Consider the following 57,671-nt stretch of genomic DNA (forward strand, 5'->3'; position numbering starts at 1 on the left):
CGACAAGCGCTTTCACGACAACGAGCGCCAATACGGCCAATAAAATAATCATAATGCCCAAAATGCCAAGCGCTGCGATAAAGCCCGTCACCGGACCCATTTCTTCCTTAATCATTTCGCCGAGCGACTTCCCGTTGCGGCGCATCGAAGCGAACAAAATGACAAAGTCTTGCACCGCTCCGCCGAGCACAACGCCGATCACAATCCAAAGCGTCCCAGGCAGATAGCCCATCTGCGCGGCCAAAATCGGTCCGACAAGCGGTCCCGCACCCGCAATAGCGGCAAAGTGATGGCCAAATAGCACCCATTTGTTCGTCGGAACATAGTCCTTCCCGTCATTGAACACTTCCGCTGGCGTTTTCCGGTTATCATCAAGACCAAACACTTTGCGGGCGATAAACCGGCTGTAAAACCGATAAGCGACCGCATACGTGCAGACGGCGGCGACGATAAGCCACATGGCGTTGACCGATTCGCCGCGGCTTAAAGCCAAAATGGCAAACGCTGCGGCCCCAAGGACGGAAATCAGGCCCCATAACAAAATCGATTTTAGCCCCTTCACACGGCTTCCCCCTTTATTTATTTGTCAAAATCCTTTACGTCACTATTATATTCATTATTCTGAAAAATTTAAAGTATTTTTTTATCTTCAGCTAACATATCGTTTGGTTCTATAGGAAAGTTTTCCTGCATTCCTATTGCAAAAAAGTATAAAACAAGTCTTTGGCGCAAAAAATGTAATTGCACCCATCGGCTTAACCAGCAACTGACCATGAAGCACCCATCGATTGTCTCCAGCTCCATCTGACGGTGCAACGGACAAAGCAACGATCAACTAATATTATCTCAGTAAAGGGTTCGAGAAGGTGAAAGCGATCGAAGCATTGTTATGGAGCATTGCTTTGCCTGGATTCGGGCAACTGTTGAACAAAAAGTATATAAAAGGAATTTTGTTTATTGCGTTGGAATTTGTGATTAACACCCAATCCCATTTCAATGAAGCCATCCGCCTCAGCTTTTTGGGACGTACGGATGAGGCCGCCCGCATTGTCGATATCGGATGGCTGATGTTTTATCCATGTTTATACTTTTTTGCCATGTGGGATGCGTTTAAAGACGCTGGCGGCGGGCAAACGCCGTACTCGTTTTTGCCGTTTGTCGTCTCCGCCTACTTTGTGACGGTCGGCTTGATGTACTCGTCGCACGTGACGATCGGCGGCGTGTGTTTTTGGACCGATTTGGCTGCCGATCTTATCTGTCATCCCCGGGCTCTCCATTGGATGGCTGCTGCAATTTCTGCTGCTGAAATGGAAATAGCCATCCGCTTGGTGATTGCCCAGCCACAAAAGCCGCCAATTATTCATTGGCGGCTTTCGGTTGCGGCTCTTTGGCGCTTTTTCGTTTTTTCATCGTTCCCACTGCAATGACCGCAGCGACAACAAGCAACTCAAATCCATACTTCACAACAGGATTGGCAAAATACGCCTTTAAAAGCGGCTCATCGACGATCATTTTCGCCGCCGTCCAGGCGAGGACACCGGCGCCGATCGTAATAATGATTGGGAAGCGCTCGATCCATTTTAAAATGAGCGTGCTGCCCCACACCATGATCGGAACGGAAATGAGCAACCCAAGAACGACGAGGAGAAAGTTTCCGTGCGCGGCGCCGGCGACCGCCAATACGTTGTCAAGCCCCATCAACGCATCGGCAATAATGATCGTGCGAATCGCCTCCCATAAATTTCCCCCGGCTTCAACATCGTCGTGGCCCTTCCCCTCAACAAGCAGCTTATAGGCGATCCAGACAAGCAGCACGCCGCCGACAAGCAAAAGCCCTGGGATTTTCAGCAGCCAGACGACGAAGATCGTCGCCAACGCCCGGATGACGACAGCGCCTACCGTCCCCCAGACAACGGCCTTTTTTTGCTGGTATTTGGGCAAGTTGCGGGCCGCCAATCCAATCACAATGGCGTTATCCCCTGCCAGCAAAAGATCAATAATGACGATCGACAGCAACGCCGTCCAAAACTCTACTGACAACAGATCCATGGAAGAATCCCCCTTTACAAGTTATATTTTTCTTTTAATGAAACCGGGGCCATCTTAATGACTTGTTGCAAAATAAATAGGAAGACGGCCAAATCATCGATCAAACCAAACAACGCAAGCCAATCCGGAATGAGGTCAAGCGGCAGCGCTATATACAAAAGCAGCAAACCGACGGAAAACAATTTTTTTCGCATTGGCACTTCATGAGAAACGAAAAATTCAAACAAAAACGGTAGAAAACGCCGGACATGGACGATGAAGCGAAGCCGTTTCCACCATTTACGCATGCCATCCCCTCCACTTTTTGTTCTTTTGAAACCGAACCTATCTTCCTTTACGATTATCTTCCCCCCTTTTGTTTCATGAAATGAAAGAAGGCCCTTACCATCTTTGGTAAAGGCCTCCATAAATAAAATAGACCTTTACCAACATCGGTAAAGGTCTCGCTAACAACGTCGCCGTTGCCAACAAAGCCGAGGGCATGCGCCCTGAACTGACGACTTTGCTGTTAAAGCTACTCCCCTTTAACAAAAGAAACTATATTCGTTTTTATATTTTCATGATATTCAATATTTATACCTGTTGTCAACTCTTTTTCTTGACAAGAAATGAATCCAATTTATTGCCCCGCCGTAAACTTCAAACCAATGACTCCGACAAGAATGCAAAGCAAAAACGCCACACGCGGCGCGTTGACTGGCTCGTTTAAAAACAACATGCCGACCAAGGCCGCGCCGAGCGCTCCGATTCCCGTCCACACCGCATAGGCGGTGCCGATCGGCAACGTTTTTATCGCCAGTGATAAAAAGTAAAAGCTCGCCGCCATCCCCGCAATCGTCACAACAGAAGGCCAAAAGCGGGCAAACCCGTTCGTATATTTCAGCGCGATCGCCCATACAACTTCGAACAAACCAGCAACTATTAAATAAACCCACGCCATGCCCCGTCCTCCCTTTTTAGCGAAAATAAAAAAGCCGCGAGAACGATCGAAACGATGCTCCTCCCGGGCTTTTGTCCCTCCGTGCACGCGGCGATGCCGCGCGTTTTCTCTCGGTCGCAGGCCGGCCGCAAAGCAGCCGCGGAACCCTAGAAAACCTTTTTCTTCTTTTTTTCCGCTGTTATTGTACCATGTTTGTGGCCAATCGGCTACTGATTTAACCATCGTGCCGCTGGCATAGCAAGAAAGCAGATGGGACATTCCCATCTGCTTTATACCGGATCGTTATCAACATCGCTGTACGATTCAATCGCTTGATCGAGCGCCCGGTAGGCCTCAGCGAAAGCGTTTGTCGCCGATTCATCTCCCGCCTCGGCCAGCTCCATTCGCGCATTGCGCGCGTGAGTCACCGCACGGATGACATCTTCGATCATTTGCCGTTTATCCCTGGCGCTCGCTTTTAACCGTTCAAGCTCATGAATCGCCCCATCAAGACTCGTCGAGCGCGGTTCGTCAAACGATTGTTCCAGCTGCTCTTTCACACGCTCCAATATTTCTTTCATCATCGCCCATCCTTTCTCTATTCGTTGTCATCCGCTAGTGTGGGCGATTGGCGGCAAACTATGCATTACCAAGACGCTGAAATTGTGTCTACTCATTTACGTGCACATCTTTCAAACCAGCCCAAAACGCGGCGATGATCGACAGGGCGACGATGATCATCGGCGCATACATGATCAAAAATGTTTGCATTATCCTTTTCCCCCTTCCCATTTTCCTTTAACGTACGCCTTGTTAAACAAAAAGAGGCGCATAAGCAAATAAAGTGACGGAATTAATAACAGGAGGCCGGCAATAAACGCGACGATCAACGCCATAGCCATCGTCTCATTCGTAAACCCGTCATAAATCGTCAAATACGGGTATAACAAATACGGATAATGTGAAATGCCATAGGCGTAAAAGGCGAACGCATATTGAAACAACAGCGCAATAAACGCCCAGCCGAACCGCCGCTGCCGCCAAAGCAGCCAAACGGTAATGACAAAAAACAAAAAGGAAATGACCAGCATCCACGCCACATTCCATAGGTTGGCGTAATGCTCGGGATTATGGTAGCGGAGCTGGTAAATAATGAGCAGCGCTGACAACATCGTCGGCCCGCTCCAAAGAAGAGCGTAGCGGCGCAACAGCGCCCGCGCCCGTTCATCCTTGGCCTCGTCCGCATAGTACGTTAAGAAAACGGCAGAAATGTAAAGAACGCTCGTCACACTGAGCAGCACAATGCTCCATGACAACGGGCTTGCAAACAGCTTCCCATAATCCAGCGCAACGCCTGAGGCGCCTGCCTCCACAAACCCGCCTTCGGAAATCGTCAACACGATGGACAGGGAGGCCGGAATAAACAACCCCGTCAATCCATAAGCGATTAAATACCAGTTCCGTTCCGTCCCCCCATACGTATGAAACGCATAGTACGAGCCGCGAATAGCTAACAAAATGATGGAGATGCTCGCCGGGACAAGCAAAATAGAACCGTAATAATACGCCGTTTTCGGAAAAAAGCCGACAATGCCGACAAAGAAAAAGACAAGAAAGACGTTCGTCACTTCCCATACAGGGGAAAGATAGCGCTGAATGATGCGGTGCAAAATATGCTGTTTGTTTGCCCAATGGCTATAGGCGCTGAAAAACCCAGCCCCGAAATCAATCGAGGCAACGATAATGTACCCGAACAAAAACAGCCATAACACCGAAATGCCAATGACTTCGAGCGTCATGGCGCCACCTCCCCGTTATTGGCCCGCTCTGCCAGCTCCCGTTCAACCGGGTTGCGGCGGAACATACGGATGAGCACTGTTGCGCTCGCAATTACTAACACCATATACAAAAGGCAAAACAACACAAGCATCGTATCCACATGCGCCGACGATGTCGCTCCTTCCGCCGTTTTCATATAGCCGCGCAAAATCCACGGCTGCCGCCCGACTTCCGCTAAGTACCATCCCGCCTCAATCGCAGCCATCGCCAGCGGCCCTCCCGCCACCAGCAGTCCAAAAAACCACTTTTTCGCCGTCCACTTCCAGCGGAAAATCGATCCGAGCCAATACGCGGCTGCGACAACCATTAAAAACACCCCGATCGTGACCATCACATCGAATAAGTAATGAATGTACAGTGGTGGGCGTTCATCTTCCGGAACTTCGTTCAGTCCGGTCACAACCGCAGCGGGATGGTTATGGGCCAAAATGCTAAGGGCATATGGAATTTCCAAGGCATATTTCACTTCCCCGTCTTCTTGGAGCGCGCCGAACAGGATCAACGGTGCATGGGAGCTCGTTTCAAAATGCCATTCAGCGGCCGCCAGCTTTTCTGGCTGGTATTCGGCTAAAAATTTGCCCGATAAGTCGCCAATCAATGCACTGGCTACCGAAAAAATAAAAGCTGTTTTCATCATTAAATGAAGTGCCTTGCGATGATAAATGTGACGATTGCCTTTCCATAAATGCCAAGCGGCGATCGAAGCAAGCACGAATGCTGACGTCATATACGAAGTCGCCAGCACATGGGCGACTTTCGTCGGCATCGCTGGGTTGAACATAGCCGCGATTGGATCGATGTTGACAAGCTCGCCGTTTTTAAATTCAAACCCTTGCGGCGTATTCATAAACGCGTTCACCATCGTAATAAACATGGCTGATGCTGAAGACCCAATTGCCACCGGGATAAGCAAAAGCAAATGTTTTTTCTGATTTTCGAACCGATCCCATGTATACAAATAAATGCCGAGGAAAATGGCTTCAAAAAAGAAGGCGAACGTCTCCATGAACAGCGGCAAGCTGATCACTTGGCCAGCCAGCTGCATAAAGTTCGGCCATAAAAGCGACAGCTGCAAGCCGATCGCTGTTCCTGTCACCACGCCGACCGCTACGGTGATGACAAAACCGCGCGTCCAGCGGCGAGCGAGTAAGATGTAATGCATATCATTTTTGCGAATCCCAACCCACTGAGCAATGGCGATCATCAGTGGAATCCCGACGCCGATCGTGGCATAAATGATGTGGACCGTCAGCGTCAATCCCGTCAAAATACGGCTAAGCAGCACCGGATCGTAACCGTTCACGATTCATCCCCCCTTATGAAAACAAGCGGCCAATCAAGGAAAGCAAGACAACAGCCGCAACAGCAAAGCTAACGAACACAAGCGTTTTTTCATGCCGCTTCCACATATCCATCCCCCCGGGCGAACAAACAGTGGTGAAGAATTTGTGACAACCATCACAAATTATCCACTTCATATTATTTCATAAAATCGGGGACGCTATCCGGCATGATTTCGAATAATTTGTGTCATTTTTCACATATTCATCGTGACAAACAAAAAAAGCAGGAGATCCCTGCCCTTATGTTATAAATATTTCCGATGCACCGTTTTCCCGTCATACGTAAACAACATCGGCTTTTCCTCGACGACCGTCTCCATATGGACCGGACGGCCCCACAACTGATAAATGTATGGGAGCACTTTTTCTAAATACTTCAGATCGAGTTCGATTCCTTCATACCAATGCTTCAAATACAACTCTCCGTTGCGCATATAATCGCCGTCATTGACCGTGATATACGGGAATCCGCCGTTTACCCGCATGCTGACGAGTTGGTCGCGGATATGCTCCCAGTTTTTGTCGACGATTTTATATTCTTTCCCCTGTTTTTGGAACAAATACATATCTTCGCGCATGACGAGCTCTTTCGTTAAATAGTTGCGCAAAAACGAAATGTCGGATTCGAGTTCGCGCACTTCAAAAATTTTCGCCCTCCCCGACCCCGGCTTGACGCCGTATTTTTTCATCTCCTCAGTCGGGTTGTTCCACCGCTCTTCAATGTCTTCAAAAATTTTCAGTCCTAAATAATACGGATTGATGCCAGTGCGCGACGGTTGCACGACGTTGGCGTTCAGTTTCGCAAATTCAATCGCCTCATCGCTCGTCAAATCCATCTCGCGCAAAATGCGCTGATGCCAATACGTCGCCCAGCCTTCGTTTATCTAAGATGCTTATTTTATTCCAACACTGACACAACAAAACACAGTAATTATTGTATACGCATTTTATTGATAGCTCGGTATTTATCATCAGTAATTAAAGAGGAAACAAAATTGTCTAATATTACATCAATAACCAATCGCGCTTCTTCTTTTGTGGTACAGACTATCCTGCCTTGCTCATCTAATTGCAAATTAATCATGCCAGTATTTATCAATTCCTCAATACGCTCTCTTTTTATGCGTTCCAACCCATAATCAGCTGCCTTAGCTAGCTTCTTTTGAAGACTTATCTGAGACTGAACAAATTGTAAAAAGTTAGAATCATCTGAAACAATCCCTTTTTCCATTATCTGTTCGACTATTTCATCTGCTGCTTGTCTAAATCTTTCATAATATCTAAACAAAGATAAAATTTTATTTTCATTGTACAATAGAACATTATTACCAATTATAATTCCGTCCCATTGATCGTCTAAAAAAAGCTTCTTGTCTCTTTCTTGGGAGATCTGATAATCACCTCTATCCACAACTTCAAGTATTTTACGTTTTTTTAGAAATACACTTTCGTTTATTATTTTTAAAAAATAAACCTTCATTTCATCATCAATTTCAAGTTTCGCTAATAACACTTTAGGTTTAAAATCATCTCTATTTATTAAAGTCCTTGCATCATTTTCAACTTGCTCATTATTTATACGCTGAGTCCATAAATAAAGTTGATTTAAATTATTTATTTCAATATATCTTTTTATTGTCTCGCTTTCTTCGTCAACTTCTCTAATATTTAATACTTGATAATTTTCTGTTACATCCTCTAGCAAAGCCTTTGTGGTTCCCAACAACCAATCTTGTACTGATTGGTCGATTGGAATTTCTTTTGGATCACAATCATCATAAACAGATTGTGTTCCTTCTCTTAGTACAGAACCTACTATAAATAACTGGTAAACGTAATCATTGTTATGTTCCATTTCATTAATTTTTTCTTTTACATAAATCAATTCATCATTCATTTTGTTGCCCCCTACTCCCATCGATTAATACTGTTTCTTTATCTCTAATAAAACGATAACAAATTATTTTTTTACCTAAGCATTCCTCGAATTTATCATTTTTAGAAATAAGGAGTGCTTCACCTAAATCTGTTTCGATAGCGTATATTCTTAATTTTAGAGCTGCCATAACTGGATTGACATAAAGTAAATCTGAATACATCGATAACCAGAATATTAAAAGAATAAGAACAAATAAAACTATTATATCCCTAAAATTATCCATATCTAGACTAATCAGCGGTAAAACATAAGTAACAAGGTAAACTAATATATCCCTATCCCTAGGTTGTATTTTCTTAATGGTATATTTTTTCTGTCCAATCCTTTTTTTCTCTGTGGTTCTTAATTCAAACAATATAAACAATATCGATAATAATGAAATTACCAGCAGCAAAGTTGATATAAGTCCCATTACTCCATTTAATGTTTTAATCTCTAACAGAAACAATATATCGATAAACCTCCAATATTTAATACAATAAACAAGGAATTCATAATTAAAAAATTTTATAAACAGTACCAAAAATAAAGGAAAATAAGACATAAAAAGAAATAATAAACGAAACCAAAATGGAATTAACAATTAAACCTCCCCCAATTGGCAGATACCACCAATATTTTAACGAATAAATTACCTTTATTTCAACAAAAACCCATTTAGTATTCTGATTCTTTTTAATATAAAACCTTCATATCCCTCAACTACCTCCTTGCCGAACTGCAAATCCTTGGATTTTCCTTGTTACTACTCCAAAACCGAACAATTTTGCTTGTTCGCCTAATCTAATTTTGAATCAAGGTAAATTTATGATCATAACATTAGTGATGTAACTTTACTTTAGTCGCTAAAAAACAAGGAAGTTCTCTCCTCCTTGTTTAAAGTTGTAATGAGAATAGAATTAGATCTTGTTGTTTAGTTTCGATTTCTTTTTCTAATTCTCATTATTCTGTTTTAAGCATTGACACGGTATTGCACTAACATATTCTTCAACACAGTTGGTCTAATCATCTTTGACATTGGATCGATAAGATGTAACAGTAATACTTAACCAACCTAATTACCGAGTTTCCAAATCTCCTCTATCCAAATAACCGAGAACTGTTAAAAAAGGACTTCCTTGTCCATAATAAAATTAGGACAAACCCCAGCTTGTCCCTTGAAATCAAAGGTTTTTCTTGAATTTCAGTCGTATCAATATCGGTAATTTGGGGCTGATCGCGATCGGGTCCTACCCTTAATTACCGAGAAAAATTGCTTTACCTACCAATATATGCACCTAATCACCGAGATATGTTATTACATAAATAAAAAAATCTCCTGCAAATGAGGAGATTTTTGTATCATTTATCATCTAAATTGAAACGTAGTTTACATTGCAAATGTCCTTTTTTATTAACCATAATTTCTTCAAATAAATACAGGAACAACGCTCGCATATCTTCATTGCAGCTAGAGACAGGAGCCTGAAATTGTTTTAAATGATCTCTAATTAAATTTTCATTTTTTTGAACCTCTTCTAAGAATTTTATTTTTGCCTCTTTTTCCTCAATCCAACGTTCAATTTGATGAACTTTGTTTAGGATTCGATCTTTTGTAATGATCAATATTTTGATGTGAGGTTCCTTTTCTTCCTTCCTTTTAAAGGCTTTTTCAATTTCAATATCGCAAAGCTGGAGTTTTCGTTTTTCTGTTTGCCATGACACTTTTAAATCCTCAATACTTTTCTTGATGTTGCTAATTTCTGTTTCCACTTTTTCCTGAACAGCCGAGATCAGTTTCTCTGTATCTACACCTTGATAACTTCTGAATACTTTTAATACCGTTTGATGTGCATCATCTGCATCTATTTTATAATTGCATGATTTGCATAAATACACTTTCTTTCCATATACTTTTCCCTGGTTGCTCGTCGTTCGCTGATCTTTTCCAATTAACCCCCCATTACAATTTTGGCACTTTAACAAACCTGTTAACAGAAAAGATGTTTTAAAGTGTTTCGGTGGAATTTTTCTCTCGTTCTTTGTTTTGTATAGATTCCAGCAATATTCCCATTCTTCAATCGTTAAAACCGCCGGAATAAGTGGACTTTTTTTCATTATCCACTCACTTCTGTCTTTTAACGCATTGTGTTTCTTTTCGTGCTTTCTTCTGATCGCGATATAACCTGCATAAAAGGGATTCGTAATGATGTTTTTTACACGGTCCTTAGTCCATGCTTTTCCACGATAACTGTTTTCAGGAAGCTGTCTGGCAATAGATGAAAAACCATGATGATTTTTATATAACTCAAACACTTTTTTCACCAATTCTATTTCAGCTTCCACTATATCAAACTTTTCAGTTCCTCCTTCCTTTTTGGAAGTATACTGATACCCAAACGGAGCCCTGCCACCTGTCCATCGTCCATTTTTCGCCAACGTTTCAATTGCATTTTTTGTATTGATCCGGATTTTATCCAGCTCATATTTGGCTATTCCATCTTTAATCGCTCTAAAAATAGTGTCGCCAAAATCATATAAACTTTCTGTTTCACTTTCGATGATTGGGATATCTAATATATGCATCGTTGCGCGTATCAGATCATGTTCTTCAGGTATGCGTGCAATACGGGAATGTGAGTAGATAATAACGAAGTCAAATTTCTTTTCATAAGCTGCAGCAATCAATCGCTTATATCCTTCACGATCTTTTTTTCGTGAAGACACTCCCTCGTCCAGAATTTCCTCCACAATTGTACACTGATATTTTTCGGCTAAATCATAGGCGCTACGACGCTGTGTTTCCATTGTCTGCTTATGCGTGGAATGCCGACCATAAAAAACCCCCTTCATGCCGGGTGTCAAAATCTTAGATAAGTCCAATTTCTTCCCTTCCCTCCAATCCTGTAAATAATGGATGACGGAAAATAATTTCAATTTTCTCTTTACTGACCCGAACACGAGAGATAATGTCCTGCAGCAATTCTATTTTTTGATCGTCTTCCATGTCCGGATCAATCATTTTCAACGATGATTCCTGTTTCCAATCATGTATCGTCTTAAACTTTTCGTTCATTTCGAAAATCCTGGATTCTAATTCGGATTTAACAAACAAGCTTTGTTCATATTTCTTTAACATCTGTAACATCGACTTGTTTAATTGAAGTTCTTCTTCCTTTGCCAGAGCATGCTCCACTCTCTGTACCATACTTTCCTCTAACTGTTTCAGTTCACGGTCAATTTGCTTAATGGCTTCGATATATCCCTTCGTTTCTCCCTTGTATATTTTCTCAATAACCTCCGCAAATTGCGTATGAATAATTTGGTTAAAGAACTCATTCGCATGTTCAATAACTGTGTTTTCTAACCAATCTTTTGATGCTCGCACTTTGGAATGTTTTTTACATTTATACACTAAAAACGTTTTACCCTTTAATTGATGTGGCTTGCCATGCATTACTTGATTACATTCATCACAATAAACAAGCTCTTTTAATAAAAATACATGGTTTTCATTTTGATTTTCTTTTGATTTTTTGCGTCTCTTTACAACCTTACTCATTTTCTTTTGAACGTTTTCCCATACTGTTTCATCGACAATCTTAAGATGCGGCACATCTTTTTCAATTTCTTCTCCCTTTATGTGAGATATTCTTTTTCCTTTGTAAATAGGGTTTGTAAGAACGTTTTGCATATTAGAATAGTTCCATTCCTTATTATCTTTAAAGCGCAGTCCCAATTCGTTTACTATCTCTACAAATTTTGTGAGGGAGCTAAAATCTTTTTGCAAAAATAAATCATAAACGTTTTGGATTGTCTTTACTTCCTCTTCAACTAAAATCCAATCAGACTCCTCCTTATCCTCTTCAAGATCCTCTCGGGGTGATCGATACCCAAATGGAATACGTCCCCCAGCATGTTTTCCTTCTCTTGCTACAGTTACTTTAGAATCTTGCAATTTTTGAACCAATTTTTCAGCATCTTCCTGGTTCATGGCGGCGACAATCCGTTCAATTAATTCAGCCTCCGCCGTATACATCATAGGAAATTCAAAGTCCGCTGCGAAAATGACATTTACCTTATGCTGCCTTAGTAAATCATATAAACTCATATACTGTTGTACATTTCGTGCCAAGCGGCAACGGCTGTACACAATTAAATTTTTTACGCGCCCCTTTTTTATTTCCTCGATTAGCTGCGCCATGCCCTTTCTCTCTTCCATTTTCTTTTTTCTGGCGGACGTTTCTCGATCCATAAACTCATCATCGATCAATAAACGGTTTTTTGCTGCTACCTCATGCACATGCTGCATTTGCATTTCAATGGATAACTTCTGCTTTTCTTTGCTAATCGAGTTGCGGTAGTAAGCAACCGTTTTCAATCATCCAACACCTCCGAGTCCCTTTTCGTTTCTTGCCTGTTCTGTATTTGCTTCAAAATAATATCTGTGTACAAGTCAAACCACTTTTCAGCTGCCTCTGGATCATGAACATATTGAATAGAAACGACTTGGCAAGTTACTTTTGGGATTTTTCTTTTCATTTCTATCTCTCCTCAAAAAATTTATGATGTTTTTCTAAAACTTAAGCTTACAAACAGGATTTTTTTGGATGAATGTTGAAATACAATAAAGCCTTTGTTTCTAACCAAACCTGTATTTCTTTGAAAATACATGCGTCTAGCCATTTTTATGGAGGAATTCGAATATGTTGCAACATATAGGAGAACGAATTCGTGTGCTAAGAAAACAAAAAGGAATCAGTTTAAATGCTTTCGCTGAACGGTTAAATGTTTCTCCCGCTTATCTCAGCAATTTAGAAACGGGTAAAACAGATACCATTCAGCTTTCACTTCTCGAAAAACTTCAAGAAGAACTCTCACTCCTTCCTGTTGAAACAACACATTCCAGTGATAGCGAATTCGATATTCGGATCCAGCATGTCATGAAACAACTAAAGGAATTGGAACAAAAGCACCCTGAAGTCGCTGATTACCTCCTTTCCACACTGGAACGAGGAGTTCATTTGTTTTTAAATGAAAACTCCACTCGCTAATTTTATGATAAACAAATTTTGGGAATTTTATTCACTATAATAAACATATGTTTATAATCATGAATAAAATTAACAAAAAAGGAGAGCCTAACCATCGATCGGTTGGCTCTCTTTTTGTTGGAAGGCAACTTGAATCTGTTTGGCTTGTTCCTGACCGATTTCTTTATGCAATAGGTGATGAATTGCGCTTCCCTTAAACTTCTGTTCCCATGCAACCATTTTTTCTTGGATCATTTGAGCAACGGGGTGGCTATGAAGATCGTGGATGTCGTCAAATGAAAATTTTCCTAAACTGCTATTTACGGAGAAGCGAACTTTCACATCTTCCATCGTATTCCCCCTTTGCTCATACATATGCAGAAAGTGAGGTGGGACAACCCTGCAAATCGCCCAAACTCATTGTTTGGTTCATCCACACATATATATGGGATATGGGACAAACAGTGTTGGAGGCAATCTGTATGAAAGACACTTTTCAAGAAAGATCGATTGCTTTATATTGCCGCGTTTCTACGGACGAACAAGCTCGGGAAGGGATTTCGCTCGATGAACAACAAGAACGGCTAAAAGCTTATTGCCGAGCCATGGGATGGAGTGAAGAACCTCTACTTTTTATAGATGACGGTTATTCTGCTAAGAATCTTGATCGTCCGGAATTAAATCGTTTATTAAAGGAAGTAAAAAAGGGGACGATTTCCAAAATATTAGTCACGAAATTGGACCGTTTGAGCCGACGACTATTGGATCTTTTGAAATTAATTGATATGTTCCAGGAGCATAACGTTTCATTTATTTCGATTAGTGAATCGTTTGACACCAATACTCCATCCGGTCGTCTCACCTTACAGGTTTTAGGTGCGGTTGCTGAGTTTGAACGAGAACGAATTCGGGAACGTGTTTTTGAAAACATGCTGCACGCAGCCAGACAAGGAAAATGGTTAACACAAAGCCCTTACGGTTATCGGTTACAGAATAAAGAGTTGGTTATTTATGAACCGGAAGCACAAATCGTTCGAAACGTTTATGATTGGTACCTTAATAAAGGGCTCGGCTACTATGCGATTGCTAAAAAGCTAAATGAAGAAGGAATACCTTCTCGTCAGAAAAAAGAATGGTCGATTCGGGCTATTAAACTAATGCTTACGAATCCCGTATATAAAGGAACCCTGTTTTGGAACCGCATGGATTCCAGTAAATCGAAGCGGGTAAAAAAAGATGACGCTGATTGGGTTGTCCTTGAAGACGCTTGTCCAGCTATTATTGATCAAGCTACATGGGAACAAGTACAAAAAAGAGTAAATAAAAAACAAATGGCACCTCGAGCACAGACAAGTCCGCATTTGCTTGGTGGACTATTAAAATGCGGCAGATGTGGTTCAGGAATGAGCATTGGTTGGTCAGGTTCAGCGAAAAATCGCTATCGCGTTTACCGTTGTTCCGCTAACAAAAACAAAGGAACGTGTACAAGCAAACAGTACCGCGCTGACGATGTGGAATCATGGTTTAAACATGGGTTATTAAAGTTAGCCGATTCGATTAACTCCCAAATGATTCCTCATCTTATTCAAAAGGCTGCTGAAAACGAAGAGAGCACAATCGAGCAAAAAATTCGAACCGCTAAAAACCGTTATAAACGAAAAGTGGAAGCGTACACTGCAGGACTCATTGAATTAGAAGATTTAAATGAAGAAAAAAAGCGGATGGAACAAATCATTGCAGAAGTTCAAAAAACGGAAAATGCTTCTTCGGTGGATGTAAAAAAGCTTGAGGCAATGGTGAAAGAAAAAATGAACAATGTGATCGATGCAATCGATGTTTTACCAGTCCCGGAAGCAAAATCATTAATTAAAACGATTGTTGAAAAAGTGATTTTACTTGATGAAAAGGATATTGAAATCGTATTAAACATTCAGTAAATGGAGTTGACAGCATGAAACCGATCACCTTACGCCAATTGCTCGATACTAATCAATTTCAGAATCTGCTTCATCTAAAAAAAGAACTGATCTCTTACAAAAATTCGGGTGTCATTTTTTATAAAGAAGTGATGAGTTCGCTTGAAATCGACACGCCATTCGAGTTGTATTTTGTGTTGTCAAAAGGAGCATTCCCGTTAGGAGCTTTTCCGGGGACTTGATCAAAAAAAGCCCTCTTGGTATGATGCAGGGGTGTCAACCACATCACTCACCATACCAAGGAGGACTTCAGATGAATTGTACACAAAACTATAAAATTGATCAAGTAACCGAACAAACGCTTGTCGTGGGTATTGATATCGCGAAACGAACCCACTACGCCTGCTTCGTGGATGACCGGGGGCGCGTGCTTCGCAAATCGTTCCCGATCTTCCAGTCGAAAGAGGGGTTTCAACAGCTGTATAAAGCGATTCAGGGGGCGATGCAAGCGTTCGGGAAGTCAGAGGTGATCGTCGCCGTGGAGCCGACCGGGCACTACTGGTTGAACCTGGCCTACTTCCTCGAGGAGCACGGGATCCCGTTGGTCATGGTCAACCCGGCGCATGTGTGCCGGTCGAAAGAACTTGATGACAACCTGCCGACGAAACACGACGCCAAAGACGCCCTGGTCATTGCCAGACTGGCAAAAGACGGACGATTCCTCGTTCCCCGGCTGCTGCACGAGATTGAAGCCGATTTGCGCGTGGGGAGCACGCTCAAAGAGAAGCTCCGCAAGGAACAGACGGCGGTGAAAAACGCGATCGTCCGCTGGACGGATCGGTATTTTCCAGAGTTTTGGACCGTGTTTCGTGACTTGGGGAAAACGGCGCTTTCGGTGTTGGAGTGGACGCCGCTTCCGGCTGATATGGCCGGCCGGACGGTGGAGGAGCTTCTTGAGGTGTACCGGCAAAGCGAAGGGATGAAATGCCCGCAGAAGGCCAAAATTCAGGCGTTGATCAACACCGCGAAGGACTCGATTGGGGTGACGGAAGGGACAGCGATGGCCCGGTTTGAGATCGCCGCGCTCGTCCGCCGATACCGCCAATTGGAGGCGGAGATCGCTGCACTGGACGCCGAGTTGAAGGCATTGGTTCAAACGACGATGGAGTACCAATGGTTGAAAACGGTCGACGGGTTGGGAGACGCCACGATCATCGATCTGCTGGCGGAGATCGGCAGCTTCGCCCATTATCGGGACCCGCGCCAATTGGTGAAGTTGGCGGGCCTGACGCTCAAGGAGAACTCCTCCGGCCAGCGCAAAGGGCAAAAGCACATCTCCAAACGGGGACGGAAACGGTTGCGCTCGGTGCTGTTTCGGGCGATGATTCCGCTGATTCGGCATAACGAGGCGTTTCGCGAGCTGCATGAGTATTATACGACCCGATCCGTCAATCCGCTGACCGGAAAGCAGTCCATCGTCGCCTTGTGCCGGAAGCTGTTGAATGTGCTGTTTGCGATTTGTACGAAGAAACAAGCGTTTGACGCGGAGCGAATGAAACAGGACGTCTTGTCCCAGGTGCAACGGGCGGCCTAAGGCCTCCCCCCTGCGAACGGAAGAATCGTTGGACAACGAGATGACACCGGAGAAGCTGGCGTGATTTCATCCATTCGACCTTGAGTCCCTAAAGGAGCTTGGCCGGCCTCCGCCTGATGACGAGACCGAACGAGGGAATGTTGGCGCGAAGACGCCCGGAGACATGGGAGGGTTCGTCCTCATCAGCGACGCGGAGATCCAAAGGGTGCATCGAATATGCTTCCCCCCGCGGCAGGAAAATATAACCAGCCGTGGCCGCGAAGCGCACCCTAGGTCTGTAAGATATCCACAAAACTGAAAAAGGATGTAAGGGATTTTGTCGAAAAATATTTTTTGGACACCCCTGAGAGGCCGAAAAGCCTTGATAGATCAACATTTCTAGAGGGAGGAATTGAATACGAGAACGCATTCCCGATGCCAATTAATTTTTACAGAGAGTATTTAACATATAACCGTCCTCTAGAGTACCTTGCGTTTTTTTATCAAGAATACTACGGAACAAAAAACATCCCATCCGACCGATTTTTTCAAACATTAAACGTTTTTCAAGCCAAAAAATATGTTTGGTTTTACAACTCACGAGAGGACGGTAAGTATGGATTGGGTACCGTTTGATACATCACTAGAAAAACATCCCAATAAAGCTTTGATCACCTATATGGCAAGACAGTTTGATATCGAACCGGTACTGATGCACCACTTGTTTATTCACGGCATCGACAATTGCGAAAAAGTATCACGATTCATATTTCCGACCATAGATGATTTTCATGATCCATTTCTGATGAATGACATGAAAAAAGCGATTATACGCATTATTAAAGCCTTGACGCAAAAAGAAAAGATTTTCATTTATGGTGATTATGATGTAGATGGAATGACAGCAACGGCTATCCTGTACAAAGCTTTAAAGAAATTTAAAGCAGATGTCCATTATCGATTGCCACTTCGCAGTGAAGGGTACGGTTTGTCCCCGAAAGCAATGGAAAAAGTTCCGGAAGACACCACTTTAATTATTACAGTAGACAATGGATCAAGTGCCCACCCTGCCATGGAAGTGGCAAAAAGAAGAGGCATGGATGTCATTGTTACGGATCATCACGAAGTTTTAGGTCCGCATCCCGACTGTTATGCGTTTATTAATCCAAAGCGTCATGACAACACTTATCCTTTCCCGCATCTGGCAGGTGCGGGAGTCGCTTTAAAAGTCGTACAGGCACTATTTATGGCAGGAAAAATTCCTTGGGATAAACATGTTTACGAATTTATTGAGTTTGCCACGTTAGGTACGATTGCGGATCTAATGCCTCTCAAAGGAGAAAATCGTATTATTTGTAAACTTGGATTGCAAAAAATGAACTATACACCAACCCCTGTATTAAAAAAACTCTTTGAGATGTTACGAATTAAATATGTCGATAGTTCCACCATTAGCTTTCAAATTGGACCGATTTTTAACTCGTCGGGACGAATTGGTGATCCAAACCAAGCTGTGGATATCCTAGTCAACCCTTTATGTGCAAAAGCCGATCTTTATTCATTAATTACTTTAAATAAAAAGCGGCAACAAATGACAAAAGAACAATTCCAACGTATTGAGGAACAAATTATTCAAAATCAATGGTACAAACAAAATGTTATTGTTGTTTGCGATGATTTTCACAGCGGAATTATCGGTCTCATTGCTGCAAAAATAGCCAATAAATTCAAAAAGCCAGCGATTGTGATTTCCTTGACAGGAGCCGGTTCTGCCAGAAGTGTAAATGCGACGGATTTTTCCATGATTAATGTGATTAAGAAATGCTCCCATTTCTTAACCAAATACGGTGGTCATCGAGCCGCTGCTGGTTTTTCGATTAAACCCGATTTTGATCATATTCATGCTTTTAGAGAAGCGATTCAACTAGCAGCCTTAGACGAACCGCCACTAACTCCAAAATTAAAATATATTAGTACAATTCCCTTACATCAGTTCCCTATGCATATTTTTGATGACTTAGGCGTTTTAGAACCATTCGGAATGTCATTTCCAAAGCCGTTGTTTTATTGCTCACCGCTGGTAATCAAGCAATTCCAAGTATTCGGAAAAAACAATGAACATTTAAAATTAATAACAAATGATAAAAAAGCCATTGCCTTCTTTAAAGGAGCAATGGCAAACAAACTCCAACAACAATCGTTAGCTGAATGTCTTTACACTCCTAGCTGTCCGATAAAAAAAGATTTTTTAATTCATGATCTTCGTTTCATCCAATAACAAAAGAGCCTTGGAAAAAGTTAAATACAAACCCGTGGTGCTAGATAAAACTCAGACAAGCATAAAAATAGCCCTTGCTGGCGGATCTCCAGTAGAATGAAAGTGTCACCCAACATTCGAAAGGAGAGATCCCCCATGCAAGAGCACTTTCATTTTACTACAGATCCAGCCAAACTTCAAAAACAATATGCCGCTATTTTCTGTTTTGTTTCTGCCCAACTGTCGTTGATTCAAATGTATCTTCATCGCCGCAACCGTCACTTGGTCAAGCAAGAAGACGAAGTGGTCATGGCGGTTCACCTTTTGGGGAAGCTGCTGGGCTTTTCTTCCGAACGAGCCTGGCATCGTTTTGTCACGGGAAATTTGTTCACAAACGGCTCGTTTCTTGAACGCTCCCGATACAACCGCCGCTGCCGAGCGCTTGGTTTCGCCATCAAATGGATCCGTCATGAGCTGGCGAAACGTGGCCAACACCATGCTTATGCGGTCGTCGACAGCTTGCCTCTTCCGTTGTGCCATCCCGCAAGAATGCAGCGCGTCAAGCGGTTTCGAGGGATCGCGGATATGGGGTATTGTGCTTCCAAAAAGCAATGGTACTACGGTTTCAAGCTGCATCTTCAAGTGACCAATCAAGGGCTGGCCATGGGCTATGTCGTGACGGAAGCGTCCTGCCACGACGTCAAAGCCGCTGAAACGGTGATGACTCAAATCCCTCATCCCTACAACTTTGGGGACAAAGGGTACATCAGCCACGCTCTTCGAGAAAAGCTGTACGAAGAACACCAAGCCGCGTTCTGGACACCGTCTCGACACAATCAAAAGCACGGCCCATCCAAGGCATGGGAAGAATGGATCAGGAAAAAACGCAAAGTCATCGAGACGGTGTTTTCGATTCTCGTAGACCAATACCGGATCACCGACATTCGAGCGAATTCCATTGCCGGGTTTGAAGTGGCACTCGATGGCATCTTGTTGGCTTATTCCTTGGTCACACTAGGGCTGGTTGAGCGCTGACGCTCAACTAGCACCACGGGTAAATACAATTAACAAAATATACTGTTTTTTGCAGAGGAGGACATAACCCACAACGAGGGGCTGTACATTGACAGAATGGTATATGGAAATAACACAATTGTATTTGGATCTAACTCTAGTGGCAGATTTATTTTGGTTCGCTATGAATCCGAGAATAATCTGCCACTTTTATATATACAAAGTGATTACATAATATAAAATTCATAATCAGTCTATACCTACAACTGGACTGCGACGCTCAAGCAATACCACATCACGCCATACCCCATTTAACTTTCCTATACGTTGTCGGATACCAACTTCACGAAATCCAACACTTTGATGTAAACGTAAACTTGGTATGTTTTCAGGGAAAATCCCTGCTGTTAATGTCCAAAATCCTTTTGCCTCGGATTCTTTGATCATAGCTTGTAGAAGTTTTTTTCCCACTCCTTTTCCCCGACTCACATCTCGAACATACACACTCACCTCTCCCACCCCTTCATACACGCAGCGATCCGATACTTTACTTATCTTACACCAGCCTTGAATGCCTTCTTCGTTTTCAGCGACCAAACATAAATTTGCGGCAATGGTCGATTCCCATTTTTCAAACGATGGTGCTGTCGTTTCAAACGTTGCTTGTCCTGTCGCAATTCCTTGCTCGTAAATTTCCTTCACTTGCATCCAATCCTCTTTGCGAAAGCTACGAATGTTCATATGAAAAATCCCTCCTTATTTTCATACAGAAAAGGCACTAGGAATCGCCTAATGCCTTTTCCATGTAACATTAGCAACACTCACGCTTTTCTTCCCCAACGAGTTCCGATCTGTTACACCACATTTTTTAAGGTTTCATTGCTTTAATGATCGCAGAAACAATGTAATCCTCGATGTTCGCTCCAGGCACCCAATCTTTGATAAACTCCTTCGATTCATCTTTTGGTTCAATGGTGATCTGTGTGAATCCACTCTGTTGTAACATGGATTCCAGTTCACCAATCGATGCTGCTCCTGATACGCAGCCCGAATACAAGACATCCATATTGTTTTTGATTTCCGATGGAAGTTCTGCCGTCGCCACAACGTCGGAAATGACAAGGCGCCCTCCTGGTTTCAGCACACGATAGGCTTCCTTGAACACCTGGGGCTTATCTGGAGAAAGATTAATGACGCAATTGGAAATAATGACATCCACCGAACCATCTGCCACCGGTAAATATTCGATTTCTCCTAACCGAAATTCAGTATTGGTAAAGCCACCCTTGGCAGCATTGTTGCGTGCTTTGCTGATCATTTCTGGTGTCATATCCACACCAATGACGCGCCCGGTTTCTCCGACCTGACGAGCAGCCAAAAAGCAATCGAAACCGGCACCACAACCAAGATCCAACACCACATCTCCGGGGTTCAATTCCGCAATTGCTAGCGGGTTGCCGCAACCAAGTCCAAGATTAGCTCCTTCTGGCACGGCAGATAATTCCTCATCCGAGTATCCTAGTTTTGCTGATACCTCATTAGGTGTACCACAACATCCGGAAGAGTCTGAACAACAGCTTCTAGAATTTACTTCCTGCAGCGCAATTTGCTTATAGCGGCTGCGGACATTTTGCCGGATTTGATCGTTATTAACGTGATTCATAAGTTATCACTCCCTCTAGAAATGTTGATTTATCAAGGCTTTTCGGCCCCTCAGGGGTGTCCAAAAAATATTTTTCGACAAAATCCCTTACATCCTTTTTCAGTTTTGTGGATATCTTACAGACCTAGGGTGCGCTTCGCGGCCACGGCTGGGGATATTTTCCTTCCGTGGGGAGAAGCGTATTCGATGCACCCTTTGGATCTCCGCGTCGCTGATGAGGACGAACCCTCCCATGTCTCCGGGCGTCTTCGCGCCAACATTCCCTCGTTCGGTCTCGTCATCAGGCGGAGGCCGGCCAAGCTCCTTTGGGGACTCAAGGTCGAATGGATGAAATCACGCCAGCTTCTCCGGTGTCATCCTGTTGTCCAACGATTCTTCCGTTCGCAGGGGGAGGCCTTAGGCCGCCCGTTGCACCTGGGACAAGACGTCCTGTTTCATTCGCTCCGCGTCAAACGCTTGTTTCTTCGTACAAATCGCAAACAGCACATTCAACAGCTTCCGGCACAAGGCGACGATGGACTGCTTTCCGGTCAGCGGATTGACGGATCGGGTCGTATAATACTCATGCAGCTCGCGAAACGCCTCGTTATGCCGAATCAGCGGAATCATCGCCCGAAACAGCACCGATCGCAGCCGTTTCCGTCCCCGTTTGGAGATGTGCTTTTGCCCTTTGCGCTGGCCGGAGGAATTCTCCTTGAGCGTCAGGCCCGCCAACTTCACCAATTGACGCGGGTCCCGATAATGGGCGAAGCTGCCGATCTCCGCCAGAAGATCGATGATCGTGGCGTCTCCCAACCCGTCGACCGTTTTCAACCATTGGTACTCCATCGTCGTTTGAACCAATGCCTTCAACTCGGCGTCCAGTGCAGCGATCTCCGCCTCCAATTGGCGGTATCGGCGGACGAGCGCGGCGATCTCAAACCGGGCCATCGCTGTCCCTTCCGTCACCCCAATCGAGTCCTTCGCGGTGTTGATCAACGCCTGAATTTTGGCCTTCTGCGGGCATTTCATCCCTTCGCTTTGCCGGTACACCTCAAGAAGCTCCTCCACCGTCCGGCCGGCCATATCAGCCGGAAGCGGCGTCCACTCCAACACCGAAAGCGCCGTTTTCCCCAGGTCGCGAAACACCGTCCAAAACTCCGGAAAATATCGGTCGGTCCAGCGGACGATCGCGTTTTTCACCGCCGTCTGTTCCTTGCGGAGCTTCTCTTTGAGCGTGCTCCCCACGCGCAAATCGGCTTCAATCTCGTGCAGCAGCCGGGGAACGAGGAATCGTCCGTCTTTTGCCAGTCTGGCAATGACCAGGGCGTCTTTGGCGTCGTGTTTCGTCGGCAGGTTGTCATCAAGTTCTTTCGACCGGCACACATGCGCCGGGTTGACCATGACCAACGGGATCCCGTGCTCCTCGAGGAAGTAGGCGAGGTTCAACCAGTAGTGCCCGGTCGGCTCCACCGCGACGATCACCTGCGGCTTTCCGAACGCTTGCATCGCCTCCTGAATCGCTTCATACAGCTGGCGAAAGCCCTCTTTCGACTGGAAGATCGGGAACGATTTGCGAAGCACACGCCCCCGGTCATCCACGAAGCAGGCGTAGTGGGTTCGTTTCGCGATATCGATGCCCACGACAAGCGTTTGTTCGGTGACTTGATCAATTTTATAGTTTTGTGTACAATTCATCTGAAGTCCTCCTTGGTATGGTGAGTGATGTGTTTGACACCCCTGCATCATACCAAGAGGGCTTTTTTTGATCAAGTCCCCGGAAAAGCTCCTAACGGGAATGCTCCTTAAATGATATAGAATAAAAATCCTGATAACGTTGCCATCGTCATGACAGAACCTACAAACGCAAAGACCAGCTTCTTTCTAAAGATACTGTGTAATCATGTGATCTCCGGTAAGCTTGCCCCTGCTGAGCTAACCATCGGCGCCATAACAGGTCCTAATGCCATGCCTTTTGCAATCAACATTTGTGAAATGGGAATCATCGTGAAAAGGCGGATATACAAAGGAATTCCGATGATTGCTGCAAGTGGAACAAGCCACCACTTATCACCCCCCATATAGGTTGAAATCCATTCTGTCAGTACAGCACCATGAATAATGGCTTCAATGCCTGCACCCAAAAGCAAATATGGATAAACCGTTTTTATTAAGTGAAAGGTCTCCTGTAAAGCTTCTCTCATGTTTCGTTTCTTTCCGATCTCTACTTCTCCTTTTTTTACTCCGAGTGTCGCAGCCATGAGTGTCAATATGATTGGATCGAGCACAGGAGAATCAAAGAGAAAAATCATCACAATACCGAAACGGACCTTCTGGTTTAAAAGCGATACGACAACTGGGATCGTAGAACATGAGCAAAACGCAAACGCGACAGCAACCAATGCTCCGAATAACGGATGGCGCTTTGTTAACAAACTTTGCATTTTATCATAAGGAATATATCCTTACTGAAAAGTGAATGACGAACGAAATAGCCAAAAACAAAAGAGTTAATTCTAACGCAATATAAGAGAAAGTCTTGAAAAATCGCTATGCTCATTGATTATCTCTCCTTATTTTATTTGCAAATTACAACTATATGTTTAACAAACAGGCAAGCCTAGATATACTTGCCTCAAAATAACGGTTTACAACATACACTTGATTTTGCCATACACTCATTCAACAATTTAATCGAACGAATCACGGTTTCTTTCTCAAATTCCGTCATATGTGAAAACACTTCTTCTAGATATCGATTTATTTCTCGATCAATGGTTGTTGCGATAAACTTTCCTTCGGTGGTTAACGATAACGTGTATACTCTTCGATCTTCAGGAAGCGGCGTTTTTTTTACTAATCCCTTTTTCACTAAATTTTGAATCTGTCTGCTGAACGTGGTAATATCCATTCCTAATGCTTCAGCCACTTGTTGCATGGAGGGATGTTCTCTTTTGTCAATTTCATAAAGAATATGGCTTTGAACGAGAGAAATATCTACATCATCAATCGAACAGCAATTTTTATTTAGCAATCCAAAACGACGTGTCATCACTTGAAACAACTCTCTAATGTTTTCCATTTTTTCACCTCTATAATTATTTATATCACATTATTTGCATATTGCAACTTTTTAATTTAGAAAATAGAATAAAATTTCACCAATTTTTATCATGATTTCCCCTCCTGTAAAATCAGCCGAGAAGATTCTTCTCGGCTGTCATTTAGTCTTATTCGCCTGTTTCAGCAAATTTTTTGATGCGCGCGCCGATTTCATCGCGAACACGACGGAATACAGCTAATTTTTCCTCCTCCGTTCCTTCCGCCTTTGCCGGATCATCAAATCCCCAATGAACACGTTTCACATTTGGTGGGGTTACTGGACAATGGTCCGCTGCATGACCACATAATGTTACTACCAAATCCGCTTTATTTAAAATTTCCGGATCAATGATATCCGATGTCTGGTTCGAAATATCAATTCCTACTTCTTTCATGACTTTTACCGCGTTTGGATTTAGTCCATGCGCTTCAATACCGGCGCTGTACACTTCCCACTCGTCGCCAAGATATTTTTTTGCCCATCCTTCTGCCATTTGGCTGCGGCAAGAGTTACCTGTGCATAAGAAGTAAATGATCTTTTTGTTTTTCATATTTCCTTCCACCTCTGTTGTTAGTATGATACTGATTCTGTTTTAAAGTATTTTCGTTGAAACCATAGTGCCACGTTGACTAACGCAATCATGACAGGCACTTCCACCAGTGGTCCAATAACAGCTGCAAATGCTGCACCGGAATGGATCCCAAACACGCCAACAGCTACGGCAATCGCTAACTCAAAGTTATTACTGCCGGCTGTAAAGGCAAGTGTTGTGGTTACAGGGTATCTCGCTCCAAATTTCCTCCCTAAGAAGAAGGAAACGAAGAACATCAACACAAAGTAAATCAACAATGGAATGGCAACTCTCACTACATCCAACGGCAAGCTTACAATGACGTCTCCTTTTAAAGAGAACATGACGATAATCGTAAACAACAAAGAAATCAATGTAATCGGGCTGACTTTTGGAATAAATACTTTTTCATACCATTGTCTGCCCTTTGCTTTTACTAACAAAAAGCGCGTCAACATTCCGCCAAGAAACGGAATTCCTAAGTAAATAAACACCGACTTAGCGACTTCCATCATTGTAATATTAACGACAGCACCTTCTAGTCCTAACCATTCTGGAATGATCGTCACAAACACATACGCATAAACAGAGTAAAATAGCATTTGGAATACAGAGTTAAACGCCACCAATCCAGCTGCGTACTCCCTGTCTCCTTTCGCTAAATCATTCCAGACAATCACCATCGCAATACAACGTGCCAGACCGATCATGATGAGTCCGACCATGTATTCCGGTTTATCCGGTAAGAATATGATCGCCAACAAAAACATAAGAATCGGTCCAATAATCCAGTTTTGTACGAGCGATAACACTAATACTTTCACATCTTTAAAGACGCGCCCAATCTCCTCATAACGAACTTTTGCTAACGGAGGATACATCATTAAAATTAAGCCAATCGCAATTGGAATTGATGTGGTCCCTACCTGCAAACTGTTCATTCCGTCTACAAAGCCTGGAAAGACAAATCCTAAGCCAATTCCTGCTGCCATAGCAAGGAAAATCCAAAGCGTGAGGTATCGATCCAAAAACGATAGACGTTTTTTCCCCGTATTATTCATTTTTTCCCCCCTAATAATTTAAATTAGTAGATTAGTAGGTTAACAACCGCAACGGAGCGTAGGGTTGGTTTCCTCAATCTTACGAATATTCTCTGTTTGATCTGGAATATGTTGCAGAATATCTTGGATGAAATCATATAACTCATTTTGTGAATTGAGGGAATAATAAATCCACTGTCCCCTCTTATCTTCTTTTACTAATCCTGCATCTTTTAACTTGCGAAGATGCTGACTAATAGCCGGCTGACTCATGTCAAACACCTCAAGAAGCTCGCATACACAACACTCACGTTGTTTTAAAATTGCCATGATCGTTAAACGTGTTTTATCACCAAGCAACTTTAAAACGTGTGATGCTTTTTCTATTTCCACTACTGTCTTTTGCATGGAAACACCTCCTATTCTTTTATGATTATATAGTTATTTACTTATATATATGAGCGAAAATGAAATATGATACTCCTAAATCCCTTTATTTGCAATTTTGTTCCTCTCACACTAAATAATGATGTCACATCTTTCATATCCACGAAATGGATATGGTAGTATAACCATACTTACTCTTCCCTTTAATAAGTATATAACTACATACTTATATAAAACAAGAGAAAAAAACGACTTTAACATAATCTTTACAAATTCAAACGAAAGTGTGAAATTCGGAAGTAAACTTGCCTTATCTCGTCTCCATTTGTTGTTATTCTTCAGAACGAGAGATTCTCCTCCTCGTCATAAATTTCTTTTATTTGTTTCGGTTCGTTTGTTAACTCCATTTCAAATCCTTATTTATTTGATAAGTAAAAAAGACTAACGACTCGAGTCGTTAGCTAACACTGTTTCGTCAACTGGTACCGTCAAGAATTTTGTGTAATGAAAGATAGATAGGGTATCTCTGAATGGATTTAGAATGGATAAGGAGTCGGTTTCCTCCGCACAGGAGACAGAATATTCTGTCTCCTGTGCGGAAAGGGAGAATCCCCTTACTTTGTTATTTACAGTATTTGGTTAATTGTAACGTTCTTCAAACATTCGCTGGAGAGCTTCCTGCGCTTCGGCAAATCCTCGTAGCTTTCGCTCTGCCCATTTCTCATTAAAGTCTTGGATCGTCAAATACACGATTTTTTCCGCGGCTTCTAAACTGCTCAAACTGTTCATCGGTTTTAGACGTTTCCGAATCTCCTTGATCGTTCGTTCGATGGCATTTGTCGTGTAAATTACACTTCGAATACTGTTCGGATAGTCCATAAATGTGAGGAGAACATCCAACTCATTGGCCCAAGATTGCACTTCTCTTGGGTACTTGCTCGACCATTTCGATTCAAACTGTCGAAACATCTCCAATGCGATTTCTTTACTCGGAGATCGATAAATGAGTTTCAGATCCTCCGCCATTTCGAATTGATCTTTTTTCCGAACACGGCTGAGGGTGTTGCGGACTTTGTGAACGACACAACGCTGTACGTCCGCTTTCGGATAAACCGCCCGAAAGGCTTCCTCCAGCCCCGGAAGACCATCAAATACGCCCAGAAGCACTTCCTTGACGCCTCTTTGGTAGAGGTTCTGAAGGATTTCCCGCCATCCATAGGCGCTTTCTTGTCCTCCCACGAAAAAATCGAGAATTTCGCGATATCCTTCTTCATTTACTCCTAACACCACATAAATGACTTCTTTCTCTACCGTATCGCGGCGAAGTTTCACGTACAAACCGTCTAAATATAAGACCGAATAACGCTTGGATAGTGGACGGCTGCGCCATTTTTCGATATCTTCCTTTACGACATCGGTAATACGGCTGATCGTCGCAGGAGAATAGGCTTTTCCTAGAATTCGTTCGATCCACTTGCCAATTTCCCGGGTGCTCATGCCGCTTTGATACATCTTGATGATGGCTTCCTCCAGCCATCCCGTGTGGCGTTGATAAGGAGCAAACAACTGCGTTTGAAATTCCCCGTTTCGGTCTCTTGGGACCAAAAGCCCTTCAATCCGGCCATATTGTGTATCTAGATTTCGTTGATAGTAGCCGTTTCTCATATTGGATGTGTCTGCCTGTTCGATTTCGAGGAAATTTTTGATTTCTTCCCGCATGATCAGTTCTAATTTTTCTTTGACAAACTGACGAATGACACTTTCCAGTTGATTTGCCCAGTCGACATTCGGTATACTTCTTTTAGGCATAGGTAGGGTACTCCTTTCTCTAAGATTTTTGGTCCAATCAGAGAATACCCTACCTTTTTTCTTTTGGTCTAGCAAAAAGCTTTACACAAAATTTTATACATCATCCGTCAACTGAATTCAGGATTTGTTCTAATTTGGTTCGGATCGCGTTTTTAAGCATGGATCTTAAATTTTTTTTATACTTCTTCTTAGTCAATGGACAAATATATTCTCCATCATCAATAACCTCGTTTTTTAACTCTCCATCTTCATTGAAAAACAACGTATATATTTCGTTGATTAGTTTATTTTCTTGCTGTATGTAGTTTATTGTTTCACTTTTGTATCCCTTGATCACTTTTTCGAAAATCATTTTAAAATCTTCAATAGACATCTCTTTCTTTAATTTGCGTTCCATTGTTTTTGGTGTTTCATTACTACTTTCTTGTTGATTTTTCTTTTCTAATTCTTGATACATCTCATCCATTTGCTCATATAAACCGATTAAAAAAGCATTTTCTTCTTCCAGTTTTTGAACTTTAACCGTTAATTCAGTGATTTGCTCGTAAACCAAGTTCAACTCATCCTGCATATTAATGAGTTGATTTTCTAATTGATTCTTCTCCTCCATGAGCTGTTTCATTAATTCTTCCGAGTGAGTGCTATCACCTTTAACTTCTTCAGAATCCAATTTATTATGCTTTTCACGATGGTCATTCGCCAACATTGAAAAAGAGTTTTCTACATACCATTCATAAACTCCCATTACTTCAGGCAAACCTGGTCTCTGTTCTTCAATAAACTCGAATAAATCATCGTGATAAATTCGCCAACCCTCCTTTCGATTTGCCGAACGTTCTGCTTTAATCTTTCCTTCTCTGATCCAACGAGTAACCATTTGAATTGAGTCAGTAATGTAATATTCCTGAAGTATTTTTAGTGCTTGGTGAACATTATATACTTCCATCTCCTTCTCCCCCGCTCAAAATTATTTAAAATAAAAATATGTTGGTAATGTTATACCTATGACATTACCTAAGTAATTTTAGGAAAATAAGAAATGCTTGGCTTTAAGCGCCAAGCATTTTTATTAAAATCCCATTTAATTAATTAAGATCTCTAAAATTTAGGTCATTTGTTTTGTTAGTTTTGACTGTTTTTAATCAGGGCTTTGTTAAATTTCAATGTTGATTTTTAAACCACACAAAAAGACCGAAATAAATTCGGTCTTTTTGTGTGTCTTCTTCAACTATTGCATTATTCTTTCACATTTAGCAATCGCATGCTGTTTAATGTTACGATTAATGTTGCTCCCATATCCGCAAATATCGCTAACCATAACGTTAACCAACCAGGTACAATTAACAATAACGCCAGCACCTTAATGCCCAAAGAGAAGGTAATGTTTTGCTTAATAATTGCTAAAGCCTTGCGGCTCAATTTAATCGTATATGGCAATTTACTTAAATCATCAGACATTAAAGCAATATCGGCTGTTTCAAGGGCTGTATCGGTTCCAGCACCACCCATTGCCACACCAACGGTTGAAGCTGCAAGAGCTGGTGCATCGTTCACACCATCTCCAACCATCGCAACACTTCGATACTTGTCGCGAAGCTCTTTGATGAAATTCAGTTTATCTTCTGGAAGTAAATCGGCTTTAATATCGGAAACACCGACTTGTTTTCCGATGGCTTCGGCTGTTCTTTGGTTATCTCCCGTCAGCATCACCGTTTTTTCAATACCGACTTGATGAAGTTTTCGAATAACCTCTTTGGATGATTCTCTTATTTCGTCTGCCACGGCAATTAACGCCAGAATTTCTTTTTCCGTTCCTAATGCCATGACCGTTTTCCCTTGTATTTGAAGGGTTGTAATTTGTTCTTTTATTTCTGATTGGATGCCATTTGGAAGAAGTTCTTCAAAAAGACCTGGACTTCCGACATAATACATTGCGTTATTTACTTTGGCTTTGACCCCTTTACCTGTAATGGATTGGAATTCTTCAACCGATACATCATTAAAATTCAATCCATCTTCTTCTGCTTTTCTTATAATGGCGGAAGCAAGTGGATGTTGTGAGCCTTTTTCAATGGCTGCTGTAATGGTCATTAGTTCATTTTCATTGCCATTATAAGTGACTACATCGGTGACGGAAGGAATACCTTTTGTTAATGTTCCTGTTTTATCAAAAGCAATCACTTTTAAGTTTCCTGCTTCCTCTAAATAAATACCACCTTTAATTAACACACCGTTTTTCGCTGCATTTCCAATGGCAGTTACAATCGAAACAGGCGTGGAAATAACCAACGCACACGGACAACCAACCACTAATACAGCTAGACCTCGATAAATCCATTCGCTCCAATCAGCACCCATAAATAATGGAGGAATAACGGCTAGTAAAAGAGCAAAAATGATAATGGCTGGTGTATAGTATTTGGCAAAACGATCTACAAACGCTTGAGAAGGTGCTCGTTCTGCTTGAGCTTCTTCCACTAAATGGATGATTTTCGAAAGAGTTGTATCTTCCACTCGTTTTGTCACTTTTACTTCCAATAACCCTTCTTCATTCAATGTTCCTGCAAAGACTTCATCACCGACTGTTTTGGTTACTGGAACACTTTCTCCCGTAATGGCAGCCTGATTTAGCGTAGATGTACCCTTGATGACGATTCCATCCATCGCTAATTTCTGACCAGGCTTTACGATCATAATATCTCCGACTTGAATATCGTCAACAGGGACCATCATTTCTTCATTTCCGCGACGAATTAATGCTTCTTTTGGAGCAATATCCATCAACGATTCAATGGATTGACGAGCTTTATCCATGGAATAACGCTCTAAGGCTTCGCTAATGGCGAATAGAATAACAACCGTTGCACCTTCTCCCCATTCACCAATCGCTGCAGCTCCTAAAATCGCCACTGTCATCAGCGTATTCATATCAAAATTCAATCGAACTAGGTTTTTGAAACCTTTTATAAATAACGAATATCCACCGATTAAAATTGCTGCAGCATATCCAATTGTCGCAAAGATATGCTCTTCTCCGTATTGCTTCCCTAAAAACCAACTGATCACAAGCAAAACGGCGGAAATATACACTTTAATGTTCTCTTTTTGCTTCCAAAAAGGTTCACGCTTGACTGCTTTTTCTTTATCTTCCCGAACCTTTAAGTTTTCAAAAGCTCCTGCTTTTTCTAATTCTTCGATGGTTGTTGTACCCCAAACGGTAATTTTAGATGCTCCAAAGTTTACTTTAGCATCTTGAACACCTGGCAATGATTTTACATTATTTTCAAACTTTGCCGCACAGTTTGCACAAGTAAATCCTTGAACACGGTAGGTTTTCGCTTCTGATTTAGATAATTTTGCTTGTTGTTCAGACACGGACTTTCACCTCTTTATCATGTGCTAACGCAATCATGATTAACTGCTTAATATGGTCATCATCCAGCGAATAAAATGCTAGCTTTCCTTCTTTTCGATACTTTACAATCCCTTGTTTATAAAGAGTCCGTAAATGATGGGAAGTGGTTGCAACAGAAGCCCCAATGATATTGGCAATATCACATACACATAACTCTTCATCTTGGCAAAGTGAATAGGCAATTTTTGCCCTATTTTCATCTGCCAGTGCTTTAAACAACAGGACAACACTGGATATATCTTCTTTTTGCAATTCCCCTTGTATTCGATTGACTTTTTCTTCGTCATAACAATAAATTTCACATGTATCTTTCTTACTCATTCATTATCCCCCTTTCATATTCAAATTTCCGTTTGAATATATTATACCTCATTTCTTTTATTATTCAAACATTTATTTGAATGAAAAACAAAAAAGAATTGGATGTAAAAAATCAACCTAATATTTACCAGGCATTTCATTTAATTAGCTACATCAAAAAATTCTATTAGCTAAAAACAATAAACCTCATTATCCGCAAAAAGATAATGAGGTTTACTATTTCTTAACCAAAGAATGTTTGGAACAATAAATATGCGTTTAAGCTGATAATCACCATCGCTACCATCCAAGCAAGAACTTTCAACCATAATGGATTTGCGAACTCGCCCATTTTCTTTTTATCGCTAGTGAATTGAACGAGAGGCACTACCGCGAAAGAGAGCTGTAAAGAAAGAATAACTTGGCTCAAAATAAGTAATTGAGCCGTTCCGCTTTCGCCATAAAGAGCAGTTACAACAACGGCTGGGACAATGGCAATCAATCGAGTGATCAGCCTTCTTAACCAAGCAGGAAGGCGAATGTTTAGAAAACCTTCCATCACAATTTGACCAGCTAAGGTTCCTGTTAATGTGGAGTTTTGACCAGAAGCCAACAAAGCAACTCCAAATAAAATACTTCCAAGTGTTGTTCCAAGCAGTGGAGCAAGCAAGTGATAAGCATCTTCAATCTCCGCAACATCTTTCATTCCTGCTTTATGGAATGTAGCAGCAGAAACAATAAGGATAGATGCATTAATAAATAAAGCGAAAAAGAGTGCAATGGTTGAATCCCAAGTGGCATATTTGATCGCTTGTCGTTTACCCGAGCTGGTTTGTTCGTATTGACGTGTCTGCACAATGGAAGAATGCAGATAAAGATTATGAGGCATTACGGTTGCACCTAAAATACCGATTGCAATATAGAGCATGGATGGATTGTTAATAATCTCTGGGCTTGGAACAAATCCCTTCAATATGCCACCTACATCTGGCTTAGAAAGAAAGATTTCAGTCACAAAGCAAGCACCAATGGTTAGAATTAAAACAATTACCAACGTTTCAATATAACGAAACCCTTTATTCTGTAATAGCAATACGACCAGTACATCCAGAGCTGTAATAATCACTCCATATATTAACGGAATGCCAAACAACAATTTCAAAGCGATTGCCGAACCGATCACTTCGGCTAGATCACAAGCTGCGATTGCCAACTCGCATAAAACCCATAAGATCATTGCTACAGGCTTGCTGTAATGGTCGCGACAAGCTTGGCTAAATCCCTTCCCGTTACAATTCCCAACTTGCCAGCCAATGCTTGAAGCAATATTGCCATTAAATTGGAAAGCAAAATAACGGAAAGCAACGTGTATCCGAACTGGGAACCTCCTGCGATATCAGTCGCCCAGTTTCCCGGGTCCATATACCCCACGGCAACTAAGTATCCTGGTCCAGCAAACGCAAGAAACTTTTTCATCCAAGAACCCGTTTTTGGTATACGCAAACTTCTATATACTTCGGGCAATGTTGGTTGTGTCCGTTTCTTTCTCCAACCTTCCTCAACGACTAACGGCAGTTTTTTTATATTTTCACTCATGATGATCACCTCATGATTGGTTTTCGCTAAATATTTTGCATTAAGGAAACTTTTGGGGTAAAAAAATTTGCTCCTACAACTTAGAATTAGATATATGTAAGAGCAAAGAAAATGTTGCCTAAATAAATTGTACATCAGAAACTTTTTTAGTCAATGGAAACTTTTATCGTTTGTTAGTTTAAGATCGCTAAAATATTGAACAAGGTACTGACCTTGTTCAAACCATTTAATGATATTTGAAGCTTATGTTTGAATGAATACTCTCCCACTTACGCTAAGCTTAGAAGGGCTATAAAAAGTTCTAACCACAACATTGCAAGCACCTTCAATGGTTTAAAATATCATTTATCAAATACTCTGCATCGGCACCCACTCCTCCAATAAGAGCAGATCCCCTTCGATACTGCCACGGCAATCCCAAGAAGTACAATCCTTTCACAGAAGTTACCCCTCTTTGGTGAATGGGCTTTCCTCTATGGTCTAAAACATTCGGAATTTGAATCCAACTGTAATCAGAATAAAATCCAGTTGCCCAAATGACATTTTGAACTTGAATTTGACTGTTATCTGCAAAAGAAATAACATCTCCTAAAATACTTTCTGTTCTGGGTTTAATTTTAATTTTGCCTTCTTGTATTAAATGTTTCAGTTCTTTACCGAAAATAGGGTCACTTTGCTTACTGATAAACTGACCTAACGAGCTGTTGATATGGACATTTAATAAACCTAATTTTTTAAACCACCAGAAAATACTTTTACCCATTATTTCAAGTGGAAAGAACTTCATTTTATGACCTACAGATAAATAAACTTCTCTGTCTTCGGACAATTCAACAGCAATTTGTGCCCCTGAATTTCCCGCACCGACTACCAAAACAGAGCCTTCTTGTAATTGAGATGGATTCAAATAACGGGATGTATGCACTTGATACACTTTATCGGATAAGCTTTCTGCAAATGGTGGAATGTATGGCTTTTGGAAAGGACCCGTTGCTACAACCACTTTCTCTGCCACATAATTACCATTATTGGTTGTAACTTTAAAAATCTCATCTTCTTTTTGAAGGGAAATGACTTCTGTGTTCAGATGAATAGGTAATTCAAATTTTTGAGCATAATCCTCTAAATAATCGGCAATTTCATCCTTGGTTGGATATCCGTTCGGGTCACCCTTTAAAGCCATTCCTGGCAAAGAACTGAACCAGCGAGGAGTAAAAAGAACTAAGGAATCATATCGGTTTCTCCAAACATCTCCGATTCGATTTTCCTTGCCAACAATGGCAAACAATATATTATTTTGTTTCAGATAATATCCCATCGCTAGTCCTGCCTGACTAGCACCGATAACCAGAACATCAACGATGTGTTGCATTTTATCACCTCTCTTCTGAAAAGGATTAAACTTTCATTTCCCCGTGATGGATTTGAGAGGTTTCAATTTGAATGGTTGCATGCTGAATTTTAAAGTGGTCCTCAATAAAATGGATCGCTTCTTGTAAAACCTTTTGGCTGTCTTGATGATCTTCAATCAAAATATGGCAACTTAATGAGTCTAACCCTGAAGTAATTGTCCAAATATGAAGGTCGTGAACGTTAATCACTCCTTCAATACTTTCTAAGGCTTTTTTCACTTCATTTTGGTCAATGGTAATTGGCGTTCCTTCCATCAAAATGTGAACCGTATGTTTAATCACTCCCCAAGCGCCTTTCAAGATTAATAAGGCAACCAAAATGGAAATAATGGGGTCAGCGACATACCAACTAAAGAGCCACATGACAAGCCCAGCGATGATAGCACCTACGGAACCCAAAGCGTCACCGATCACATGAAGATAGGCACTACGCAGATTGACATTATTTTTTACATCCCCTTTTTTCATTAACGCCCAGGCACTTAAAAGATTGGCAAAAAGTCCAATGGACGCAATCAGCATCATAGAGCCGCTAGCCACGGTTGGAGGATTGTAAAAACGTTCAATTGCTTCCCAAATAATAAATCCAGCGATAACAAACAAGGTAACTCCATTAAACAAAGCGGCTAAGATTTCAAAACGATAAAAGCCATACGTTTTATTGGGGGAAGCTGGTTTGGTGGCAAACCAAATTGCCACTAAGCTAAGAACAAGTGAACTAGCATCACTAAGCATATGACCAGAGTCAGAAAGAAGGGCTAGGCTGTTTGTGATTAAACCTCCGAAAAACTCTAACAACATAATTCCAGCGGTAATGAGAAGGGCAATTGTAAGCCCTTTTTTATTTCCTTCTCTACTGTGATCATGGTGATGTCCGTGGTGATGGTGATGACCATGGTGGTCGTGAGAATGATGGTGGTGATGATGATGCATGATAAAATACCTCCTTAATGATGTTCAGAATGGTCAATGGCTTGTTTTAATAATGAAATAACATGTTCGTCATCGCAGGAGTAAAACAGTGTTTTTCCTTCACGGCGATACTTAACCAGTCTCAGATTTCGTAACATACTAAGTTGATGGGAAACGGCTGATTGAGACATTTCCAACACTTCTGCAATGTGATTGACATTGCACTCTTCTTGCGATAACAAATAAAGAATTTTGATTCGTGTTGGATCGGCTAATACCTTAAATATTCGCGATACATTTTCAATGGTTTCAGATTTTAAGAAAGAATGGTCTTCCATCTTCATGATGATTCCCCTCACTTTATTTATTATATATGAGCATATGTTCATATGTATGTATCATATTTTATATTCATTTTTTTGTCAAGTTTAGGAAATGTTTTTTCATGAAAATGGGTTATTTAGCTCATAATGAATGGAAGGAGGATGATGACAACCGTTCAGGTGGAAAAATCGGACTTGCAACATGGCGATTTAAGGGTATAAAAAGGACAGCAGTGAGCTGTCCTTTCGAATATCAGCACATCTTTTGTAAATTCTTCTTCAAGTTCCCGTATGACGTTATCCTCAAGTTTTTTACAGAAAAAACAAGTAAAATGAAACCAATATAAAACCGATTATAGCCATGATAACACAGTATATTTTGGTAGATGCGCGTAAAGCTGTTCCAAAAATTTCTTTTCCCGTCACGGAAAGCATTACCCCCATCGCCAATGCGATAATCATTGCTACTAACCAAGGAACCCCCATTCCGTAATTGCTTCCGATGAATGCTCCAACTCCTATGGGGGCGGAGGCTATGGTTGCCCCAAGTATGATGCTGAGAATTCCAAACCCAGCCATCAGCAAGGGAGTAAAAACAGCAATACCTTCTGGAATATTGTGAAGCATAATCGCAGTCATCATTGGTTTAGTCAATGAATCGTGAGTATTGGCTCCAAGTGCGATGCCTGTTGGAAAATTGTGTAGGGCAATACTGAATGTTAAAAATAGACCAGAATGTACAAATAAGTCTTTTTTAGCGTCATTGGTAATAATGATCACATGATGGGAAACCTTTTCTAGATGCTTATAAATAAAATAACCAAAAATCAATCCGACAATAGCAATAAACCAACCTCCAATTTCTATGCTTTCAGGCAAAATTTCCATCGTGACCAGTCCAAATATCATACCACTACATACTGAAAAAATGGTTGGCGTTCCTTTTTGCCAGCCTTTAAACAACCAAGCAATCACTCCGCCAGATAACATTCCAATAGCAGAAGCAGAAAACCCTAAAAGCCAAAGTGAGTTCATCCATCATCCCCCTTGTACTAAGTTGTCTTTACTTTTATATCTGCCAAACTTATAAAATATGCCTTAAGAAAACAAAAAATCCTCCACCGTGGGAGGATTGTAAAGCCTTCGTTTTCGGAAAAGTGAGGTTTGTTTATTATAAAGGCATTGGAGTTTTAGTTGGTTTTGCGTAACCTTCTTTGTACTTTTCATCAATGTAATGGCGAATTTCCTTTATAGACTTACCTTCTTGTTTCATTTTAATGGATTCCGCTGCGATTTGTAAGCAAACACCACAACGAGTACCGTGGTCATCCCAGACAACAGAACCATCTTTATTGATTTTTTTGACAAAGCAATTCATACTACTTTTATGTCCCGCACTCTCGGCACAACCGCAATAACAAGGAATCCATTGTAACAACTCTATTGATTTGCCAGCAGCTTGATATACCAAGCGGACCTCTTCACTTTGACCTTTCAAAAAGGTCGGTAAAACGTCAGCAGAAGCAGTTTTTTCTTGCAAATCCCCATTGGAAGAATGCTCTTGATGTGATTGTTCTTTATTGGAACTGCAAGCCGAAATGATCAAAGTGAGCAGAAGTAAAACAATCATTCCCTTATATTTCATCCTTGTCACCTCTTATAACATTAGACATGACTAATATATCATAAGGGGTGGACATATTCAGCGTAATAATAAATTGTTCAAAATATTGTCAATTTATAAAGCTAAATCAACATATTATATTAGTCAACTATAATATGATCAGTTATAATAGGTACCGTCAAGAATTTTGTGTAATGCAAGATAGATAGGGTATCTCTGAAATGGATTTGGAATGGATAGGGGACTAGTTTCCTCCACACGAGGGACTGAATATTCAGTCTATTGCGCAGAAAGGGAGAATCCCCTTATCGTATTGGTTTGATATTTACATTATTTGGTTAATTGTAACGTTCTTCAAACATTCGCTCGAGGGCTTCCTGTGCTTCGGCAAATCCTCTTAACTTTCGCCCTGCCCATTTCTCATTAAAATCTTGGATGGTCAAATACACGACTTTTTCCGCGGCTTCTAAACTGCTCAAACTGTTCATCGGCTTTAGACGTTTCCGAATCTCTTTGATCGTTCGTTCAATGGCATTGGTTGTATAAATCACACTTCGAATACTGCTCGGATAGTCCATAAAGGTGAGAAGGACATCCAACTCATTTGCCCACGATTGGACTTCCCTTGGGTATTTGTGAGACCATTTGGATTGAAACTGTTGAAACATCTCCAATGCGATTTCTTTATTCGGAGAACGATAAATGAGTTTCAGGTCCTCCGCCATTTCGAATTGATCTTTTTTCCGAACACAACGGAGATAGCAGCCGTTTCTCCTATTCGGTGTTCGAGCCTGTTCGATTTCGAGGAAATGTTTGATTTCTTCCCGCATAATCAGCTCTAATTTTTCTTTCACAAATTGACGAATAACACTTTCCAGTTGATTTGCCCAGTCGACATTCGGTATACTTCTTTTAGACATAGGTAGGGTTCTCCTTTCTCTAAGATTTTTGGTCCAATCAGAGAATACCCTACCTTTTTTCTTTTGTTCTAGCAAAATGTTTTACACAAACTTTTATACATCACCAATCGGTCAGGGTGACTTTTTGGTAATACTGCTTGCTGATATAACTTGTGTTTAAGCATTGAATGGATTGGCAATTTGCGAATTTTTTCTATGTTTATCAAACTTCCTTCATTTTCCCGGGCTTTTTTGATTATGTCAAAAGGAATATCCGGATGGACAAAATAATTTTCAATCTCAGCTTGAGTAACTCCCAGCTTTCGGGCTATCGTGACAACCTTTACTCCGCTATTAACCATTTGATCAATCAACATATGTTTGTCCAACCACTTTGTTGTTTGATGATGGAACATCCTCCGTAGCAACTTAATTCTTTGTTCTGTTTCATTCGAATATCGCTGAATAACGCAAAATATTTTTGGGCACCTTTTATGCATTTCATTCATTTTTTTATATGCTAAGTATTCTGGGTACCCCGCAACTAACCAATATTTATCTTCCGTTCGATCCTTTTCAACAATAACATGGCTGCTTAACTGATCCCCTCCCTCTAATATTTTGACCATTTTCTCTACTGCTCTTTTTGAAACATTTTCAACGTATATGGGGACAATTTTATCTAATTCAATGGATTCCATCCAAATCCCATCAAGCTTCATTCGTACCCCTCCCCATCATATTTTGTAAAACTATATGAGAAGGGAAATTTGTCTAATAACAATAAACCAGCATTAGGAATCCAATATCCTAATGCTGGTTTGTAAAAAGAGATCGTGTCATATATGCTTGTTTCGGATGGTTTATTTGCTCTGGATATAGCGGTTCTAATTTCCCTTCCTTAAGCAATCGTGAAATGTACTTTTTGCGAAGAGGATCCATCTGCCTATTCAGTAATTGACTTAATTCTTTGAGCGTTAACGGCTTAATTGCACAAAGATTTAAAATGATCTCATCCATTTCGGAAGGATTTAATCTCTTTTTCTTCCTTGCTAATTCAGAAATATCCAATAGCACTTTTTCATGATCTTTTGTTTGTTCGTTTTCGTTAGGTCCGGAGTTAGCAGCGTTAGGTCCGGAGTTATTAACATTAGGTCCGGAGCTTATCCGATTATATCTGGAGTTCCCTATAGACTTTTGATGAAACATTTCCGTTAGCGTATATTTTGTACCTCTTCCTTGTCCATTTGGTTCTAAATATCCTTTTTCCACCAGTCCGGATAATAATTTGCTTATTTCATCACTCTTTTTATCTGTCAGGCTTTGCAATCTCGTATTGGTCACATAATTTTCTTGATGTGCCGTCACTAAAATTAATACTTCATCATTGGTTAAAAACTTATAATGTTTCCCAAGAACTGCTTTTAGAAAATCGACGCTTTCCTGCGGTAATAATGAAGTTGTTCGCAACGTAAGAATCGTGCGATCCGGCTGAAATTCTTCAATTAATTCTGGGGCAGTCCAATGTTGTTCTTTCCACGCCAAATGAATATTCTCAATCCCCGACCCTGCCCGTTCACCAAGTCCGATTAACATAAACATTTTAAAAATCGTTGGATTTCTCGGATCACTTATTCCACCTTTCAGTGCTTGTTGCAAAGGAATCCGAAGAACACCCGGGTTGGAAAATCGAAATAACATCTTTTCCTTTTCGATAACAATTCCGCGTTGCCCGTAGTAATCGGCATGAGCCAACGTATTGACTAAAGCCTCACGAAGAGCAGCGTGCACCCTTGTATCATCCTTGCGAAAAAGCCCCTCCATTTGAAAAGGAATGTTTAAATCATCCGTTAGTCTACGGATGACTTTAAAATAAAAATCATACAAATTCCCCGACCAAGTGCCGTCGGAAGAAATAATCCGATCTGTCCATCTCTCCCCCGGCACATCCGAACTCTTTTCCCGATATTCTAAGAAATACTGCGGTAAATACTCTGTAATGCTGCGCTCTTCCCCAAACATGAGCAACCCGGCTAATGTTAGCCCTTCCTCGTTGGTTTCGCGTAGCCTTCCCAAAGCTCCAATTTTATATAAAAATTCCTTCAGTTCTAAACCATTCCAAGGATGATCTGGTTTCAAAGAAGAAAAGCGATTTCGATAACTTCTCACCGATTCCATATTCAAATCATTTAAACCGTAATTGGGAAGAACTTTGCTGTCTTGAGGAATTGGAGATTGGTCCGCTATCATTCGCTGTACTTCTTCTTTTGTACATTTATAGTCTCCTTCATAATTGCGGCGATATGTACCTGTAAAAGGATTATGACCAATATAAATTGGCTTGTCCTCACGTGAAGCTCTTGGAACATAAATTTTCACGATTTCTTTTCCGTCAACTTCAACAATTTCTACATTTCGATCCACTAAGATATTTTTACTAATCCTTTGTGGATTATTAATTCCATCCCAAAAGTCTTTGACTAACTTTTTTGCATCAACATCGACTGGGAAAAACTCTTGTCCTTTTTGCTCGACCCCAAGCAAAATAATACCGCCATTTGTATTCGCAAAAGCAGAATACGTTTCCCAAACATCTTTCGGTAACCCGCCTTTGGCTGCTTTACATTCCAATTCGGCATTTTCTCCATCGTCTATAATACGCAACAAATCCTTCGCGTCCATTCCGCCATATATCCCCTTTAAATTTCTAATATTTACTACAAATTATTTGACAACGAAAAGAAACAATCCTTTTAACATTCAACAAATTATACAATTTTCCATTTGTCAAAGAAATTTATGATTCACCAGGACAAAATGTATTACAAACGTTATTTTAGCATGATCACTAAACATTATCGAACCATACAGCAACCATGAATCAAATGAGCAATAATTAAAAATTGCAACATCAAACAAATAAAAAAATCACTTTCGTATACAAGTGATTCCACATTTACATATTTAAAGCTCCTTTGCGAAACGAAGCCCATCCTTCGTTCATGATTTTCGTCTCCAGCTGCGGCCAAAAATAAAGCATTTCCTCGCGCATCATCGTTAAAATGTCGCGTTGCCAATCCTCCAGTTCGCGGCTGTATTCTTCAATGAACAATAGCACATCTTTTTCCGGTTGCGGCGGAAACTTGCGCCGTTTTTTTCGCGGCGGCGTTTTCAGTTTGTCTCGCTCGTCAAGCGACCATAAATCGTCGTACGGCGTCGATGTTTTCGGAGGCTCCTCCTCTTCGTACACTTCCGTATCTTCCCACGTCCATGACAGCTTTGGCCGCAGGAGCGAGGGATCGATATGCTCCTGAATGGCCAAGACGGCATCCAAAAATTTTTCCACTTCCAATTTTCCGTATTGATGTTCATAATGCTTGATCCGCTCCGCTGTCGCCGCCATGCTTTCCACCATATCGCGCTTCGTGTTGCTGAAGCGGACGTTGTTTTTGAAAAAGTCGCTGTGGGCCAACACATGGGCGACGATCAGCTTATTTTGGATGAGCGTATTCGTATCGAGCAAAAACGCGTAGCAAGGGTCCGAATTGATGACGAGCTCGTAAATTTTGCTTAACCCTAAATCATAATGAAGCTTCATTTTGTAAAACTGTTTCCCAAAGCTCCAGTGGGAAAATCGCGTCGGCATCCCATAGGCACCAAACGTATAAAGAATGTCCGCCGGGCAAATCTCATAGCGCATCGGGTAAAAATCAAGCCCAAATCCTTCTGCGATTTCCGTAATCTCCGCAATCGCCCGTTCCAACTCTTTCAGCTCGTCCTGCCGCATCCATCTCCCCCTTTTTCCTCTTATCACAATGTATGAGGGAAACGGCGTTTTGATACGTTCCATCGTTTGGCATGAACGCGCAGCGCCCCATTTTCATTTGTGGACCGTTGGCTTATAATGGTCATATACAAGAAATCGCGGCAAAGCGTGGTGGTCATTTGCAGCACTATTTGCATTATCTTATCGAACACTTCGGCTACATCGGCATTATGGTTGCGCTGATGCTCGGCATTGTTGGGCTGCCGATCCCCGACGAGCTGCTGTTGACATATGCCGGTTACCGCGTTTCAACGGGGGCGTTTTCGTATCCGCTCGCTTTTCTTTCCTGCTGGCTTGGAGCCATCATTGGCATCTCGCTCAGCTATATGCTCGGGATTACGCTCGGGCTGCCGTTTTTGCATAAATTCGGTCCCAAGCTCCATCTTACAGAAAAACGGCTCGAGCAAACGAAAGCGCTTTTTTCGAAGCTCGGCCCAGCGGTATTGTTCATTTGCTATTTCATCCCCGGCGTTCGGCATCTCGCCGCCTTTTGGGCCGGCATGAACGCCTACCGTTGGAGAAAGTTTGCCTTGTTCGCCTACAGCGGGGCGATGGTGTGGGTCGCTGTCTTTTTGACGATCGGCGCCTATTTTGAAAGCCGCTGGATGGCCGTCAAGCAGTACATCCATGCCTACCGTCCATTCTTATTTCCAGTCTTTTTGGTCGCTCTTGGTTTCGCCATCTTCTATTGGTACATCCAGCAAAAGCGAAAAACACCGGGGTAATCTCCGGTGTTTTTCATTCTCTATGCGCGCTATACGTTCTCGCGCGGGCCGCGATGGTACGTTTCTGTCAGCAATCCCATAAACAGGCCGAATCCGAACATAAACATCGAGGCCCCGATAATGCCGAGACTGATGATCGTCAAGAAATAGTCTTTGTTGTAAGCGCTTGCGATAAAACTAAGCAAAAACAGTACGACTCCGACAATCAATCCCACTGACGCCATCCATTTGCACATGTTGATCATTTCTTGCCCTTCGTGCCGTTTGTTCATTCTCATCATCCCCTTATTTTGAGGATACTACCCTTGTCACAAAATTGCAACATTTATTTTTCCTTTTTCGTTTTCATTTCGGTTATAATTTATATTTTGCCTTCTGTCGCAACATTTACAGGGCAACAAAACGCCCCACCGTCATACACTAACAATGACTCCTTCTTGATAAAGGAGGCATGCCGCTTGAACACCGTCGACTATGATAAGGCGCTCTATTACACGCATCGCTCCGAATGGGACAATTTGCTCATTTTAATGGTGCGTACGCCTGATGATATTCTGTCAAAAAAAATTGAAAAGTTTCTCCACGCTTATAATTTTGAACATGACTACTCCGTCATCCAGGAGCGGTTGCACGCCTTGCTTCGCTATATTGACCATGCGCTTGAAGTGAGCGAACAAAAAATGGGAGTCGAGCAGTACGCACAGTTTTACTCGTAAAACGAACGGGGAATTGGCCGATGCCAATTCCCCGCAGATTGTGCTGATCATTGCGCATAAGAAGGAGAAACGGTGCTGAGCACATCCTTTACGCGCTGCATGACGGCTTCTGTTAAGCGGGCTAGTCTTTCTTCGCTGTCCTCCAGCGACGTCCCTTTGACGCCGAAGTACGCCTTCATTTTCGGCTCCGTCCCTGATGGACGCAGACAAAACCACGAGCCATCCTCCAAGATATACTTGAGCACATTGGATGTCGGCAAATCAATGGCCGTTTTTTCGCCGGTCAACGTGTTCGTCCGCTCTTTCGTTTTGTAATCCTCAATCACCGTCACCTTTTTCCCCGCGGCCTCCACCGGCGGCTGTTGGCGGAACGACGCTAAAATCGCGGCAATCGCCTCTGCTCCTTCTTTGCCTTTCAGCGTGAGCGATCGTTGCCCCTCGCGATAATAGCCGTACTGGTCAAACAATTGCAAGAGCGCCTCATACAACGATAGCCCTTGCTTTTTATAAAACGCGCACACTTCCGCCGCGAGGACAGCCGCCTGCACGGCATCTTTGTCGCGGACAAAATCGCCGATCAGATACCCATAGCTTTCCTCATATCCGAACTGGAACGCATATTGCCCTGTTTGTTCGTATTCCTTCATTTTTTCGCCGATGAATTTGAAACCGGTCAACGTATCGACCGTCTCAAGACCAAACGATTGGGCGATCGCCCGACCAAATTCAGACGTCACGATCGTTTTTAAGACAACACCATTTTCCGGCAGAGTGCCTTGAGCTTTTCGTTGCGACAGCAAATAGTGGAGCAACAAGCCGCCGGTTTGATTGCCGGTCAGCACGACATAGTTTCCCTTGTCATTTGTAACCGCCACGCCCATCCGGTCGGCATCCGGGTCGGTGGCGATCAACAGATCGGCGTTCATTTGCTTGCCCAACTCCATCGCCATAGCGAAGGCCGCGTGTTCTTCCGGATTGGGCGAGGCGACCGTCGAGAAATTCGGATCCGGCAGCTCCTGCTCTTTGACGACAAAGACGTTTTGGTAGCCGAGCTCAGCGAGCGCGCGGCGCACCGGTTTGTTTGACGTGCCGTGAAGCGGCGTAAACACGATATTGATCGCCGCTTCCCGAGCGAGCTCCGGATGGATGGAAATCGTTTTGACCGCATGGATATAAGCATCATCGACTTCGCTTCCGATGATGCGAATAAGGCCTTTTTCTCTTAACGTTTCCTCATCTTCCACATGAATGGCGAGCTCATTTTCGACTTCATTGACATAGCGGATCACTTGGTCGGCGACAGCAGGCGGCAGCTGTCCCCCGTCCTCTCCATACACTTTATAGCCGTTATATTCGGGCGGATTATGGCTAGCGGTGATGACAATGCCGGCAAACGCCCGCAAATAGCGAACAGCAAACGACAGTTCCGGCGTTGGACGCAATTCATCAAACACGTATGTTTGAATGCCGTTCGTAGCCAACGTTTTCGCCGCCTCCATCGCAAATTCCGGCGACTTATGCCGGGAGTCATAGGCAATGACGACCCCGCGTTGCTTCGCCTCATCCCCAAACGATTGTATGTATCGCGCCAATCCTTCCGACGCTTTTCGCACCGTATACATGTTCATTCGGTTCGTCCCCGGGCCAATCTCGCCGCGCATGCCGCCGGTGCCGAATTCGAGATTTTTGTAAAAGCAATCCTCCAGCCATCGTTCATCATTGCGGCGTTGTTCCAACAACCGCTTCAATTCCGGATCGAGCTGCGGCTCACGCAGCCATTGTTCGTATTTTTGTCTCCACTCCATCGCTGTTCCCCCTTGATTTTCATTTTCCCTGTTTATGTATTCGCTCCCATCATACAATATACCTGCCAAAAGAAAAAGGATGCCCTGGAAAAAATGTGGGCATCCTTTTTTCCCCCATTACCCTTGCGGCTGCGACGGCTCCGAAATGTTCGTCAACGCCTGTTCAGCCGCTTCGTTTGATGCGCTGTTCGTCGCAATATCGCCTAGCGCAACAATGCCTTGAAGCTGGTTGTTTTCCACGATCGGCAAACGGCGAACTTGATGTTGGGCCATGACATTCGCGGCTTCCTGTACGCTCATATTCGGCGTACCGGTGACGACTTGGTTCGTCATGACCTCCGCTACTTTGACGGTCGACGGGTCTTTTCCTTGGGACGAAACACGCAACGTAATATCGCGGTCCGTAATCATCCCTTTGACTTGCCCGTTTTCCACAACCGGAAGCGCCCCAATATTTTTTTGGCTCATGATTTGCGCTGCTTCTTGCACCGTTTGGTTCGGCGAAATCGTTGCGACGTTTTTCGTCATAATGTCCTGCACTTTGTTTCCGCTGTTGTTCGTCAATGTGATCCTCCCCTTTCACCGATTAGTATGGCTCGTTTGTCGAGCGATATAGATAGAAAATGTTGTTTTCTTTCCTGCCCTTTGCCGGTTATGAATGGACGTGCCGTTTTCCATCCCTTATAATGGAGCTAACGGAGGCAAGATCGGGAACATGATGGGAAGAAGGAGAGAACATGGAACGAGAAAAACGTGCGGAGAACTTGCTTTTGGCCGCATGGGCGACCGCGCTCATCGCCACGCTCGGAAGCCTTTATTTTTCGGAGGTGCTTGGGTACATTCCGTGCGACCTGTGCTGGTTTCAACGCATTTTTATGTACCCGCAAGTCGTGATTTTAGGAATCGCCATTGTGCGCAAAGACGCTGCGGCAGCTCGCTATAGCTTCACACTGTCATTGATTGGCGGGGGTATTTCTCTGTATCATTATGGATTGCAAAAAATTCCGCTGCTTCAAGAATACGCCATCAGCTGCGGCCGCATTCCGTGCACAGGGCAATATATAAACTGGCTTGGATTTATCACCATTCCATTTTTGGCGTTCACTGCCTTTATGATCATTATGTTGTTAAGTTGGACCGTCATGCGCCAGCAAAGAAAGGAGAGCGAACGTTGAAAAAACTGCTCGCATTTGGCGGCATCATTGTCGTCCTGTTCGCTGCGATCGCGTTTATTACGATGTACGAACAAAAAGAAGCCGCAAGCAACAATCCTTACCATAAAAGTGAGCTCAACCCAGCCACCATCGCCCAACTTGACGACCCGAACTACCGCAACATTATTTTGCCCGCGGAGTTGAAACAGCAGCTGGCTGACGGCAAGACGCTCACCGTTTACTTTTACAGCCCGACATGCCCTCACTGCCAGCGGACAACGCCGATCGTCGTGCCGCTCGCAAAGGAGCTTGGCATCGATTTAAAGCTGTTCAACTTGCTTGAATTCGAAGACGGATGGGATGCGTACCATATTGAAGCCACCCCGACGATCGTCCATTACGAAAACGGCAAAGAAATCAAACGCATCGAAGGGTATCATGACGAACAAACGTTCCGAAACTGGTTTTCCTCATTGCACAGTGACAAGTGAAGATGGGTGAATCCGACCTACACAAGTCAAACATGCCGATGCGGGCATCGAGAGAAAGCGAACCGAAACGGCATCCGCTTCCGATGCCAAAAGTGCGGATACACCCTCCACGCCGACTTGAATGGCGCGATCAACATCGCCAAAGCGATTTCGGGCTTCGCCGCCTAACCTAGCGCACCGGTCGCAGGTGCGCCGCCCATTGGGGTACATCCTAACCCGATGGGACGGGGTGATGACACACCCCCGAACTTGGGCGTTGTCCGAACCAGAAATGGATGAGGGTGTTAACGACCCAAGAATCCCACACCTTTAGGCGTGCGGATTGTCAAATCACCCATTGGCTCGCCGGAGGCGCATACACGCTGCACGGCCAAAGCCGCCTGCAAGTGAACTGCTTGGCATGAAAAGGAAAGGCAATGCCATGGCGGGCCAAAATCTTTTGATTGCGAACAAACAGCCATTCATACTGTTCCAAATCCCCATGCTCTCCGATATGTTCGATGACGGTAATGAGCGATTGCAACGCTGAAATGATTTGGAAAGCCTCTTTCATCGTTCCATTATATGCCACATGTTCGTGGTCCAGCGAAAGAATGCCCCATTCCTCAAATTGACGGATTTGTTCATCATCGAAGTAATACGGGAACACATCGGTATAAAAGTAGTTGAGCAAATACTGCATGTAATGCTCTTGTTCCGGAGTCGCTGCATACATCATTTTCAACGTCCATACCACCTTTTCTCGCCGCAATGCTTGCGTTTTCCATCACTAAGACGATACTATGAGTGTACCATATCTCGCGCAAGGATAGGGGTAGAAAGTGTTTCCACAGCTAACAAACAATTGGGAGTGTGACAACCTTTGTGGACAAGAAAAGGCGATTGGCTGGAATGCATCATCCCTAGCTGGTGGAGCGGTTTGACGATTGAACAGCTCCTGAAAGACGTATGGGCCGCCTCGAAAAAGCTCGCCCACCGTTGGCGGATGGAACACGGCGTCAAACTGAACGGCCAGGCTGTTCCCTGGAAGACGGTGCTCAACGAACGCGACCGGCTTCAGCTTTACGCATATGAGCCGGAGCCGTCGTTCATCGTTCCAGAATATCGGGAGCTTTCGATTTTATGGGAGGACGACCATCTGCTCGTCTTGAACAAAGAAGCCGGCATCGACATTCATCCGTCCGAACCGGGGCAAACCGGCACGCTCGCCAATGCGGTCGCGTTTTATTTGCAGTCGCAGGCAATTTTAACAAAAGTGCGCCACATTCACCGACTTGACCGCGACACGTCGGGAGCGATTTTATTTGCCAAACACCCGCTTGCCGGTGCGACGCTCGATCGGATGCTCGCCCACCGTGCCATCAAGCGGACGTACGTCGCCCTTGTTCACGGTCGTTTGTCCCCGAAATCAGGAACCATTTTCGCGCCAATCGGCCGCGACCGCCACCATCCAACGCGCCGGCGCGTCTCGAAGACGGGGGCAAAAGCGGTGACACACTATCGCGTCATCAAAACATTCCCGTCAACATCGCTTGTCGAGCTTTCTCTCGAGACTGGACGGACGCACCAAATCCGCGTCCATTTGGCCCATCTCGGCCATCCGCTCGTCGGCGATGTGCTTTATGGCGGCAAACCAGTGTTTCATCGCCATGCGCTTCATGCCGCTAAGCTAACGTTCCGCCACCCGTTTACAAACGAAGAGGTCATTTGTCTCGCGCCAACAAGCGATTTTCCCACCGACCTTTCGCGCATTTACCATTGATCTACCCTGCTGTCCTTCAATGGAGGAGGGGATTTCTCGGCCGAAACGAGAAAAGGCAGACGCCCCCGTCTGCCTTACAAACGCAACTCCTCCTCTTCGGCGCCTGCCGCCTCCTCCTCTTTGCTCGGCTCTTTTTTTGCCACTTCCAGCGATTTCACATGATGGCCATCCATTTCCTTCACCGTAAACAAGTAGCCATCGATTTCTACACTCTCGCCTGGTTTGATATCATAATGCTTCGTTAAAATCCAGCCGCCGATCGTATCGACGTCATCATCGTCAATGTCCAGCCCAAGCAAATCATTCACTTCGCTGATCAACACTTTGCCATCCAAGATCAATCGATCGTCTATTTTTTGAATCAGCGGCGTTTCATCAATATCAAACTCATCTTGGATTTCGCCAACGATTTCTTCCAAAATGTCCTCGACTGTAACCAGTCCAGACGTGCCGCCGTATTCATCGACCAAAATCGCCATATGGATGCGTTCTTTTTGCATTTTGACCAACAAATCGTGAATGGCGATCGATTCAATCACTTGAATGATCGGGCGGATATAGTCTTTCATCTGCTTTTCGTTGGACGGATTGGCAATAAAGTCCGTAAACACCTCTTTCACGTTGATGAGTCCAAGCACATGGTCTTTATCGCCGTCAATGACCGGATAGCGCGTATACTTTTCTTCGCGAATGATGTCCAAGTTTTCCTTGACGCTTTTGTTAATATCGAGCGCCACAATTTCTTTGCGCGGCACCATAATTTCTTTCGCTATGCGGTCGTCAAAACGAAAAATGTTATTGACATAGCGGTACTCTGACTGATTGATCTCCCCGCTTTTGTAGCTTTCTGATAAAATGAGGCGCAACTCCTCCTCAGAGTGGGCGATTTCATGCTCCGCCACCGGCCTGAGGCCAAACAGGCGCGTCACGAGCCGCGCAGAGTTGTTGAGCGTCCAAATGAACGGATACATGATTTTGTAAAACCAGATGAGCGGCTGAGCCGTAAACAGCGTAATCGCTTCCGCCTTATGAATGGCAAACGTCTTCGGCGCTAATTCACCGACGACGACATGCAAAAAGGTGATGAGCGAAAACGAAATGATAAACGCTAAAAAGTGGGAGACGGATTCCGATAAATGGAGGCGTTCAAACAGCGGCAGCAACATCCGCGCCACCGTCGGCTCCCCAAGCCAGCCAAGGCCAAGCGAGGTGAGCGTAATGCCGAGCTGGTTCGCCGATAAATAGCCGTCCAAATTCGAAATCACTTTTTTCGCCGCGACCGCCCGTCGATTCCCTTCATTGACAAGCTGATCGATGCGCGAGCTGCGCACCTTGACGATCGCAAATTCAGAAGCGACAAAAAAGGCGGTGCAAGCGATGAGAAACGCCACCAACAGCAAACTGGCTATATCCAATTCGTCTCCGAGCGCGGATGAAGCGCCCAGGTTACACCTCCTGCACACAAAAGTTTCCATTGCAGCTGATAGACGATGATGCCGCTGGGCCGCCTTAGGCGGCCCAATATGTTACGATTCCTCATTATTGTTCCCTTGGGTGAAAATGAGCACATATTTCAGCAGCTCAAACACGGCAATCAACGTTGCCGCGACGTATGTCAGCGCCGCCGCGCCAAGCACTTTGTTTACGCCGCGCGCTTCATTTGGGGCGATCAACCCTTCAGCCAGCATAAACCGCTTCGCCCGTGCGCTCGCGTTGAACTCCACCGGCAAGGTAATGATTTGGAAGGCCACCGCCAGCGAGAAAAACAAAATGCCGAGTCCAATCAGCGAAAATTGATGGAGCACAAATCCAACGAGCAACAACAACGGCGCAACGCCCGAAGCGAAGTTCACAATCGGAAACATCCGGTGGCGAAGGACGAGCGCAGCGTAGCCTTGCTGGTGTTGAACGGCATGGCCAACCTCGTGGGCGGCAACGGAAATGGAAGCGATTGAACGCCCATAAAAGACCGGCTCCGACAAACGGACCGTGCGGGAAATCGGATCATAATGGTCGGACAATCTCCCTGGCACGACCTCCACCGGCACATGGTGCAGCCCGTGGCGGTCTAAAATCATGCGCGCCACTTCCGCCCCCGTCAACCCCGATGAGGCTGGAACTTCAGACCAGGCATTGAAATTGCTTGATACCTTCCATTGCGCCCAAAGCGATATCAGGAAGGCGATAAAAATGAAAATATCCATCGGATGGAATAGCATCACAGCACCCTCCGTTTTTTCAATGTTCATCAAATGTGTATACTATTATTTATTGTACTTGCTCACCTTTTCATACGTCAAACGGCCCGCTCCGGTTTCAAAAAAAAACAGCGCCTGCATCGAGGCGCTATTTGGCTGATGGGGACATCAAAAATTGAAATTGTCTGGGTCAGGACCGACCCGTTTGTTCAAGTTCAACGCGTCGATCTGTTTCATTTCTTCGTCGGTCAACGAGAAATCAAAAATATCAGCGTTTTCCTTGATCCGCGCCGGCGTCACCGACTTCGGGATCGTCACAACGCCGTGTTGCAAATCCCAGCGCAACACCACCTGCGCCGGCGTTTTCCCGTACTTGCGCCCAATGTCAATGATCGTCGGTTCGCTTAAAATTTCCCCGCGCATGAGCGGCGACCATGCTTCAAGCTGGATGCCGTTTTCCCGGCAAAACGTAAGCAACTCTTTTTGCGTCAGGCGCGGGTGATACTCGACTTGGTTGACCATCGGCTTGATTTCACAATCCGCCAGTACATCTTGCAAATGGTGGATATGGAAATTGCTTACGCCGATCGCGCGCACATAACCGTCTTTATACAACTTTTCCAGCGCCTTGTACGTCTCTTTATACTTCCCTTTCACCGGCCAGTGGACCAAATACAAGTCGACATAATCGAACCCGAGTTTTTTCAAACTTTTGTCAAACGCCTTCAGCGTCGTCTCATACCCTTGATCGGTGTTCCATACTTTCGTTGTCACGAACACTTGTTCGCGAGGAATGCCGGATTCGCGGATCGCTCGACCGACACCTTCTTCGTTTTCATAAAAAGCGGCTGTATCGACATGGCGGTAGCCGATCTCGAGCGCGGTGCGCACCGCGCTTCTTACTTCCTCCCCTTCTTTGACTTTATAAACGCCAAGGCCGACCCAAGGCATTTTCACCCCGTTATGCAAAGTGGCGCAATCTTGCAGGCCGTTCATATCCTCTCCTCCTCGAGCGTCATTATAGTTTCATTATGGGAAAAGAGGGAAAGAAAATCAAAATATATGCTTGCTCTCCTTTCTCACTTCCCCACGTCCCTCTTGTTCTTTCTTTAGGGGAAAATCAACGCAAAAACGAGGGGAAACGTTCCCCTCGCGCTGTCATTGCATTCCTTTTTTCATCCATTCGGCGATTTGCAGCGTGCGGCTCCTTTCCCGACGCAGTCAGAAACATGCGAACGGAAAAGCTGTCAATTGGACTTGCAGATCGGCTCCTGACTCTTATTTGGCCACGCTCATCGAGGCGCGCTCCACTTCAGCTTCGTTCGGATGAAACTCGTTTTCCATTTTCGAAACAACCACTGTCGCTACAGCATTGCCGATAATATTCGTAATCGCCCGCGCTTCCGACATGAAGCGGTCAACCCCAAGCAACAAGGCGATGCCTTCGACCGGGATCATCGGGAACGCCGCCAAAGTCGCTGCCAACGTAATGAATCCCGAACCGGTAACCCCTGCTGCCCCTTTCGAGGTGAGCATTAATACGCCAAGCAACGTCAGCTCTTGCCAAATGGTTAAATCAATGCCGTACGCTTGGGCGATGAAAATGGCTGCCATCGACAGGTAAATCGATGTGCCGTCTAGGTTAAACGAATACCCTGTCGGAACGACAAGACCAACAACCGATTTCGAGCACCCGTATTTTTCCAAACGTTCCATTAGCCGCGGCAGCGCTGATTCAGACGAAGACGTGCCCAAAACAAGCAACAGTTCCTCTTTGATATAAGCGAGAAACTTAAAGATGTTAAACCCATAAAACTTGGCAATCCCGCCAAGCACGACGAAAATGAAGAGCGCCATCGTAATGTAAACAGAACCCATCAATTTACCGAGCGACACGAGCGATCCGAGGCCGAACGTGCCGATCGTGTACGCCATCGCGCCGAACGCGGCGATCGGCGACACCTTCATAACCATGTTGACGACGCCGAAGAAAATTTCTGCCAGCCGTTCAAACAAGGAAATCACTGGTTTTGCTTTTTCCCCAAGCGCGGCAGCCGCTAAACCGAACAACACGGCGAAGAAGAGCACCGGAAGCAGTTGGCCGCTCGCCATCGCGGCAACGACGTTGTCGGGAATGATGCTTAAAATGAAGTCAACAAAACCGTGGCTTGTTTCTTCCGCTTGTTTCGTGTATTGTGAAATGTCGCCGCCTTTTACTGCATCGGTATGAAACCCAACCCCTGGTTTGACAAGGTTGACGACGACAATCCCGATCGCCAACGCAAACGTCGTGACAATTTCAAAATAAATGAGCGCCTTGCCGCCGATGCGGCCGACCTTTTTCAAGTCGCCCATATTGCCGATTCCGATGACGACGGTGAAGAAAATGATCGGGGCGATCACCATTTTAATCAGCTTAATAAATCCGTCTGCCAATACTTTTAACTTCGCTCCGAATTCTGGAAATAGAAATCCGACAATGATCCCTAAAATAATGCCGATGATGACTTGCACCGTCAAGTTTTTCAGTTTTCTCCGCATTTCTCCCACTCCTTTCGATATATTGGCAACGCTTTCAACATTATCATAAAGAAAAATCGTTGAAATCAAAATATTATGGTGATAATGGTCGTTTTGGTCTTTTTGGTCTTGACCTTTTTTGCTGTTCAAAAACAAAAAAGCTTCCGCCCGCGGAAGCCTATTACGATCCTCTAATTTCATTCAAAAGCCCGGAACCAAACTGCCTCGTAAACTCGTCGTACAGCGGGGCGAACTTCTGCTCCCATTTCCGTTTCTCCTCTTCCGACAGCCGGTAAAGGAAGACATCTTCACGCCGCTCGAGCTGCTTGAGCTCCCGTTCGTTTTGCTCTTTCGACTGCTCTAAATTCCAACGCGTCGCTTCAGCCATCGCTTCAGTTATTTTTTGCTGGATGTCTTTCGGCAAACTGTCCCAAAATGACTGATTCATCATGACTGCGTACCCGAGATACCCGTGATTGCTGATTGTAATATACGGTTGAAATTTGTAAAACCCTTTCGAATAAATATTAGAAATCGTATTTTCCTGCCCATCAAACTTATGCTGTTCAAGCTCCTGATAAACGCGGTCAAATGAAACAGCAACCGGTTCACCGCCAAGCAAACGAAACTGCTTTTCAATCACTTCGCTCGGCATAATGCGAAAACGCAAGCCGCGAAAATCGTCAGGGGCGATGAGCGGACGGGTTGTGCTCATCATTTGCTTAAATCCATTGCTCCAAAACGCCAGTCCTTTAATTCCTTTTGCCTCCAGCATCCGAAGCAGCTCGGCGCCCACTTTTCCAGTAAACACGCGGCGCACGTCGTCCTCATCGCGGAACAAAAACGGCAAATCGAGCACTTGCCATTCGGGGACAAGCTCTGTCACCTTTGAAAATGATGGCGCGATCATTTGCACGTCGCCGCGCAACAGCGCATCAAGCTCTTCCCCATCCGAATAAAGCGAGCCGTTCGGGAACACTTCGACTTTGACGCGGCCGTTTGTTTTTTGCTCGACGAGCTCGGCAAACTTTTGCGCCGCCAACCCTTTTGGCGTATTCTCTGCTACGACATGGCTGAAATAAATAATGATTTGCTTTTTCAACCCCTTTTGCTCGTCGTCATAAACAAGTGGTTCACGTCCCAGTTGACGGCTAGCTGCCCAGCCGACCAGACCGAGGCCGACAAACAAAAGGATTGTCCATGCTCTCCACTTTTTCCCCATTGTTCACACCATTCTTCCATCCTATTGCTAAAATTGCACTCCAACGGAATGCTCCCCGCCGACTCGAATCATTGAAGCAAAAAAGCGGCTGGAGCTCACGGATTCGGTTTGAAAGCAGCAATCGCCACGCCTTACGTATGCCCCATCTTCTATGCTGGCGGGCAGAATATTTGTTCCCCACCGCCATTTTACACCTTTCGTTTCTTTCCATTCAAGAAGATTTGGTATAATGAAAAAAAACGTTGATTTATTCCTTTCCCGATTCATATGGCATGTTCAACAGCAATCATGATTGCCAAAAAGGAGTTCCGCCATGAACCGGCTGCCGATTCGCTGGAAAATTACGATTTTGATTTTCGCCATCGTCAGCTTTTCCATGTTGCTGAGCGGTGTATTCATCATCAGCGACTTTTTCCATACAAAGGAGGAGGAACTCAGCCAGCGCGCCTTGCTAACCGCGCGCACCGTCTCCGAGATGCCCGAAGTCAGACGCTATATTGTCGAAAACAAACAAAGCCGGGCGCTGATCAATCCGGTCGTCGAGCGGGTGCGCGTCATTCACAGCGCCGACTATATCGTCGTTCTCGATATGAACAAAGTGCGCCTCTCCCATCCGCTTCCTGCGATGATCGGCACGATCTCCCGCGGTGCTGATGAGGGGCCGGCGTTTGCCGAACATACGTACACTTCCAAAGCCCGCGGGGAAATCGGGACAGTGGTTCGCGCCTTCGTTCCCATTATGAACAGCGATCACGAACAAATTGGCGTCGTCATCGCCGCCTACCGGTTGCCGACGTTTTTTGAAGCCATTGATTCTTTGAAAGAAGAAGCTGCTGTAGCGGTCGTTTTGTCGCTCGTTGTCGGTGGAATTGGCGCATGGCTGCTCGCCTCCCATATCAAGCGGCAAATGTTTGAGCTGGAACCGCATGAGATCGCCAAGCTGCTGATCGAACGGACGGAAGCGTTTAACGCCATGCATGAAGGCGTCATCGCCATTGACAGCGATGAAAAAATTACCATCTTCAACGACCGGGCAAAACAAATGCTCGGCGTCAAAGGGGATGTCATCGGCCGATCGATCCGTTCCATCATTCCGGACACACACCTTCCGGAAATCTTGGAAGTAAACAAGCCGATTTACAATAAGGAGTTGCAGATCGGCAATTTAACGATTTGGAGCAACCGCATCCCGATCAAAGTCAACGGAAAAACGGTCGGCGCCATCGCCATTTTCCAAGACCGGACGGAAGTGAAACGGCTGGCCGAAGAATTGACGGGCGTAAAGGCGTTTGTCCACGCCTTGCGCGTGCAAAATCATGAATACATGAACAAACTTCATACGATCGCCGGCCTTATTCAGCTCGGCCATATTGAAAAAGCGCTCGAGTACGTGTTCCAAGTTACAGAGGAACAAGCAGAACTGACGCAGTTTTTAAGCCGCAACATCAAGGACGAAAGCATTTCTGGATTGCTCTTAAGCAAAATCCGCCGCGGCAAGGAGCTCGGCATCCGCGTGACAATCGACCGGCACAGCCGGCTGCACCGCTTTCCGCCGCATCTCGATCACCATGATTTTGTTGTTCTCCTTGGCAATTTAATTGAAAACGCCTTCGATGCCTTTCGCGGCGTAACCGACCGGGAAAAAGAAATTTACGTCAGCCTTGAACAAAATGAAGAAATTTGTTCCCTCTCGGTCGAAGACAACGGCCAAGGCATTGCTCGCGAGCATATTGACCGCATTTTTGATGAAGGCTTTTCAACCAAAGGGGAAAACGGACGCGGCATCGGCTTGTATTTGGTGAAGCAAATTGTGGAAAAGGGAAACGGGCGCATCGATGTGCAGTCGGAGGAAGGGAAAGGAACGGTGTTTACTGTTACCTTTGATATGTGACTACCCATTCATGCAGCGGCGGCCGCGAAAGACACTCCCGTCGAGACGAAGGAGGAAAAGGCTATGTATCGCGTGTTGTTGATCGAGGATGACCCGATGGTGCAAGAAGTGAACCGGCAAATGATTGAACAAGTGGACGGCTTCACCGTCATCGGCCTCGCTCGAAACGGTGAAGAAGGACTCCACCTCATTCACGAGCTCCGTCCGGATTTAGCGATGATTGATATTTACATGCCGCAGCTGGACGGCCTTGAAACATTAAAACAAATCCGCGCCCGCGGCCATGAAGTTGATATCATCGCCATTACCGCGGCGAGCGACATTGAAACGGTGCGCCGCGTCCTGCAAAACGGCGCCTTCGATTACATTGTGAAACCGTTTAAATTTGAACGGCTCAAACAGGCGTTGGAAAATTATCGGACGTTCCGCCGGTCGCTTGCGGAAAAGGAATCGCTCACCCAGGTGGA

General features: G+C 43.9%; 54 protein-coding genes, 7 pseudogenes and 1 riboswitch (2 of these 62 running past the window's edge). Of the genes and pseudogenes, 15 read left to right on the forward strand and 46 right to left on the reverse strand.

Translation table 11 applies throughout. The features are described from left to right. Positions 1–562, reverse strand: partial view of a carbon starvation CstA family protein gene (locus ACVX3G_RS17195; RefSeq protein ID WP_011230116.1) — the 5' end (the start) only. The gene continues 1,514 nt to the left of window position 1, outside the view; the window shows 562 of its 2,076 coding nt (coding positions 1–562); its start codon is at positions 560–562; its stop codon lies off the left edge, out of view. 304 nt (positions 563–866) lie between these two features. On the opposite strand from ACVX3G_RS17195, the pseudogene ACVX3G_RS17200 reads away from it, so the two are divergent. Further along, positions 867–1,317: pseudogene (locus tag ACVX3G_RS17200) on the forward strand (hypothetical protein). A 39-nt stretch (positions 1,318–1,356) separates the two neighbouring features. Here the strand turns inward: ACVX3G_RS17200 and ACVX3G_RS17205 are convergent. From ACVX3G_RS17205 to ACVX3G_RS17265, 13 genes and pseudogenes are all read right to left on the reverse strand, one after another. Beyond that, on the reverse strand, positions 1,357–2,049 hold the full coding sequence (locus ACVX3G_RS17205; protein ID WP_011230114.1) for a TerC family protein: 693 nt from the start codon (positions 2,047–2,049) through the stop codon (positions 1,357–1,359). A gap of 14 nt (positions 2,050–2,063) precedes the next feature. Further along, entirely contained in the window at positions 2,064–2,336 is a 273-nt protein-coding gene (locus ACVX3G_RS17210) for a YkvA family protein (protein WP_011230113.1), read from the reverse strand. Between the two features lie 332 nt (positions 2,337–2,668). Further along, positions 2,669–2,989: a DMT family transporter gene (locus ACVX3G_RS17215; RefSeq protein WP_011230112.1), complete on the reverse strand. Its 321-nt coding sequence runs from the start codon at positions 2,987–2,989 to the stop codon at positions 2,669–2,671. Between the two features lie 58 nt (positions 2,990–3,047). Next, a riboswitch (guanidine-I (ykkC/yxkD leader) is annotated at positions 3,048–3,150 on the reverse strand. Positions 3,151–3,258: 108 nt separating this feature from the next. Beyond that, positions 3,259–3,549, reverse strand: a complete 291-nt coding sequence (locus ACVX3G_RS17220) for a hypothetical protein (protein WP_023634424.1) — start codon at positions 3,547–3,549, stop codon at positions 3,259–3,261. 88 nt (positions 3,550–3,637) lie between these two features. Continuing rightward, on the reverse strand, positions 3,638–3,739 hold the full coding sequence (gene cydS / locus ACVX3G_RS17225; protein WP_011230110.1) for a cytochrome bd oxidase small subunit CydS family protein: 102 nt from the start codon (positions 3,737–3,739) through the stop codon (positions 3,638–3,640). Next, positions 3,739–4,767 (reverse strand): cytochrome d ubiquinol oxidase subunit II, encoded by a 1,029-nt coding sequence (locus tag ACVX3G_RS17230; protein WP_011230109.1) that lies wholly within the window; start codon positions 4,765–4,767, stop codon positions 3,739–3,741. The genes cydS and ACVX3G_RS17230 overlap by 1 nt, the downstream gene beginning before the upstream one ends. Further along, complete coding sequence (locus ACVX3G_RS17235) at positions 4,764–6,110, reverse strand: cytochrome ubiquinol oxidase subunit I (RefSeq protein WP_011230108.1); 1,347 nt, start codon at positions 6,108–6,110, stop codon at positions 4,764–4,766. The genes ACVX3G_RS17230 and ACVX3G_RS17235 overlap by 4 nt, the downstream gene beginning before the upstream one ends. 285 nt (positions 6,111–6,395) lie before the next feature. Next, positions 6,396–7,034, reverse strand: a pseudogene (locus ACVX3G_RS17240) (SpoVR family protein); the annotation flags it as partial. A gap of 47 nt (positions 7,035–7,081) precedes the next feature. After that, a complete protein-coding gene (locus ACVX3G_RS17245) occupies positions 7,082–8,047 on the reverse strand; it encodes a Kiwa anti-phage protein KwaB-like domain-containing protein (protein ID WP_011230106.1) in 966 nt (321 codons plus the stop codon). Next, positions 8,040–8,672, reverse strand: a complete 633-nt coding sequence (locus ACVX3G_RS17250) for a hypothetical protein (protein ID WP_011230105.1) — start codon at positions 8,670–8,672, stop codon at positions 8,040–8,042. The genes ACVX3G_RS17245 and ACVX3G_RS17250 overlap by 8 nt, the downstream gene beginning before the upstream one ends. A 758-nt stretch (positions 8,673–9,430) precedes the next feature. Next, complete coding sequence (locus ACVX3G_RS17255) at positions 9,431–10,951, reverse strand: recombinase family protein (RefSeq protein WP_011230104.1); 1,521 nt, start codon at positions 10,949–10,951, stop codon at positions 9,431–9,433. Next, on the reverse strand, positions 10,938–12,449 hold the full coding sequence (locus ACVX3G_RS17260; protein ID WP_011230103.1) for a recombinase family protein: 1,512 nt from the start codon (positions 12,447–12,449) through the stop codon (positions 10,938–10,940). Before ACVX3G_RS17260 ends, ACVX3G_RS17255 begins: the two co-directional genes overlap by 14 nt. After that, a complete protein-coding gene (locus tag ACVX3G_RS17265; RefSeq protein ID WP_011230102.1) occupies positions 12,446–12,610 on the reverse strand; it encodes a hypothetical protein in 165 nt (54 codons plus the stop codon). Before ACVX3G_RS17265 ends, ACVX3G_RS17260 begins: the two co-directional genes overlap by 4 nt. 164 nt (positions 12,611–12,774) lie before the next feature. Here ACVX3G_RS17265 and ACVX3G_RS17270 point away from each other — a divergent pair, with 164 nt between their 5' ends. Beyond that, on the forward strand, positions 12,775–13,122 hold the full coding sequence (locus ACVX3G_RS17270; RefSeq protein WP_011230101.1) for a helix-turn-helix domain-containing protein: 348 nt from the start codon (positions 12,775–12,777) through the stop codon (positions 13,120–13,122). A gap of 87 nt (positions 13,123–13,209) precedes the next feature. Here the strand turns inward: ACVX3G_RS17270 and ACVX3G_RS17275 are convergent, their stop codons facing one another. Next, positions 13,210–13,452 (reverse strand): hypothetical protein, encoded by a 243-nt coding sequence (locus ACVX3G_RS17275; protein WP_011230100.1) that lies wholly within the window; start codon positions 13,450–13,452, stop codon positions 13,210–13,212. A gap of 131 nt (positions 13,453–13,583) precedes the next feature. Between ACVX3G_RS17275 and ACVX3G_RS17280 the strand changes: the two genes are divergently transcribed. The 5 genes from ACVX3G_RS17280 (at position 13,584) to ACVX3G_RS17300 (ending at position 19,882) form a co-directional block, all read left to right on the forward strand. Continuing rightward, positions 13,584–15,038, forward strand: a complete 1,455-nt coding sequence (locus tag ACVX3G_RS17280) for a recombinase family protein (RefSeq protein ID WP_011230099.1) — start codon at positions 13,584–13,586, stop codon at positions 15,036–15,038. 14 nt (positions 15,039–15,052) lie between these two features. Further along, positions 15,053–15,259, forward strand: a complete 207-nt coding sequence (locus ACVX3G_RS17285; RefSeq protein ID WP_014194954.1) for a hypothetical protein — start codon at positions 15,053–15,055, stop codon at positions 15,257–15,259. A 71-nt stretch (positions 15,260–15,330) separates the two neighbouring features. Further along, on the forward strand, positions 15,331–16,611 hold the full coding sequence (locus ACVX3G_RS17290; RefSeq protein WP_012749092.1) for an IS110 family RNA-guided transposase: 1,281 nt from the start codon (positions 15,331–15,333) through the stop codon (positions 16,609–16,611). A 595-nt stretch (positions 16,612–17,206) separates the two neighbouring features. After that, positions 17,207–18,868, forward strand: a complete 1,662-nt coding sequence (recJ, locus tag ACVX3G_RS17295; RefSeq protein ID WP_011230098.1) for a single-stranded-DNA-specific exonuclease RecJ — start codon at positions 17,207–17,209, stop codon at positions 18,866–18,868. A gap of 135 nt (positions 18,869–19,003) precedes the next feature. Next, entirely contained in the window at positions 19,004–19,882 is an 879-nt protein-coding gene (locus ACVX3G_RS17300; RefSeq protein WP_011231214.1) for an IS982-like element ISGsp1 family transposase, read from the forward strand. A 228-nt stretch (positions 19,883–20,110) separates the two neighbouring features. Here ACVX3G_RS17300 and ACVX3G_RS17305 read toward each other — a convergent pair whose 3' ends face one another. The 22 genes and pseudogenes from ACVX3G_RS17305 to ACVX3G_RS17410 all read right to left on the reverse strand — a co-directional run. Beyond that, the gene (locus ACVX3G_RS17305) at positions 20,111–20,602 is read right to left on the reverse strand and encodes a GNAT family N-acetyltransferase (RefSeq protein ID WP_011230097.1); all 492 of its coding nucleotides are present in this window, start codon (positions 20,600–20,602) and stop codon (positions 20,111–20,113) included. Between the two features lie 127 nt (positions 20,603–20,729). Further along, entirely contained in the window at positions 20,730–21,524 is a 795-nt protein-coding gene (locus tag ACVX3G_RS17310; RefSeq protein WP_011230096.1) for an arsenite methyltransferase, read from the reverse strand. A 396-nt stretch (positions 21,525–21,920) separates the two neighbouring features. Next, positions 21,921–23,201 carry an IS110 family RNA-guided transposase gene (locus ACVX3G_RS17315; protein WP_012749415.1) on the reverse strand — a complete coding sequence of 427 codons (1,281 nt, stop codon included), beginning with the start codon at positions 23,199–23,201 and terminating at the stop codon, positions 21,921–21,923. Positions 23,202–23,308: 107 nt separating this feature from the next. Beyond that, positions 23,309–24,029, reverse strand: a pseudogene (locus ACVX3G_RS17320) (permease). Positions 24,030–24,138: 109 nt separating this feature from the next. Continuing rightward, a complete protein-coding gene (locus tag ACVX3G_RS17325) occupies positions 24,139–24,585 on the reverse strand; it encodes a MarR family winged helix-turn-helix transcriptional regulator (RefSeq protein ID WP_011230094.1) in 447 nt (148 codons plus the stop codon). 148 nt (positions 24,586–24,733) lie between these two features. Continuing rightward, a complete protein-coding gene (arsC, locus tag ACVX3G_RS17330; protein ID WP_011230093.1) occupies positions 24,734–25,156 on the reverse strand; it encodes an arsenate reductase (thioredoxin) in 423 nt (140 codons plus the stop codon). Positions 25,157–25,176: 20 nt separating this feature from the next. Next, positions 25,177–26,238 (reverse strand): ACR3 family arsenite efflux transporter, encoded by a 1,062-nt coding sequence (gene arsB / locus ACVX3G_RS17335; RefSeq protein WP_011230092.1) that lies wholly within the window; start codon positions 26,236–26,238, stop codon positions 25,177–25,179. Positions 26,239–26,277: 39 nt separating this feature from the next. After that, on the reverse strand, positions 26,278–26,625 hold the full coding sequence (locus ACVX3G_RS17340; protein WP_011230091.1) for an ArsR/SmtB family transcription factor: 348 nt from the start codon (positions 26,623–26,625) through the stop codon (positions 26,278–26,280). Positions 26,626–27,243: 618 nt separating this feature from the next. Continuing rightward, on the reverse strand, positions 27,244–28,413 hold the full coding sequence (locus ACVX3G_RS17345; RefSeq protein WP_479454560.1) for an IS256 family transposase: 1,170 nt from the start codon (positions 28,411–28,413) through the stop codon (positions 27,244–27,246). 100 nt (positions 28,414–28,513) lie between these two features. Beyond that, entirely contained in the window at positions 28,514–29,359 is an 846-nt protein-coding gene (locus ACVX3G_RS17350; RefSeq protein WP_041470248.1) for a MerR family transcriptional regulator, read from the reverse strand. Between the two features lie 290 nt (positions 29,360–29,649). Continuing rightward, the gene (locus tag ACVX3G_RS17355; protein ID WP_011230089.1) at positions 29,650–31,788 is read right to left on the reverse strand and encodes a heavy metal translocating P-type ATPase; all 2,139 of its coding nucleotides are present in this window, start codon (positions 31,786–31,788) and stop codon (positions 29,650–29,652) included. Continuing rightward, complete coding sequence (locus ACVX3G_RS17360) at positions 31,781–32,149, reverse strand: ArsR/SmtB family transcription factor (protein WP_011230088.1); 369 nt, start codon at positions 32,147–32,149, stop codon at positions 31,781–31,783. The genes ACVX3G_RS17355 and ACVX3G_RS17360 overlap by 8 nt, the downstream gene beginning before the upstream one ends. A gap of 223 nt (positions 32,150–32,372) precedes the next feature. Beyond that, a pseudogene (locus tag ACVX3G_RS17365) lies at positions 32,373–33,724 on the reverse strand (Nramp family divalent metal transporter). Positions 33,725–34,049: 325 nt separating this feature from the next. Beyond that, a complete protein-coding gene (locus ACVX3G_RS17370) occupies positions 34,050–35,096 on the reverse strand; it encodes a flavin-containing monooxygenase (protein ID WP_011230086.1) in 1,047 nt (348 codons plus the stop codon). A 25-nt stretch (positions 35,097–35,121) separates the two neighbouring features. Then, complete coding sequence (locus tag ACVX3G_RS17375; protein WP_011230085.1) at positions 35,122–36,069, reverse strand: cation diffusion facilitator family transporter; 948 nt, start codon at positions 36,067–36,069, stop codon at positions 35,122–35,124. A gap of 14 nt (positions 36,070–36,083) precedes the next feature. After that, positions 36,084–36,392, reverse strand: coding sequence for an ArsR/SmtB family transcription factor (locus tag ACVX3G_RS17380; RefSeq protein ID WP_011230084.1), 309 nt, complete (start codon positions 36,390–36,392; stop codon positions 36,084–36,086). Positions 36,393–36,683: 291 nt separating this feature from the next. Continuing rightward, positions 36,684–37,406, reverse strand: a complete 723-nt coding sequence (locus ACVX3G_RS17385) for a ZIP family metal transporter (protein ID WP_012749256.1) — start codon at positions 37,404–37,406, stop codon at positions 36,684–36,686. Between the two features lie 136 nt (positions 37,407–37,542). After that, complete coding sequence (locus ACVX3G_RS17390; RefSeq protein ID WP_011230081.1) at positions 37,543–38,016, reverse strand: PCYCGC domain-containing protein; 474 nt, start codon at positions 38,014–38,016, stop codon at positions 37,543–37,545. Between the two features lie 317 nt (positions 38,017–38,333). Continuing rightward, positions 38,334–38,753, reverse strand: a pseudogene (locus tag ACVX3G_RS17395) (transposase); the annotation flags it as partial. A gap of 230 nt (positions 38,754–38,983) precedes the next feature. Further along, positions 38,984–39,616 carry a hypothetical protein gene (locus ACVX3G_RS17400; protein ID WP_021322734.1) on the reverse strand — a complete coding sequence of 211 codons (633 nt, stop codon included), beginning with the start codon at positions 39,614–39,616 and terminating at the stop codon, positions 38,984–38,986. A gap of 88 nt (positions 39,617–39,704) precedes the next feature. Next, positions 39,705–41,576, reverse strand: a complete 1,872-nt coding sequence (locus ACVX3G_RS17405; RefSeq protein WP_011230079.1) for an RNA-binding domain-containing protein — start codon at positions 41,574–41,576, stop codon at positions 39,705–39,707. A 298-nt stretch (positions 41,577–41,874) separates the two neighbouring features. Then, a pseudogene (locus tag ACVX3G_RS17410) lies at positions 41,875–42,681 on the reverse strand (SpoVR family protein); the annotation flags it as partial. A gap of 158 nt (positions 42,682–42,839) precedes the next feature. On the opposite strand from ACVX3G_RS17410, the gene ACVX3G_RS17415 reads away from it, so the two are divergent. Next, on the forward strand, positions 42,840–43,445 hold the full coding sequence (locus tag ACVX3G_RS17415; protein WP_011230077.1) for a DedA family protein: 606 nt from the start codon (positions 42,840–42,842) through the stop codon (positions 43,443–43,445). A gap of 29 nt (positions 43,446–43,474) precedes the next feature. Here ACVX3G_RS17415 and ACVX3G_RS17420 read toward each other — a convergent pair whose 3' ends face one another. Next, positions 43,475–43,723 carry a hypothetical protein gene (locus ACVX3G_RS17420; protein ID WP_025039331.1) on the reverse strand — a complete coding sequence of 83 codons (249 nt, stop codon included), beginning with the start codon at positions 43,721–43,723 and terminating at the stop codon, positions 43,475–43,477. A gap of 180 nt (positions 43,724–43,903) precedes the next feature. Here ACVX3G_RS17420 and ACVX3G_RS17425 point away from each other — a divergent pair, with 180 nt between their 5' ends. Next, positions 43,904–44,161 (forward strand): YhdB family protein, encoded by a 258-nt coding sequence (locus tag ACVX3G_RS17425; protein ID WP_013146280.1) that lies wholly within the window; start codon positions 43,904–43,906, stop codon positions 44,159–44,161. A 47-nt stretch (positions 44,162–44,208) separates the two neighbouring features. On the opposite strand, the gene ACVX3G_RS17430 is transcribed toward ACVX3G_RS17425, so the two are convergent. Together ACVX3G_RS17430 and ACVX3G_RS17435 are read right to left on the reverse strand one after the other, a co-directional pair. Then, positions 44,209–45,966, reverse strand: a complete 1,758-nt coding sequence (locus ACVX3G_RS17430; RefSeq protein ID WP_014194941.1) for a phospho-sugar mutase — start codon at positions 45,964–45,966, stop codon at positions 44,209–44,211. Positions 45,967–46,083: 117 nt separating this feature from the next. Next, positions 46,084–46,530 (reverse strand): CBS domain-containing protein, encoded by a 447-nt coding sequence (locus ACVX3G_RS17435; RefSeq protein WP_011230073.1) that lies wholly within the window; start codon positions 46,528–46,530, stop codon positions 46,084–46,086. Positions 46,531–46,703: 173 nt separating this feature from the next. Between ACVX3G_RS17435 and ACVX3G_RS17440 the strand changes: the two genes are divergently transcribed. From ACVX3G_RS17440 to ACVX3G_RS17450, 3 genes and pseudogenes are all read left to right on the forward strand, one after another. Beyond that, complete coding sequence (locus ACVX3G_RS17440) at positions 46,704–47,141, forward strand: disulfide formation protein C (protein WP_014194940.1); 438 nt, start codon at positions 46,704–46,706, stop codon at positions 47,139–47,141. After that, positions 47,138–47,611 carry a thioredoxin family protein gene (locus ACVX3G_RS17445; RefSeq protein WP_011230071.1) on the forward strand — a complete coding sequence of 158 codons (474 nt, stop codon included), beginning with the start codon at positions 47,138–47,140 and terminating at the stop codon, positions 47,609–47,611. Before ACVX3G_RS17440 ends, ACVX3G_RS17445 begins: the two co-directional genes overlap by 4 nt. A 3-nt stretch (positions 47,612–47,614) precedes the next feature. Then, positions 47,615–47,779, forward strand: a pseudogene (locus ACVX3G_RS17450) (zinc ribbon domain-containing protein); the annotation flags it as partial. Between the two features lie 157 nt (positions 47,780–47,936). Here the strand turns inward: ACVX3G_RS17450 and ACVX3G_RS17455 are convergent. Then, entirely contained in the window at positions 47,937–48,335 is a 399-nt protein-coding gene (locus ACVX3G_RS17455; protein WP_014194938.1) for a YhcU family protein, read from the reverse strand. Between the two features lie 138 nt (positions 48,336–48,473). Between ACVX3G_RS17455 and ACVX3G_RS17460 the strand changes: the two genes are divergently transcribed. Further along, entirely contained in the window at positions 48,474–49,373 is a 900-nt protein-coding gene (locus tag ACVX3G_RS17460) for an RluA family pseudouridine synthase (RefSeq protein WP_011230069.1), read from the forward strand. Between the two features lie 74 nt (positions 49,374–49,447). Here the strand turns inward: ACVX3G_RS17460 and ACVX3G_RS17465 are convergent, their stop codons facing one another. From ACVX3G_RS17465 to ACVX3G_RS17485, 5 genes are all read right to left on the reverse strand, one after another. Further along, positions 49,448–50,788, reverse strand: coding sequence for a hemolysin family protein (locus ACVX3G_RS17465; RefSeq protein WP_011230068.1), 1,341 nt, complete (start codon positions 50,786–50,788; stop codon positions 49,448–49,450). A gap of 111 nt (positions 50,789–50,899) precedes the next feature. Beyond that, complete coding sequence (locus ACVX3G_RS17470; RefSeq protein WP_011230067.1) at positions 50,900–51,592, reverse strand: zinc metallopeptidase; 693 nt, start codon at positions 51,590–51,592, stop codon at positions 50,900–50,902. Positions 51,593–51,739: 147 nt separating this feature from the next. After that, on the reverse strand, positions 51,740–52,567 hold the full coding sequence (locus ACVX3G_RS17475; protein ID WP_011230066.1) for an aldo/keto reductase: 828 nt from the start codon (positions 52,565–52,567) through the stop codon (positions 51,740–51,742). 282 nt (positions 52,568–52,849) lie between these two features. Next, complete coding sequence (locus ACVX3G_RS17480; protein WP_025039067.1) at positions 52,850–54,112, reverse strand: dicarboxylate/amino acid:cation symporter; 1,263 nt, start codon at positions 54,110–54,112, stop codon at positions 52,850–52,852. Between the two features lie 160 nt (positions 54,113–54,272). After that, positions 54,273–55,313: a TRAP transporter substrate-binding protein gene (locus ACVX3G_RS17485; protein ID WP_014194935.1), complete on the reverse strand. Its 1,041-nt coding sequence runs from the start codon at positions 55,311–55,313 to the stop codon at positions 54,273–54,275. A gap of 313 nt (positions 55,314–55,626) precedes the next feature. Between ACVX3G_RS17485 and ACVX3G_RS17490 the strand changes: the two genes are divergently transcribed. Together ACVX3G_RS17490 and ACVX3G_RS17495 are read left to right on the forward strand one after the other, a co-directional pair. Then, complete coding sequence (locus tag ACVX3G_RS17490) at positions 55,627–57,204, forward strand: ATP-binding protein (RefSeq protein WP_020279503.1); 1,578 nt, start codon at positions 55,627–55,629, stop codon at positions 57,202–57,204. Between the two features lie 63 nt (positions 57,205–57,267). Then, a protein-coding gene (locus tag ACVX3G_RS17495; RefSeq protein WP_011230062.1) for a response regulator crosses the window boundary here: on the forward strand, positions 57,268–57,671 show its 5' portion. The gene runs 277 nt beyond the window's last position; 404 of the gene's 681 nt are visible here — the first part of the coding sequence; it begins with the start codon at positions 57,268–57,270; its stop codon lies off the right edge, out of view.

The sequence above is a fragment of the Geobacillus sp. PLS 41 genome, assembly GCF_056494105.1.

Bases quoted from the DNA above. Each gene is read 5' to 3' on its own strand.
- ACVX3G_RS17390 (WP_011230081.1), bottom strand. From the start codon at position 38,016: ATGAAATATAAGGGAATGATTGTTTTACTTCTGCTCACTTTGATCATT.
- ACVX3G_RS17360 (WP_011230088.1), bottom strand. From the start codon at position 32,149: ATGAGTAAGAAAGATACATGTGAAATTTATTGTTATGACGAAGAAAAA.
- ACVX3G_RS17475 (WP_011230066.1), bottom strand. From the start codon at position 52,567: ATGAACGGCCTGCAAGATTGCGCCACTTTGCATAACGGGGTGAAAATG.
- ACVX3G_RS17300 (WP_011231214.1), top strand. From the start codon at position 19,004: ATGCAAGAGCACTTTCATTTTACTACAGATCCAGCCAAACTTCAAAAA.
- ACVX3G_RS17380 (WP_011230084.1), bottom strand. From the start codon at position 36,392: ATGAAGATGGAAGACCATTCTTTCTTAAAATCTGAAACCATTGAAAAT.
- ACVX3G_RS17485 (WP_014194935.1), bottom strand. From the start codon at position 55,313: ATGGGGAAAAAGTGGAGAGCATGGACAATCCTTTTGTTTGTCGGCCTC.
- ACVX3G_RS17340 (WP_011230091.1), bottom strand. From the start codon at position 26,625: ATGCAAAAGACAGTAGTGGAAATAGAAAAAGCATCACACGTTTTAAAG.
- ACVX3G_RS17345 (WP_479454560.1), bottom strand. From the start codon at position 28,413: ATGCCTAAAAGAAGTATACCGAATGTCGACTGGGCAAATCAACTGGAA.
- ACVX3G_RS17220 (WP_023634424.1), bottom strand. From the start codon at position 3,549: ATGAAAGAAATATTGGAGCGTGTGAAAGAGCAGCTGGAACAATCGTTT.
- arsB (WP_011230092.1), bottom strand. From the start codon at position 26,238: ATGAATAATACGGGGAAAAAACGTCTATCGTTTTTGGATCGATACCTC.
- ACVX3G_RS17430 (WP_014194941.1), bottom strand. From the start codon at position 45,966: ATGGAGTGGAGACAAAAATACGAACAATGGCTGCGTGAGCCGCAGCTC.
- ACVX3G_RS17440 (WP_014194940.1), top strand. From the start codon at position 46,704: ATGGAACGAGAAAAACGTGCGGAGAACTTGCTTTTGGCCGCATGGGCG.
- ACVX3G_RS17215 (WP_011230112.1), bottom strand. From the start codon at position 2,989: ATGGCGTGGGTTTATTTAATAGTTGCTGGTTTGTTCGAAGTTGTATGG.
- arsC (WP_011230093.1), bottom strand. From the start codon at position 25,156: ATGAAAAACAAAAAGATCATTTACTTCTTATGCACAGGTAACTCTTGC.
- ACVX3G_RS17315 (WP_012749415.1), bottom strand. From the start codon at position 23,201: ATGAATTGTACACAAAACTATAAAATTGATCAAGTCACCGAACAAACG.
- cydS (WP_011230110.1), bottom strand. From the start codon at position 3,739: ATGCAAACATTTTTGATCATGTATGCGCCGATGATCATCGTCGCCCTG.
- ACVX3G_RS17230 (WP_011230109.1), bottom strand. From the start codon at position 4,767: ATGACGCTCGAAGTCATTGGCATTTCGGTGTTATGGCTGTTTTTGTTC.
- ACVX3G_RS17350 (WP_041470248.1), bottom strand. From the start codon at position 29,359: ATGGAAGTATATAATGTTCACCAAGCACTAAAAATACTTCAGGAATAT.
- ACVX3G_RS17385 (WP_012749256.1), bottom strand. From the start codon at position 37,406: ATGAACTCACTTTGGCTTTTAGGGTTTTCTGCTTCTGCTATTGGAATG.
- ACVX3G_RS17280 (WP_011230099.1), top strand. From the start codon at position 13,584: ATGAAAGACACTTTTCAAGAAAGATCGATTGCTTTATATTGCCGCGTT.
- ACVX3G_RS17305 (WP_011230097.1), bottom strand. From the start codon at position 20,602: ATGAACATTCGTAGCTTTCGCAAAGAGGATTGGATGCAAGTGAAGGAA.
- ACVX3G_RS17205 (WP_011230114.1), bottom strand. From the start codon at position 2,049: ATGGATCTGTTGTCAGTAGAGTTTTGGACGGCGTTGCTGTCGATCGTC.
- ACVX3G_RS17370 (WP_011230086.1), bottom strand. From the start codon at position 35,096: ATGCAACACATCGTTGATGTTCTGGTTATCGGTGCTAGTCAGGCAGGA.
- ACVX3G_RS17480 (WP_025039067.1), bottom strand. From the start codon at position 54,112: ATGCGGAGAAAACTGAAAAACTTGACGGTGCAAGTCATCATCGGCATT.
- ACVX3G_RS17405 (WP_011230079.1), bottom strand. From the start codon at position 41,576: ATGGACGCGAAGGATTTGTTGCGTATTATAGACGATGGAGAAAATGCC.
- ACVX3G_RS17270 (WP_011230101.1), top strand. From the start codon at position 12,775: ATGTTGCAACATATAGGAGAACGAATTCGTGTGCTAAGAAAACAAAAA.
- ACVX3G_RS17290 (WP_012749092.1), top strand. From the start codon at position 15,331: ATGAATTGTACACAAAACTATAAAATTGATCAAGTAACCGAACAAACG.
- recJ (WP_011230098.1), top strand. From the start codon at position 17,207: ATGGATTGGGTACCGTTTGATACATCACTAGAAAAACATCCCAATAAA.
- ACVX3G_RS17285 (WP_014194954.1), top strand. From the start codon at position 15,053: ATGAAACCGATCACCTTACGCCAATTGCTCGATACTAATCAATTTCAG.
- ACVX3G_RS17245 (WP_011230106.1), bottom strand. From the start codon at position 8,047: ATGAATGATGAATTGATTTATGTAAAAGAAAAAATTAATGAAATGGAA.
- ACVX3G_RS17310 (WP_011230096.1), bottom strand. From the start codon at position 21,524: ATGAATCACGTTAATAACGATCAAATCCGGCAAAATGTCCGCAGCCGC.
- ACVX3G_RS17210 (WP_011230113.1), bottom strand. From the start codon at position 2,336: ATGCGTAAATGGTGGAAACGGCTTCGCTTCATCGTCCATGTCCGGCGT.
- ACVX3G_RS17490 (WP_020279503.1), top strand. From the start codon at position 55,627: ATGAACCGGCTGCCGATTCGCTGGAAAATTACGATTTTGATTTTCGCC.
- ACVX3G_RS17400 (WP_021322734.1), bottom strand. From the start codon at position 39,616: ATGAAGCTTGATGGGATTTGGATGGAATCCATTGAATTAGATAAAATT.
- ACVX3G_RS17275 (WP_011230100.1), bottom strand. From the start codon at position 13,452: ATGGAAGATGTGAAAGTTCGCTTCTCCGTAAATAGCAGTTTAGGAAAA.
- ACVX3G_RS17265 (WP_011230102.1), bottom strand. From the start codon at position 12,610: ATGAAAAGAAAAATCCCAAAAGTAACTTGCCAAGTCGTTTCTATTCAA.
- ACVX3G_RS17470 (WP_011230067.1), bottom strand. From the start codon at position 51,592: ATGCTATTCCATCCGATGGATATTTTCATTTTTATCGCCTTCCTGATA.
- ACVX3G_RS17375 (WP_011230085.1), bottom strand. From the start codon at position 36,069: ATGCATCATCATCACCACCATCATTCTCACGACCACCATGGTCATCAC.
- ACVX3G_RS17420 (WP_025039331.1), bottom strand. From the start codon at position 43,723: ATGAGAATGAACAAACGGCACGAAGGGCAAGAAATGATCAACATGTGC.
- ACVX3G_RS17325 (WP_011230094.1), bottom strand. From the start codon at position 24,585: ATGGAAAACATTAGAGAGTTGTTTCAAGTGATGACACGTCGTTTTGGA.